We start from the raw sequence: 57671 nt of genomic DNA on the forward strand, positions 1-57671 counted from the left end.
CTCGACAGCCCCGCGCTGCCCCGCATCGACGCCCGCGCGCAGACGCTGTTCCAGGTCAGCGTGAAGACCGACGGCGTGGCGCTGGACGCCGCCCCGTTCCACGATGACCCGCGCTGGACCGATCCCGACGACCACGCGCCCTGCCAGGACTTCGGCCGTCTGGCGCGAGAAGCCGGGCTGGGCCTGATCCGCTACACCTCCGTGCGCGACCCCGAGCGCGGCCCGTGCGCAGCGGTGCTGACGCCACGCGCGTTCGACCAGCCGAACCCGCTCGCCACCACCACGTGGATGCTGACCGTGCGCCCCGACCGCGTGATCTGGCAACGCGACGACCTGCAGCAGCGCGACAGCTTCGAGTTCGAAGCGACGCTGTGGCAGCGCACAACCGAAACCCCGAAATCGACCTGAACCACGGACCCCTTCGCGTGCTCTAACTGGAAGATGGGTGCCGGTTGCACGGCACTCATCAGAAGCGAGAGGCAAAGGTGTTGCATTGCGCAAACGGTTGTCATATACTCTCAGCTTCGACGGACGCGGGGTGGAGCAGTCTGGCAGCTCGTCGGGCTCATAACCCGAAGGTCGCAGGTTCAAATCCTGCCCCCGCAACCAACCGCCGGAACGAATACGCAGCAGAACACGCTGCAACAAGAAAACCCGCCCAATCAGGCGGGTTTTTTGTTTTCCGGCCGCCGTYCTTACTTGGCGGTCGCTTGGTACTTCACACGCGTCGGGCCGCCGATGCTGTTGAACAGCAGGTCGCCATTCGGCAAGGACTGGATCAGTGCATAGGCGCCGTTACCCAGATTGTCCTGACCGAAGATCGAGCGATGGACTGTCTTGCCGGTTTCCCAGTCCATGCCAGTCACTTCCCAGCCGTCCGCCTTGGTATAGCCGTTCACGAACACGATCCGCGACGGACCGCTCACGGTCGGCACCATGCTCGTGGACACCACATCGTTGCGCGTCCACACCGAGCGCCACGYCTTGGTCTTCGTATCCCACTCGAAGCGCTCCGCGCCCGCCGCCGGCGTCAGCGCCGGGCCGCCCGCAAGCACATCGACCAGTCGATCCGCCACACCCTTCGGCCGGATGTTGTTCACGACGAACGCGCCATAGCCCAGCGCCACCACCGATTGCTCGGACTGGACGTAGGGCGTGCTGCCGGGCAGCCCGCAGGTGACCTGAATCTGATCGGCGATGCGGTTCGACTTCGTGCCGGGCCGCTGCGTGAAGCCGGCCGGGATCTCGTCGCGCCAGAAGGCCACCAGCTTCATGCGGTCAGAGCCGTCGGTGATGACCACCAGCTTGTCCGCATCGTCGCCGAAGCCCATCAGGGTCGGCGTGGAGCCCGTGCCATTGCCGAACTTCACGCTGGGCATCGGCGTCTGGCCCGAGTCATAGGCCGATTCCCAGGCGCCGTGCGCGGCATCGCGGGAGAGCGTCTTCCCGGTCCACACAAGCTTRCGCATCACCTTGTCGGAGGCGATATAGATGCCGTTCTTCTCGTCGACCGCCATCGCGTTGGAGACGATCTCGCCTTCCGGGAACTGGAACGCATCGCCGACGGGCTTGAAGTCGCGGTCGAGCACGCGGATGGACTGCGCGGCGCCCACCACCAGATGGCCGTCATATGTCATGTTCAGCATCACGCCGCCGGCATTCTCCACCGCCGTCAGGCGATCCTTGAGATCGATCGTCCGCAATAGCTTGATGCCCGCTTCCGGGCGCTTCGGATCGACYAGTCCATAGGCGCGGACCGCGGAGCGATTGGTCGCATACAGCACGCCATCCTTGCCGGACACCACRTAGATATTGGCGCTGATCCGTTTGCGGTCGAGCGCCAGGTCGGTCTTGACCGCCTTCTCCACGCGCGCGACATCGTCCAGCGGTTCGGCGAGGATCTTGTCGAGCAGGCCGGCGGGCAGCGGCTTCGCGTCTGGATCGGGCAGCCTGGCCACCTCRCGCCAGCCGCCATCGCTGACATCCACATAGGAAACCCCGCCCGACGARGCCGCCCACATATAGCGCGGCGACGGCGTGGCCAGGGTCATGATGCTGATCGGCCCGGCCTGCACGCGTGGGGCCTTGCGCAGATCGACATGGAAGGTGCCGCGCGGGAGCGCGTAAGGCATCACATCGGTCTGAGCGGGGTCGAAATGAGTCACCGCGTACGCCTCTGCAGCGAGGAAGGGATTGGGCCGGGGCTTGCTGCGGGTGGCGGCATTCTCCTTCGCCGCCGTCACGGCCATGGCGGGGATGCTCGTCCCCACGAACATGGCCAGGGCCAGGGCGGTTGCGCTCAACCGCACCACGTGTCTTGTTCTCATCTTTCTGCTCCGCGTTGGAAAGGAGCGGCCGATGGTAGGCATCGCGGTCCGTTCAGGCGAGGTCGCAGGGGGCGTAATCGCCACARASTTGATGTCGATCATGTTCATGGCGCCGAGGATGCACCTTGCATCACATCGCCAGGTCAATCCATGGCGGCGGACGCCCGAGGTCCGTAGGGTGTTCTCACACGCAACGGAAGGAGAACCCAACATGACCATGCGTAGCGCGAAATCGATGGCGATCTGGGCGGCGGCTTGCACGGCGGCCTGTGCCACGCTGGCGGGCGGCGCGGCCCTCGCCGAAACCTCGGCCACCGCAGCCAAGCCGGCGGCCCAGAAGCCGGCACACGGCGCCAAGGGCCACCGCAACGACCGGCCCGCGCCGGTCAACCTGCCGGACCCCAGGAAGGGCAAGGCGGACATCGTGCCGCCAGACCGCCCCGAGGACTGGGTGCCGACCGCCAGCCCGGGCGCGACGGGGGGCGCGAAGGCAACTCAGCGCAAGTAGCCACCTCCCTCCGAGGCAGCGGCCGGGCGGCGCGGTGATACACTTGGCGCCATTCCTCCCGGACGCCCCTCATGAAATTCTGCTCGAACTGTGGTCATGCGGTTGTCCTGCGCGTACCCGAAGGCGACAATCGCCCGCGCAGCGTATGCGACGGCTGCGGCACCATCCACTATGTCAATCCCCGCAACGTCGTGGGCACGATCCCCGTCTGGGAAGACAAGATCCTGATCTGCAAGCGCGCCATCGAGCCCCGCTACGGGTTCTGGACGCTGCCGGCCGGCTTCATGGAGATTGCCGAGACCACGGCCCAGGCCGCCTCGCGCGAGACCCTCGAGGAAGCCGGCGCCCGCGTGGAAGTGGGCGAACTGTTCTCGATTCTCAACGTGCCGCACGTGCACCAGGTGCACCTGTTCTACCTGGCGACGCTGCAGGACCTGGACATCGCCCCGGGCGAGGAAAGCCTCGAGGTCAAGCTGGTCGATGAAGCCGATGTGCCCTGGGACGACCTGGCCTTCCCCACCGTCATCCACACGCTGCGCTGCTTCTTCGCCGACCGCGCGGCGGGCCGGATCGCCGATGGCAGCTTCCGGCTGCACAGCCTGGACATCGACAAGCCGATGCGGCCGCTGACCAGCCGTGCCACGCCGCTGCCGGCGACCGAGGTGTCACCGGCCACGTCGCCCGCCACACCGCCCGTTACCCCCTGAACGCGGGCAACGCCCTGCCCGCCCCATGATCACCTGGCTGGACCCACAGGACCCGTTTCCGCCTGTCGAGCGGGCGCTCGGCCCGGCCAGCGATGCGCCCGGCCTGCTCGCCGCCAGTCGCGAACTCTCGCCGCAGCGGCTGCTGCTGGCCTACCGGCAAGGCATCTTCCCCTGGTATTCCGAAGGACAGCCGGTGCTCTGGTGGAGCACCGACCCGCGCATGGTGCTGGCTCCGCAGGCGCTCAAGGTCTCGGCCACCCTGCGCAAGACGCTGCGCCGCACCCTGCGTGACCCGGACTGGGAAATCCGCGTYGACGACGATTTCATCGCCGTGATGCGCACCTGCGCCATGACCGCGCGCGACGGCCAGTTCGGCACGTGGATCACCGACGACATCGTCAACGCCTACGGCGCCCTGCACCGCGCCGGCCGCGCCCACTCCGTGGAAAGCTGGTACCAGGGCGAGCGTGTGGGCGGCCTCTACGGCGTGGCGCTGGGCCGCATGTTCTATGGCGAGTCGATGTTCGCGCAGCGCACGGACGCCTCCAAGATCGCCCTGGCCGCACTCTGTGCCTTCCTCGACCAGCACGGCGTGACGATGATCGACTGCCAGCAGGAAACTGACCACCTGGCCTCCCTCGGCGCCAGCCCGATCCCGCGCGCGGACTTCGTCGCCCACGTCCGGGCCGCCACCGCCCAGCCCGACATCGCGCCGTGGCAGTTTGACAAGTCGGTACTGGCGCGCTGGGCGCCAGCTATTTGACGCAGCGCAAATCCGCCTGAAGGCAGGTGGGCAGACACTCGCTACTTCGCGTGTCTTGCCGTTCACCTGCCGGATGAAAGACCCCAATTACGATCTCGTTCTCAAGACCACCTGTGCCACGCTGCTGACCGACAAGGCCAACACGGTGATGGGGCTCGCCATCCGGCTCGGCAACACGCCGCGCCGCTATCTGGAGCTTGGCTTCCCGGACCTTCCGCTGGCCGTGAAGGTCGCCAATGTCGAGAAAAGTGGGACGCCTCTCAAGCGGCCCGACCACTATATGAACATCGCCCGGCCATTGCAACGCCAGCGGATCTGCACCGCGTTGCACACGCCGCCCGGCTTGCTCTGATAGACTGCCAGACAGGATGCTGCCACGCGGTGTCCGCCGCCTCCGTCTTTTTGTCATGAGCGAGCCATGAGCAAGCTGAAGGAACTTCCGCTCTCCGCGTTGCAGTTTTACGCAACGGCGCCCTACGCTTGCAGCTATCTCGATGGCCGCATGGCGCGCTCGCAGGTGGCCACGCCCGCGCACCTGATCAATGCCGATGTCTACTCCCGGCTGGTGCGCGCCGGCTTCCGCCGCAGCGGCATCTTCACCTATCGCCCCTATTGCGACGAATGCCGCGCCTGCACGCCGTGCCGCGTGCTGGTGGACCAGTTCCGTCCGGACCGCAGCCAGCGCCGCGCCTGGCGCCAGCACGAGAACCTGCAGGCGCTGGTGGCGCCGCTGACCTACGTCGAGGAGCATTACGCGCTGTATTTGCTCTATCAGTCGATGCGCCACGCAGGCGGCGGCATGGATCAGGACAGCCGGGACCAGTACGAGCAGTTCCTGCTGCAAAGCCGCGTGAACTCGCGGCTGGTGGAGTTCCGCGAACCGCCGGGCTCGCCCGAGGCGGGCCGCCTGCGCATGGTCAGCATGATCGATGTGCTCGATGACGGCCTGTCGTCGGTCTACACCTTCTATGACCCGATGGCCGTCGGCGCGAGCTACGGCACCTACAACATCCTCTGGCAGATCAACCAGACCCGCGAGCTGGGCCTGCCGCACCTCTACCTGGGTTACTGGATCGCCGACAGCCGCAAGATGGCCTACAAGGCGCGCTTCCGGCCGCTCCAGGTGCTCACGGGCAACCAGTGGCATCCGTTCGACGACGAGGCCACCGCGCCCGTCACCACGTCAGCCGCCCCACCCCAACCGGGGCCCGCCCAGGAGTAGCGCCTGCCGCACGCTACAATGCCGCTCTGGTACCGACTTCGCGCCGGCCCCGGCCGCGCCCCCTCCCCGTGCTCAACGCGCTCTATCCCCTGTTTCGCCCCGCCCTGTTCTCCATGGATGCGGAGGATGCCCACCATTTCACGCTGAACAACCTCATGCGCGCGCAGCGCATGGGCCTGGCCGGCTGCCTTGGCAACACCATCGCCGCCGATCCGCGCACCGTCATGGGCGTGCGCTTCCCGAACCCCGTGGGGCTGGCGGCCGGTCTCGACAAGGATGGCGCGTACATCGACGGCCTTGCCGCGTTCGGCTTCGGTTTTATCGAGGTGGGCACGGTCACGCCGCGCGCGCAGCCCGGCAACCCGCGTCCGCGCATGTTCCGGCTGCCGCAGGCCGATGCGCTGATCAACCGCATGGGCTTCAACAATGGCGGCGTGGATGCCTTCGTGGCCAACGTCCAGGCGTCGCGCTGGAAGGCCGAGGGTGGCGTGCTGGGTCTCAATATCGGCAAGAACGCCGATACGCCGATCGAGCGCGCGGCTGACGACTACCTCTACTGCCTCGAGCGCGTCTATCCGCACGCGAGCTATGTGACGGTGAACATCTCGTCGCCGAATACCAAGAACCTGCGCCAGTTGCAGGGCGCCAGCGAGCTGGACAGCCTGCTCTCCACGCTGAAGACCGCCCAGCAGCGCCTGGCCGAGCAGCACAAGCGCTACGTGCCGTTGGCCCTGAAGATTGCSCCGGACCTSGACGACGACCAGATCGGCAATATCGGCGATGCGCTCGTGCGGCACGGCATCGACGGGGTGATTGCCACCAACACCACGATTTCGCGCGAGGCGGTCCAGGGCCTGCCCCATGCCGAGGAAGCGGGCGGCCTCTCGGGACGTCCGGTCTTCGAATCCTCCACCCGCGTGGTGCGCGCCCTGCGCGCCGTGGTGGGCGATGCCCTGCCGATCGTCGGCGTGGGTGGCATCTTCAGCGGCGCCGACGCGCGCGCGAAGATCGATGCCGGCGCGCAGTTGGTCCAGGTCTACAGCGGCCTGATCTATCGCGGCCCCTCCCTGGTGCGTGACTGTGCCGCCGCGTTGCGCCACCCCGTTGCCGGCTGAGGATGCTGCACCGCAACACATTCTCGAAATCGGCTTTCTGGCGCAATAATTTGCGGCACGCCTTGTCCCCCGAGGCGTTTAACAGCAGGATATGGCCGACCGGTGCACTAAAAGGGAGCCGCGAGAGCCCCGAAAATGGTATCCTCGCAGGCTTCCAAAGTACCGAACCCTCGGGGGAGAACAATTACATGCAGCGTCTTCAGTCGCGCCTCAAGGCATCCACCCAAACGATTCTCGGCGGCGTGGTCGCCCTGTCCGTGCTGTACGGCGGCGCCGTGCAGGCCCAGACCGTGAAAGTGCTGTCGATTGTCGATCACCCGGCACTCGACGCCATYCGCGACGGCGTGCGCGCCGAACTGAAGGCTGCCGGCTACGACGCCGACAAGAACCTGAAGTGGGAATACCAGAGCGCGCAGGGCAACACCGGCACGGCCGCGCAGATCGCCCGGAAGTTCGTCGGCGACCAGCCGAMCGCGATCGTGGCCATCGCCACGCCGTCCGCACAGGCCGTGGTGGCCGCCACCAAGACGGTGCCGGTGGTGTATTCGGGCGTGACGGATCCCGTGGCCGCCCAGCTGGTCAAGGGCTGGGGCGCTACTGGCACCAACGTGACCGGGGTCTCGGACAAGCTGCCGCTGGACAAGCAGGTGGCCCTGATCCAGCGCGTGGTGCCCAAGGTCAAGACCGTCGGCATGGTCTACAACCCCGGTGAAGCCAACTCGGTGGTGGTGGTCAAGGAACTGAAGGAACTGCTGGCCAAGCAGGGCCTGACGCTCAAGGAAGCCGCCGCGCCGCGTACCGTGGACATCGGCCCGGCTGCCAAGAGCCTGATCGGCAAGGTCGATGTGATCTATACGAACACCGACAACAACGTGGTCTCGGCCTACGAGGCGCTGGTGAAGGTGGCCAACGAGTCGAAGATTCCGCTGGTGGCCGCTGACACGGACAGCGTGAAGCGTGGCGCCGTGGCCGCGCTGGGCATCAACTACAGCGACCTGGGCCACCAGACCGGCAAGGTCGTCGTGCGCATCCTGAAGGGCGAGAAGCCCGGCGCGATTGCCTCGCAGACCTCGGACAACCTCGAACTGTTCGTGAACACCAGCGCCGCCGCCAAGCAAGGCGTGACGCTGGCGCCGGAACTGGTCAAGGAAGCCAAGACCGTCATCAAGTAAGACCCGCAACGGGCCGCGCCGCCCCCGAGGGGTTGCGCGGCCTGACGCTCTCCGGCCCCGGCCCGGCCTATCCGGCCGGCCGGGGCCTCCGGACCGCAGCGCACGCGCCGCCTACCCGCCGCGCGACAGCCCGGCCGGTCCCCCGCAACAGGATTTCCCCATGTCCCTCTTTTCCCTTATGGGCGCCCTGGAGATCGGCCTGATCTTCAGCCTCGTGGCCCTCGGGGTGCTGATCTCGTTCCGCATCCTCAACTTCCCCGATCTCACCGTCGATGGCAGCTTTCCGCTCGGCGGCGCCGTGGCGGCCACGCTGATCTCCGCCGGCCAGGACCCCTTCCTGGCCACGCTCGCCGCCATCGCGGCCGGCGCGGTGGCCGGCTGGATCACCGGCTGGCTCAACGTACGGCTCAAGATCATGGACCTGCTGGCCAGTATCCTGATGATGATCGCGCTGTACTCGGTCAACCTGCGCATCATGGGTCGCCCGAATGTGCCGCTGATTACCGAGCCGACCCTGTTCACGGTGCTCCAGCCCGAGTGGCTGCCCGACTACCTGCTGCGCCCGCTGGTGCTGCTGGTGGTGGTGATCGTGGCGAAGGTCGGCCTGGACTGGTTCTTCTCATCGCAACTGGGCCTGGCGATGCGCGCCACCGGTGCCAATCCGCGCATGGCGCGGTCGCAGGGCGTGCCTACGGGCCGTGCCACGCTGGCCGGCATGGCGCTCTCCAACGGGCTGGTGGCGCTGGCCGGCGCGCTGTTCGCGCAAACCCAGGGCGGGTCCGACATCTCGATGGGCATCGGCACCATCGTGATCGGCCTGGCCGCCGTGATCATCGGCGAGACCATCCTGCCGGCGCGGCGTCTGGTCTATGTGACGCTGGCCGTGGTGCTGGGCGCCATCCTGTACCGATTCTTCATCGCGCTGGCGCTGAACACGGAGTTCATCGGCCTCAAGGCGCAGGATCTGAATCTGGTGACGGCGGCGCTGGTGACGCTGGCGCTGGTGCTRCCGGCGACGCGCAAGAAGCTGTTTGGCCGCAAGAACGGAGGTGCCTGAGATGTTGCGCGCACAAGACCTGAAGCTGACCTTCAACCCCGGCACGCCGATCGAGAACCGCGCGCTGCGCGGCCTGAACCTGGAGATCCCGAGCGGCCAGTTCGTGGCCGTGATCGGCTCCAACGGCGCCGGCAAGTCCACCTTCCTGAACGCCGTCAGCGGCGACCAGATGGTGGATAGCGGCCGCATCACCATCGACGACATCGACGTGACCCGGCAGCCCGCCTGGGACCGCGCCCATCTGGTGGCCCGCGTGTTCCAGGACCCGATGGCCGGCACCTGCGAGGCGCTGACCATCGAGGAAAACATGGCGCTGGCCATGGCGCGCGGCTCGCGGCGCAGCTTCCGCCCGGCGCTGAACAAGGCGTCGCGCGAGCTGTTCCGCGACAAGCTGCGGCTGCTGAACCTCGGGCTGGAGAATCGTCTGACGGACCGGATCGGCCTGCTGTCCGGCGGCCAGCGGCAGGCGGTGAGCCTGCTGATGGCGTCGCTCCAGCCGTCGCGCATCCTGCTGCTCGACGAGCACACGGCCGCGCTGGACCCGAAAACCGCCGCCTTCGTGCTGGAACTGACCGCGCGCATCGTCTCGGAAAGCAAGCTGACGACGATGATGGTGACGCACTCGATGCGCCAGGCGCTGGACTACGGTGATCGCACGGTGATGCTGCACCAGGGGCAGGTGGTGCTCGATGTGTCGGGCGACCAACGCAAGGGCCTCGACGTGCCCGACCTGCTGCGGATGTTCGAGCAGACCCGGCACGAGCAGCTGGATGACGACGCGCTGCTGCTGAGCTAAGTCGAACGGGATGGAATAACGGCCGGGGGCGCTCCCCGGCCGTTGTCGTTTACGACGCTTACGACGCTTACGACGCCTCGGCCTTGTCCAGCCAGCGTTTGAGCTGGTCCGTGACGGCCGTGCTCGAGAACGAGCAGCTATCCTGCGCGAACACCGCCGACATCTCCAGGCGGCGCAGCAACTCCTCCATCGCCTGACCGAATACCGGCGGCAGCGTCAGCGACGTGGCCGCCGCTCGCCATGCGCCGACGAGGTCCGCCACCGGCATGGTGCCGGCCACATGGCTGGCCAAAGCCTCGCGCATCGCGTTCAGCGCGCGCTGGTTGTCCTGGTGCGTACTCATGCGCGCGCCCTCCTCTCCTTGTACAACTCGCGGAAGGTCCGGCCGCTCGGCGCGGGCATGTCACGCGAGTCGGTCCAGCCCTTGCCCGCCATCGGCAGGCTGGCAATCAGCCGATTCCGGCCCCCCATCCGCGCCAGCAGACGCGCGCCCATGCGCGTGGCGAAGGCGTAGAGCGCCGGGCGGCGCGCCACATAGCCCCAGACCTGCAGCGACAGGCGCTCCTGCCACGGGCGCAGGCCGCGTTCCATCTGCTTCTCGCGCAGCTTGCGCAGCAGGTCGGACAGCGGGATCGAGGCGGGACACACTCTGTTGCACTCGCCGCAAAGTGTGGCGGCCTGCGGCAGATCGATGGCATTGGCGAGGCCGACATAACTTGGCGTCAGCACGCTGCCCATCGGTCCCGGGTAGACCCAGCCATAGGCATGGCCGCCGATCTTCTGGTACACCGGGCAGTGGTTCATGCAGGCGCCGCAGCGGATGCAGCGCAGCATCTCCTGGAATTCGCCGCCGATCAGGCCACTCCGGCCGCCATCGACGATCACGAAGTACATATGCTCGGGGCCGTCGCGCTCGCCCTCGGCGCGCGGGCCCGTCAGCAGCGAAAAGTAGTTGGAGATCGCCTGCCCGGTGGCCGAGCGCGGCAGCAGCCGCATCACCGTGGCCAGGTCCTCCAGCGTCGGCAGCACCTTCTCGATGCCGGTAACGGCCACGTGCACGCGCGGCATGACCGTGCACATGCCCTCGTTGCCCTCGTTGGTCACCACGGCCACCGAGCCGGTCTCGGCGATGATGAAGTTGCCGCCCGTCACGCCCATGTCCGCGGACAGGAACTCGGGGCGCAGCACCTCGCGCGCTTCGCGGGTCATCTGCGGGATGTCGGTCAGGCGCGGCTTGTGGTGCACCTTGGCGAACAGGTCGGCAATCTCGTCCTTGTCCTTGTGGATCACGGGCGCGATGATGTGCGACGGCGGCTCGGCATCGTTGATCTGGAGGATGTACTCGCCCAGATCGGTCTCGATGCTCTGCACGCCCATCTCGCCCAGCACCTGGTTCAGGCGCATCTCCTCGGTCACCATCGACTTGCTCTTGATGACCTTCTTCACGCCATGCTTCTGCGCGATTTCGGCCACCAGACGGGCTGCGTCGGCAGTGGTCTCGGCGAACAGCACCGTGGCGCCGCGCTTGGTCGCGTTTTCTTCAAACTTGGCGAGCCAGACGTCGAGGTTTTCCAGCGCGCGGTTGCGGCGCTCCTTGAGCGCGGCGCGCGTGGCGTCGAAGTCGATGTCGCGGATCGCATCGGCCCGCGCGGTCACGAACTTCGTCGACAGTTTCTTGAGGTTCTGCTGGAGGCGCTGGTCGGCGAGCTTCTGCCCGGCCCGCGCCTTGAATTCCATGCTATGGACTTGCATCGTATTTTGCCGAGGTTCGATCGATCAGGCGTCGCCCGCCAGGACCTGCGCGATGTGCAGCACGCGGGTGCGCGTATCGCCGGACCGGCGCAGCCGGCCTTCGATATTGAGCATGCAGCCAAGGTCGCCCAGCACCACGGCATCAGCGCCGCTGGCCTGGATGTTGGCGCATTTCTCGTCGACGATGGCCGTCGAGATATTGCCGTATTTCACCGAGAACGTGCCGCCGAAGCCGCAGCAGGCCTCGCAATCCTTCATCTCGGTCAACTGCACGCCGGGCAGCTTGCCGAGCAGCGCGCGCGGCTGCTGCTTGACGCCGAGTTCGCGCAGACCGGAGCAGGAGTCGTGATAGGTGACGTGGCCGGAAAATGCCGAGTCGACGGTCTCGATCTTGGCCACGTTGACCAGGAAATCGGTCAGTTCGTAGACGCGTTCGCGCAGGCGCTCGTAACGGCCGTGGAGTTCGGGGTCGTCGCGCAGCAGGTCCTGGTAGTGCGCGCGGACCATGCCGCCGCAGGAACCGGAGGGGATCACCACGTAGTCGAACATCTCGAACTCACGCAGGAATTTTTCGGCCAGATCGCGCGAGACGGCGCGCTCGCCCGAGTTGTACGCGGGCTGCCCGCAGCAGGTCTGCGCCTCGGGCACCATGACCTCATAACCCGCCGATTCCAGCAGCTTCAGCACCGAAAACCCGATCTCYGGGCGCATGAGGTCCACCAGACAGGTGGCGAACAGTCCGATTCGCATCGCTTCCTTTTATCCAGACCCGAAACCTCGCAATTATGCGCCCCCACCGCGCCGCTGCGGGCAGCACGCGCCGCAAACTTGTTCATCTCCGCGCGCAATGCCGCTCATGCGAAAGCGGCGCCACCACTGGAAGGGAATCTCGGTAATTGCATTTCACCTATTGAAATTTTCACAATGCGAGATAGAATCAGGCAAACGCTTAATTTGCCGCACGGCAACATTTCCTCCTATGGCAGAAGCAGACAAGGCACCCGGCAAGACCTCGATCCAGGTCATCGAACGCATGATGACGTTGCTGGATGCGCTCGCCCAACACGCGGATCCCGTCAGTCTCAAGGAGTTGTCGCTGGCCACCGGCCTGCATCCGTCCACGGCGCACCGCATTCTCAATGACATGGTGGCGTGCCGTTTCGTGGATCGCTCGGACCCCGGCAGCTATCGGCTCGGCATGCGCTTGCTGGAACTCGGGAATCTCGTAAAGGCGCGGCTCTCTGTGCGTGATGCCGCACTCGCACCGATGCGCGCGCTGCACCGCGTCACCGGGCAGACCGTGAACCTGTCGGTGCGTCAGGGCGATGAGATCGTTTATATCGAGCGCGCCTACAGCGAGCGCTCGGGCATGCAGGTGGTGCGCGCCATCGGCGGCCGCGCCCCGCTGCACCTGACCTCGGTCGGCAAGCTGTTCCTGGCTGCCGACGAGGCCGGGCGCGTGCGCAGCTATGCCACGCGCACCGGGCTGGCCGGGCATACGGGCACGTCGATCACGGACATCGCCAAGCTGGAGCGCGAACTGAGCTGGGTGCGCACCAACGGCTATGCGCGCGACAACGAGGAACTGGAGCTGGGCGTGCGCTGCATCGCGGCCGGCATCTATGACGACTCGCGCCGGCTGGTGGCCGGGCTGTCGCTGTCCGCGCCGGCAGACCGCCTGCAGGACAGCTGGCTGCAGAACCTCAGGGACACCGCGCTGCAGATCTCGCGCGGCATGGGCTACGTGGCGGACGCCGTGTCGGCCTGATCGCGCCACGAGCGCGCCTCACGCGCGTATCGCCCAAAAAGAAACGCGCCGACGGGCTGCCCCGCGGCGCGTTTTCAATTGGCGGCGGCTACCTGAATCAGGTGCCGCGTGCCTGCTGCGAGGCCAGGATCGCGTGCGCCGCGTGCGGCGCGCTAGGACCCTGCGTAAGGTTTGGGGAGTTGGGGAACGGCCGTTGCGGACCCTGCACCGACGGCTGGTGCTCAAGCCACGTGCGCACGCGCGTGGCATCGGCAAAGCGCGACAGCTTGCCCACGGAGTCCAGGAACACCATCACCACGTTGCGATCGTTCACACGGGCCTGCATCACCAGGCACTGGCCGGCTTCCGAGATGAAACCGGTCTTCTGCAGGCCGATCTCCCAGTTGCCGCCGCGCACGAGGCGGTTGGTGCTCACGTAATGGAGCGGACGGCCCAGCACGTTCACTTCATGCTCGGTCTGGGTCGAGAATTCGCGGATGGTCGGGTTGCGGTAAGCGGCGTTGACCAGGCGGGCCAGGTCCATCGCGCTCGACACATTGCTGCTCGACAGGCCGCTCGAATCGACGAAGTGGCTGTCGTTCATGCCGAGTTCGCGCGCCTTGCGGTTCATCGCGCCCACAAACGCCGGCAGGCCGCCCGGGTAGCTGCGGCCCAGCACCGAAGCGGCACGGTTTTCCGACGACATCAGCGCCAGCAGCATCATTTCATGGCGGGTCAGCTGCGTGCCAAAGCGCAGGCGCGAGCTGCTGTGCTTCTCGGTGTCGCGATCTTCCTCGCTCACCGTCAGCACTTCGTCCATCGGCAGGTGCGAGTCCATGACCACCAGCGCCGTCATCAGCTTGGTGATCGAGGCGATCGGCAGCACCGCCGTCGGATTTTTCTGGAACAGGACTTCGTTCGTGTTCTGGTCCAGCACCAGCGCCACGGAGGAACGCAGCGCGAGCGCGTCTTCCGTATCGCGCAGGCCCATGGACTCTGCGAGCGTCGGTTTCGACGGCACGAAGGCCGCGCGAACCGGCTGCGCTCGACTGGCCACGACGGTCTTCTTGCCGTGGCGCAGCACGATCACCTTCCGCGATGACGAGGGTTTCTCGCTCGCGGCTGCGACCTTTTTAGTGGATTTGGAAGCAGTTACCTGCTTTTTGGCCGAGGTTTTCGTCGCAGTCGACTTCGTCGCTGCGTACGTCACCGGCGCGGCCAGCATGGACACCGACACCAGCGCCGAAGTGGCGATGGCGGTCAGGGGCATGCTGAAGAGTCGGGAAATAAAGGATTGGGACCGGAACATGATCTGTTCAGCGCGGCATTTGGTGGAATGGCGCTAGTTTAGGAAATAAAGAAATTGTTAGCAAGATTAAAGACTTACGAAGGCTCTTTAAAGTTCGATTCGCAAACAATTCCACATTACGGGAAATGTGCCGTATTGGCCATTTCTCGCGCYAGCGATTGTCGTTTGCACTTGTTTGTCGACAACTGCGCACAACGCTTCGCACCTAGATAAGAAACAGTTTCCCTAACATCAATATCGGTGGCTTTTGTGAAAACCTCATCAGGGGAAACCTCAATCCGGCGCGAAGTCATGAGAGGAAACGCGCGAACCCGCTCACCGGTTCACGCTCCGTGACCAATTGATTGGCCGTCGCCTCCGGGTCGGCGTAGCCCAGCGACATGCCGCACACCACCATCTCGTTCTCGGTCAGCTGCAGTTGGCTGGCCAGGACGCCGTGGAATTGCGTGAACGCCGCCTGGGGGCAGGTGTCTAGCCCGCGGGCGCGCGCAGCCACCATGATGCTTTGCAGGAACATGCCGTAGTCGAGCCAGCTGCCCTGCTCCATGATTCGGTCGATCGTGAAGATCAGGCCGACCGGCGCATCGAAGAAACGGAAGTTGCGGGCGTGCTGCTCGTGCATGCGCGCCTTGTCTTCCCGGCTGATCTCCAGCAGGCCGTACAGGTCCCAGCCCACCTTGCGGCGGCGCGCCAGGTACGGGTTGACCCACTCGCGCGGATAGTACGGATACTCCTCGCGGTACTTGGTGTCGCGCTCCGGGTCGTCATAGGCGGCCAGCACATCGGCGCAGAGCCGCGCCTTGGCGTCGCCCGCGAGCACGTAGACCCGCCACGGCTGGGTGTTGGTGCCGGACGGCGCGCGGCTGGCCACGGCGAGGATGTCCTCGACGGTCTCGCGCGGTACTGGCGTATCCAGGAACGCCCGGATCGAGCGGCGCGTGGTGATGGCGCGATCGACGATCGCCGCGGAATCGGTCACGGACGTATCGCCGGTGGCGGAGGTGACTTCAAGGGTGTCGCGGGGGGCAGCGCCATGGTTGGACATGCTTCGAAGGTCTCCGGGTTATTGTGTTTTATTGATCACGCCGCGCTCGGCCGCAGCAGCGGCGTCAGCGCCTGGCGCAATGCGGGCGGTAGCGCTGCCGGGCGGCGTGTCGCGCGATCCACATAGACGTGGACGAAGTGGCCCTGCGCAGCGGCCACCTCATCGTCGTTGCAGAACAGGCCCACCTCGTAGCGCACGCTCGAGTTGCCCAACCGCGCCACGCGCAGGCCGGCCACGACGGTGTCCGGGAACGACAGCGACGAGAAATAGTTGCATTGCGTCTCGATTACCAGCCCGATGGTCTCTCCCGCCTCGATGTCCAGCACGCCCGCGCGGATCAGGTAGGTGTTCACGACGGTATCGAAATAACTGTAGTAAACAACGTTGTTCACGTGGCCATAGACATCGTTGTCCATCCAGCGCGTGGTGATCGGCTGGAAATGCGCGTAGGCGCTGCGGGTGTCCGGTTGTGGCTTCATCGGCATCGGCGTTGTTGTTGGGATTTGTTGCGATCTCAAAAAGCTGCCGCCGCAGCGGCGGTCGCCCCGGCGCCGTAGCGCTGGTGGTGGCGCGCGGCCAGCCGCACGGTCTGGGTGTGCACGGCCACGGTGTCCTCGATCTGGTTGCCGTAGCCGCCGGCCATTGCCACGGCCATCGGCAGGCGCCGCGCGAGCGCGGATTCGAACACGAGCGTGTCGCGCCGGGCCAGGCCGGCCAAGGTCAGGCGCAGCCGGCCCAGGCGGTCGCCCTCATGGGGATCGGCGCCGGCGAGGTAAATCAGCAATTCGGGATMGAAGCGCGCGTAGAGCGTGTCCAGCGCGCCAGCCAGCGCAGCCGCGTAGGTGTCGTCGTCACAGCCGTCCGGCAGGCCGACGTCGAGGTCGCTCGCCTCCTTCCGGAACGGGTAGTTTTTCTCGCCATGGAGCGACAGCGTGAACACGCTCGGGTCGTCGCGCAGGATCGACGCCGTGCCGTTGCCCTGATGCACGTCGAGGTCGATCACCGCCACGCGGCTTACGCGCCCTTCGCGCTGCATCTGGCGCGCGGCGATGGCGGCATCGTTGAACACACAGAAGCCGCCGCCCTTGTCGGCATAGGCATGATGGGTACCGCCGGCGAGGTTGACCGCGATGCCCTCCGTCAGCGCGCTGCGGCAGGCGGCCATCGTCGCGCCGGCCGAGCGCCGCGAGCGCTCCACCATCTCGTGCGACCACGGGAAGCCGATCTCGCGCTGACGGGCGGCATCGAGCCGGCCGGAGGAGACATCGGCGATGTAGTCGGCGKTATGGGCCAGTGCCAGCGCCGCGTCGTCGGCGCGGGGCGCCTCGTGCAGGGTCAGGCCCGGCACCTCACGCACCACGGCGTCTCGCAGCATGCTGTACTTGCGCATCGGGAAGCGATGGCCGGGCGGCAGCGGCAGGACGAAGTGATCGGCGTAAAAAGCTTGCATCGGGGCGGATCGGGCGAGGATCGGGCGGGAAATTCCCGGGAAGTGACGGTGCGTGACCATTTACCGACCGGGCAGTCTGCGATGGTAGCACCGCGTTCCGCATTGCGTGAAAACGTATCAAACAGCAGACCTTCCCCGCGTTGCATCATGGTGACCGCATCGGGATAAACCCTTGCCTGGCGCCCYATACGTGGTCATTACGRCGCATATGTCTGCTCAATGTCTGCTATTTCTTGTGCAGTGCAGCAAAACTGCTTGACAGGCTTTTTTCTGCCCTTAGAATAGGAATTGTTGCGGCGCATCAAAGCTTTTTACGAGGTCCGATTCGACCGCACACCAATATATCGCTCGGGCTGGCCAGGACATCGCGTTCATGGCTTTGACATTCGGGCGGCTTAATTTCTATTTTGCTTGACCTTGAAGTTCACCACTGGAGACCAGCAATGATCCTGACCCCGGAACAAGTTGCAGCCGCACAAAAAGCCAATCTGGAAACCCTGTTCGGTCTGACCACCAAAGCATTCGAAGGCGTTGAAAAGCTTGTCGAACTGAACCTGCAAGTGGTCAAGGCCACCTTTGCCGAAAACGTCGACAACGCCAAGAAGGCCCTGTCCGCCAAGGATGCCCAGGAACTGCTGGCCATCCAGGCTTCGCTGGTGCAGCCGGTTGCCGAAAAGACCCTGGCGTACTCGCGTCACCTGTATGAAATCGCCTCGGAAACGCAGAGCGAGTTCACCAAGGTGGCCGAAGCCCAACTGGCCGAAGGCACGAAGAACGTGCAAGCGCTCGTCGAGAACTTCGCCAAGAACGCCCCGGCCGGTTCGGAATCGACCGTCGCCATCGTGAAGTCGGCCATCTCGGCCGCCAACAACGCGTACGAGTCGGTCCAGAAGGCCACGAAGCAAGCCGTGGAAATGGCCGAAACCAACTTCCAGGCTGCCGCCACCGCCGCAACCAAGGCTGCTCAGCAAGCCTCGGCCACGGCCCGCACGGCTGCCAAGAAGCCGGCTGCCACCGCCTGAGCGGTAGCGCCCTCGCCCGCCCCGCGCATCGGCTCCGGCCGCTGCGACGGGTTGGCAAGAACCCGGCCCCTCTGACGAGGGGCCGGGTTTTTTTTCGTCTCTATGGTTTGAGGAACGTGGCGCGCCATGGCTCGCCACCCTCGATGGTGCCCCGCATCTCGCGGCCATCCACGTGGCCGACGTAGCGCTCGTCGTCGATGGTGAAGACGATCTCCGTGCCGCGCAGGCGGCCGTCCCAGATCGGCGTCGACCGCTCGCCTTCGCGCATCACGCCTTCCAGCTTCTGGAACGTCTGCGACAGCACCAGCAGCTTGYTCCCCATCGCCCATATCCCCGCCACCCTCGCCGGCACCAGCCACAGGTAGACGCCGCACGGCCCCGGGCAGGCCTCGACGCTCGGCACGTACTCGTCCGGCCGCCAGTCCGCCATATCGAACGAGTTCGAGACGATGCGCGTGCCGGCCCGCATCCCCAGCAACGTGGGACGGAGACGCAGGTTCACGCTTGGCAGCAGGAACAGCGTGACGACCGTGGCATCGGAAAAATCCGACTTGAAGATGTCCSCCCGCTCGAAGGTGGCGCGACTGGCCACGCCTTCGGCCTGGGCGGTGCGTCGGGACAGCTCGACCAGTTCGTTGTTGAATTCGATGCCACGCGCGGTGGCGCCTCGCTTGGCGGCGGTAATGACCAGGCGGCCATCGCCGGAACCCAGATCGACGAGCCGATCCTGGGGCGTCAGCTTCGCCATGTCGAGCATCTGGTTCACCAGCGGCTGGGGCGTCGGAATCCAGATCACGTCCTTGCCCGACTGGCCCATGGTCGGCCTGGCGCCCGGTTCGTCGAACTGCGCCCAGGCCGCGCCGGGCAGGAGTACCAGGCACAGCGCGGCGGCAAGCAGGTGTGTCTTCCGCATCGTGTTCACCCAACGATGCTAGGAGATCGGCCCCGGGAGCGCCATGCCGGATAGASAACCCCTCCGCTGCCGGCCCTACCCGCTTGCGGCAGGCAATCGGCGGTCCCTCCTGGCGGTTAATTGCTAAATTTCGATCCAAAAGAAAACCCGCCATCGCGGCGGGTTTTCTCGTTGCGGCYGAAGCTTAGCGCTTGCGCGGCGGCGGCACGTCCGTGCAGACGCCTTCGTAGATCTCGGCAGCCATGCCGATCGACTCGCCCAGCGTCGGGTGCGGGTGAATCGTCTTGCCGATATCCACGGCGTCGGCGCCCATCTCGATGGCCAGGCACACTTCGCTGATCAGGTCGCCCGCATGGGTGCCCACGATACCGCCGCCGATGATCCGGTGCGTTTCCTCGTCGAAGATCAGCTTGGTGAAGCCCTCGTCGCGGCCATTGGCGATGGCGCGGCCCGAGGCGGCCCACGGGAACGTGCCCTTACCGTACTTGATGCCCTGCGCCTTGCACTGCTCCTCGGTCAGGCCGGCCCAGGCCACTTCCGGATCGGTGTAGGCCACCGACGGGATCTGCTTGACGTCGAAGTACGCCTTCTCGCCATGCGCGGCTTCGGCAGCYACGTGTGCCTCGTGCACCGCCTTGTGGGCGAGCATCGGCTGGCCGACGATGTCGCCGATGGCGAAGATATGCGGCACGTTCGTGCGGAGCTGGTTATCGACCTCGATAAAGCCGCGGTCCGTCACCGTCACGCCAGCCTTCTCGGCGCCGATCTTCTTGCCGTTCGGCACACGGCCGACGGACACCAGCACCAGGTCGTAGCGCTGCGGTTCGGCCGGCGCGGCCTCGCCCTCGAACTTCACGTAGATGCCATCCGGCTTGGCTTCCACGCCCACCGTCTTGGTCTTCAGCATCACGTTGTCGAAGCGATGCTTGTTCATCTTGTCCCAGACCTTGACGAGGTCGCGATCCGCGCCCTGCATCAGGCCGTCGAGCATTTCCACCACGTCGATGCGCGCGCCGAGCGTGCTGTACACCGTGGCCATTTCCAGCCCGATGATGCCGCCGCCAATCACCAGCATCTTGTTGGGGATGTCCGGCAGTTCCAGCGCGCCAGTCGAATCGACAATGCGCGGGTCCTCCGGCACGAACGGCAGCTTCACAGCCTGGCTGCCGGCGGCAATGATCGCCTTCTCGAAGCGGATCACCGTCTTCTTGCCGGTCGGGGCCTTGGCGTCACCTTCGGTTTCCTGCACTTCRAGGTGATGCGGATCCAGGAACGTGCCGATGCCGCGCACCACCTGCACCTTGCGGGCCTTGGCCATGCCGGCCAGGCCGCCGGTCAGCTTGCCGACCACGGTTTCCTTGTAGTGGCGCAGGCCGTCCAGGTCGATCTTGGCTTCGCCGAACAGGATGCCGTGCGCGGCCAGCGCCTTGGCTTCGTCGATCACGGCCACGTTGTGCAGCAGCGCCTTCGACGGGATGCAGCCCACGTTCAGGCAGACGCCGCCGAGCGAGCCGTAGCGCTCCACCAGCACGGTGTTCATGCCGAGGTCCGCCGAGCGGAACGCGGCCGAGTAGCCGCCGGGGCCGGCGCCGAGCACGAGCATGTCGCACTGGATGTCGGCGCTGCCCGCATGCGTGGCGGCGGCCGGCGCCGGGGCCGGAGCGGCCTTCGGTGCAGCGGCGGCAGCAGCCGGTGCGGGAGCGGCGGCAGGTGCCGGGGCAGCGGCAGCAGCGGCGCCGGCTTCCACGGTGCAGATCACCGTGCCCTTGGCCACCTTGTCGCCCACCTTGACCTTCAWGTCCACGATCTTGCCGGCCGACGACGACGGCACGTCCATGCTGGCCTTGTCGGACTCCAGCACGATCAGCGACTGCTCTTCCTCGACCGTATCGCCGGCCTTGACCAGTACTTCGATCACTTCCACCGCGTCGAAATCGCCGATATCCGGCACCTTGACTTCGATCACACTCATACTTTTCCTCCTGGGATGCGCGCCCTGCCCGCCTGGGGCTCAGGCCGCGCCGTCGTTGTTGGTTGCCGCCCCGCCATCCGCGCCGTTCTCACCGTTTGAACCATCCGGTACTGGCGCGGGTGCCGGCTGCGCCTGCAGCCGCACGGTATGCACGTCGATGGGACCTGCCGAACTCTTGTCGAACTCCACGCCTGCGTCCACGCCGATCCGCGCGATCTCCCCGGCGCCGATGCCGGGCCGGTCGTAGACCGCGTGCATGGCCCCGAGCGCATAGTTGCGCCCCGAGCCAATGCCCCAGAAGCGGTCGAACGCGAACACCTCGCGGTAGGAATAGACGCCGAAGATGCCGCCCGGATTGGCGATCAGGCAGACGATCTGCGACGACTCGTACGGATCGTCCTCGTCTTCCTTGGTGTTGATGAAGTACTCGGTCTTGAGCTTTTCATGCACCTTGAGGAAGGTCCGGAACACATCGTCGCGGGTCAGCAGGCGGCATTCGTCGCCCATGCCGGTCAGCAGCGCCCGCATCACCGGAAAGTGCGCGGTGGTGCCGGCCAGCGCGACGAAGCTCTCGCCCACCGGGAACACCTTCTGGTTGCGCTCGTAGGCACGCGACAGCCGCGTGTCGCCGAACGTAACCAGCGCGTCTGCCGCAATGGCTACCTCGGCGCCCTTCCTTACGACTACGCATGTCGTCATGGTTCGCCCCTTGCAGTTCGTACAGGCCCGCGCGCCGGCAACCGAGGCCGCCGGCGCGCGCGTGGGCCGTGCTTACAGCAGAATCCGGCGGAAGTCCGCCAGCAGCTGGGCGAAGTACGTGTTGAAGCGGGCCGCCTCGGCGCCGTCGATGACGCGGTGGTCCCACGACAGCGACAGCGGCAGCGTCAGGCGCGGCGCGAACTGCTTGCCGTCCCAGACCGGCTTCATGTACGACTTGCACACGCCCATGATGGCCACTTCCGGCGCGTTGATGATCGGCGTGAAGTAGGTGCCGCCCAGGCCGCCCAGCGACGAGATCGAGAAGCAGCCGCCCTGCATCTGGTCCGGCTTCAGCTTGCCGTCGCGCGCCAGCTTGGCGAGTTCGCCCATTTCCTGGCTGATCTCGAGCACGCCCTTGCGGTCCGCGTTCTTGATGACCGGCACGACCAGGCCGTTCGGGGTGTCCGCCGCAAACCCGATGTTGAAGTACTTCTTCAGCACCAGGTTGTCGCCGTCCAGCGAGGCATTGAAGTTCGGGAACTTCTTCAGCGCCGCGACGGTGGCCTTGATCATGAAGGCCAGCATGGTTACCTTGACGCCCGACTTCTCGTTTTCCTTGTTCAGCTGCACGCGGAAGGCTTCGAGGTCGGTGATGTCCGCTTCGTCGCAGTTCGTGACGTGCGGGATCATGACCCAGTTGCGATGCAGGTTGGCGCCCGAGATCTTCTTGATGCGCGAAAGCGGCTTGTTCTCCACTTCGCCAAAGCGCGTGAAGTCCACCTTCGGCCACGGCAGCAGGTCCAGGCCGACGCCCGAGCCACCAGCGGCAGCCGCTGCGGCCGGCGCGGCGGTCGAGCCGCTCATCACGCCCTTGACGAAGCCCTGCACGTCTTCCTGCGTGATACGGCCCTTCGGACCGGTACCGGGCACGCGCGACACTTCCACGCCCAGTTCACGCGCGAACTTGCGCACGGACGGGCTGGCGTGGGCGGCCTTGCCGGTCACGCCCTGGGCGGCCGGGGCGGGTGCCGAGCTGGCCGGGGCGGGAGCCGGCGCCGAAGCCGCGGCGGGCGTCGGGGCCGGGGCAGCAGCAGCCGGGGCCGGAGCCGGGGCGGCGGCCGGAGCCGCCGCAGCGCCGGCAGCGCCAGCGGCTTCCAGCACCACGATCAGCGTGCCTTCGGCCACGTTGTCGCCCACCTTGATCTTGATTTCCTTGACGGTGCCGGCCTGCGGGCTCGGCACGTCCATGGTCGCCTTGTCCGATTCCAGCGTGACCAGCGCGTCTTCCGCGTTGATCGTGTCGCCCACCTTCACGTGGATGTCGATCACCGGCACGGCGTCGTAGTCGCCGATGTCCGGCACCTTGACTTCCACGATACCGCCACCGCCGGCAGCCGGCGCAGGCGCCGGGGCCGCTGCGGGCGCGGGTGCGGGGGCCGGAGCCGCCGCGGGAGCCGGTGCCGGGGCGGCGGCCGGAGCCGGGGCAGGCGCGGCGGCGCCGGCACCTGCCGGCTCCAGCATCACCAGCACCGAGCCTTCGGCCACGTTGTCGCCCACCTTGATGCGGACTTCCTTGACGGTGCCGGCCTGCGGGCTGGGCACGTCCATGGTCGCCTTGTCCGACTCCAGCGTCACCAGCGCGTCTTCCGCGTTGATGGTATCGCCCGGCTTCACGTGCACTTCGATGACGGGTACGGCGTCATAGTCGCCGATATCCGGCACCTTGATTTCAATCGCTTGACTCATTCAGTGTCTCTCCTGGGCAGCCGGCACTCGCGTCTACACACGACAAACGCTCGGCGAGGTTACTCTCGCCTCACGCTTCTGTCACGTTGCCACGCCGCAAGGCGCCGCCGGGCCAGCCGGGGGCGCCCGCGGCGCGGCGGGTGCCGCACTGCGGGGGGGTTCAGGCGTGTAAGTCCGGGAATCAGACCGACATCGGGTTCGGCTTGCTCGGGTCGAGGTTGTACTTCTTGATCGCCTCGGCGACCTTTTCACGACCGATCGCGCCTTCGTCGGCCAGCGCCTTCAGCGCGGCCAGCGTGACCCAGTGGCGATCCACTTCGAAGAAGTGGCGCAGCTTCTCGCGGGTATCCGAGCGGCCGAAGCCGTCGGTGCCCAGCACCACATAGCGGCGCGGCACGAACGGACGGATCTGCTCGGCGAACGCGCGGATGTAGTCCGTGGAGGCGATGACCGGGCCGCGCACGCCCTTGAGCTTCTGGGCGACGAACGACTCGCGCGGCGTCTCGGTGGGGTGCAGCAGGTTGTGGCGCTCGGCGGCATTGCCTTCGCGGGCCAGCTCGGTGAAGCTCGGGCAGCTCCACAGGTCCGACTCGACGCCCCAGTCCTTCTTGAGCAGCTCGGCGGCGGCGATCACCTCGCGGAAGATCGTGCCCGAACCCAGCAACTGCACGCGCGGCGCGTTGCTGTTCTCCACGCCCTTGCGGAACTGGTACATGCCCTGGACGATGTCGCGTTCCACGCCAGCCGGCATTTCCGGGTGCTCGTAGTTCTCGTTCATCACCGTCAGGTAGTAATAGACGTCTTCCTGTTCGGCGTACATGCGGCGCATGCCGTCCTGCATGATCACGGCCAGTTCGTACTGGAACGTCGGGTCATACGAGATGCAGTTCGGGATCACGGCGTGGAACACGTGCGAATGGCCGTCCTCGTGTTGCAGGCCCTCGCCGTTCAGCGTGGTCCGGCCCGAGGTACCGCCCAGCAGGAAGCCGCGCGAGCGCATGTCGGCAGCGGCCCAGCACAGGTCGCCGATACGCTGGATGCCGAACATCGAGTAGTAGATGTAGAACGGGATCATCTGCACGCCGTGCGTCGAGTACGACGTGGCGGCAGCAATCCAGTCGCACATGGCGCCGGCTTCGTTGATGCCTTCCTGCAGCACCTGGCCAGTCTGCGATTCCTTGTAGAACATCAGCTGGTCGTGATCCTGCGGCACGTACTTCTGGCCTTCCTGGTTCCAGATGCCGACCTGGCGGAACAGCCCTTCCATGCCGAACGTGCGCGACTCATCGGGCACGATGGGCACCACGTGCTTGCCAATCTTCTTGTCCTTGAGCAGCGTGTTCAGGATCCGCACGAAGGCCATGGTCGTGGAGACCTCGCGGCCTTCGCCGGTGGCCTTGAGCAGCGCGTCGAACGCGGCCAGCTCGGGCACCGGCAGCGCTTCCGCCTTCAGGCGGCGGCTGGGCAGGTAGCCGCCCAGTTCCATGCGGCGGGCGCGCATGTATTCGAGTTCCTTCGAGCCATCCTCGAAGGTCAGGTACGGCACGTCCTCGATCTTGTCGTCCGTCACCGGGATGTTGAACTGGTCGCGGAACTTGCGGATCGCGTCCACCGGCATCTTCTTCTGCTGGTGGGCCACGTTCATGGCCTGGCCGGCATCGCCCATGCCATAGCCCTTGATGGTCTTGGCCAGGATCAGCGTCGGCTGGCCCTTGTGCTCGCTGGCGGCCTTGTAGGCGGCGTAGATCTTGTGCGGGTCATGGCCGCCACGGTTCAGGCGCCAGATGTCGTCGTCGGACCAGTCGGCCACCATGGCCTTCAGCTCCGGCGTGTTGAAGAAGAACTCGCGCACGTAGGCGCCGTCCTTGGCCTTGAAGGTCTGGTACTCGCCGTCCACGCATTCCATCATGCGTTTCATCAGCAGGCCCTTGGTGTCGCGTGCCAGGAGCTGGTCCCAGCGGCTGCCCCAGACCACCTTGATCACGTTCCAGCCCGAACCGCGGAATTCCGATTCCAGTTCCTGGATGATCTTGCCGTTGCCGCGCACCGGACCGTCCAGGCGCTGCAGGTTGCAGTTGATCACGAAGACGAGGTTGTCCAGCTTCTCGCGGCCGGCCATGCCGATCGCGCCGAGCGATTCCGGCTCGTCGGTCTCGCCGTCACCCAGGAAGGCCCAGACCTTGCGGTCGCCGGCCTTGGCCAGGCCGCGGCTGTCCAGGTACTTCATGAAGCGCGCCTGGTAGATCGCCATGATCGGGCCCAGGCCCATCGAGACGGTCGGGAACTGCCAGAAGTCCGGCATCAGCCACGGGTGCGGGTAGGACGAGATGCCCTTGCCGTCCACTTCCTGGCGGAAGTTGTCGAGTTGCTCGGGGGTCAGGCGGCCCAGCAGGAAGGCGCGCGAGTACACGCCCGGCGCCGAGTGGCCCTGCACGAAGACGAGGTCGCCGCCGCTCTGCTCGGACGGGGCGCGCCAGAAGTGGTTGTAGCCGACGTCATAAAGCGTGGCGGCCGACGCGAACGACGAGATATGGCCGCCCACGTTGGTGTGCTTGTTGGCGCGCAGCACCATGGCCATCGCGTTCCAGCGCGTGTACGAGCGGATGCGGTGCTCGATATCCTGGTCGCCTGGAATGCGGGCCTGCTGCTCCACCGGAATGGTGTTGATGTACTGCGTCTCGGCGTGGAACGGCTGGGTCACGCCGTTCACGCGTGCGTATTCGATCTGCTTTTCGATCAGGAAAGCGGCGCGTTCCGCACCTTCGGCCGCCAGCACGCCCTGCAGGGCATCCAGCCATTCATGCGTTTCCTGGGGATCGGCGTCGTTGGCGCTGCTCGCGCCGAGAATCTGCTCTGGTACGGCTGACATGAGACTGTCTCCTGGTGAATTCCTGGCGAGCGCACGAGATCCGCCCGCATTGTCTGGTCGAAGCGATTCTATGGAAGCACAGCAGAGGCTGACAAGCGAAATTTTCAGATTACGGATTCGTTTCTTATAATGTGAAATATTGCGGCGGTGCACCAGAGCGCGCGCGCCGCAGGCCGATGTCGCCCGCGCATTGATCGGACGCCGCTTCCTCGCCAGCCCTGCCCGGGGCACGATCCGCGCAAACTTGAGCAGGTGCCGCATAGGCGCTTTCCCCAAGCGACGCACCGCAATAATCCCTATACACTGGCCGGTCAGCCGTCAATCCCTTATGCAGTTCYTCCAACGACTCCTCTCCGGCCTGCGCACGGCCATGCTTCCCCCAAATCCCTCCGGGGCCGTGACCCCGGCCACGGTGGAAGCGTCTGCCGCCGCGCACCATGCCGCCCAGCACGCGGCCCACGCCGGACGCGACGGCGATCCCCATGACGACGTGGCGCACGACGCCGCCGACGCCCACGAAGCCGACGGCCCCTTCGCCGCCGCGCCGCGCCGGCTCTGGTGGCTGCGCTGGCGCAACCTCGTGGCGACGAGCTGGTTCATGTTCATCCCGCTCGTGGCGATTGTGCTCTTCACCGTGGCGATGGGCGTCATCCTGTGGTCGCTGCACGAGACGGAGCGCCAGCAGCAGCGCGACGCCCTGTACCGCGACGCCGCCTGGGCGCAGCAGCGCGTGCGGCTCTCCCTGCTGAGCAACCAGGACCAGCTGGCCTCGCTGGCGCGCGACATCGCCGCCGCGCAGCTCGACCAGGGAGCCTATCGCACGGCCGCGCAGGAAATCTTGCGAGAGAACCCGGAAATCGTCTTTGTGAACTGGCTCGATGCCACGCGGCGCGGCCGCTGGTCGCTGCCGTCCACGTCGGAGTTTGCCGGCCGGTTGCGGGAGACCGTCGACCATCCGCTGGAGCCGGAAGTCCTCGACACCTTCGACGCCGCCCGCGAGACGCAGCGCGTGGTCTACTCCCGCCCGCTGATGAACGACCGCGGCGACAGCTTCATGCTGATGGAAGTGCCGATCGTGCGGGACAACGAGTTCCTCGGCACCCTCGGCGCGCTCTATTCGATCAACGGCATCCTGACCCACCTGCTGCCGCCCGAGCTGACGGAGCGCTACCGCTTCTCGCTCATCGACAAGAACAACCAGACGCGCGCGAGCACGTCGCTGCGGCCCGTGCCGGGCAATGCGCTGTCGTACGAAGTGCTGCTTGATCCACCTGGACACTCGCTCTCGCTGCGCGCGGATGCCTACCCGCCGCCATCGAACCTGCCTAACAACATGCTGCTGTGGCTGGTGGTGGGGCTGTCCTGCTTCCTGCTCTGGAGCCTGTGGAGCATGTGGCGGCACACCAGCCGCCGCTCCGAGGCGCAGCGCGCCCTGCTGGCCGAGACCTCGTTCCGCCGGGCGATGGAAAACTCGATGCTGATCGGCCTGCGCGCGCTCGACCTGAACGGCCGCATCACCTATGTGAATCCCGCCTTCTGCCGCATGACGGGCTGGTCCGAGGGCGCCCTGGTCGGCCGCGTGCCGCCGTTCCCCTACTGGCCGCCCAACGACCAGCAGGAGATGCAGAAGCAGATCGACCTGACGCTGCAGGGCAAGTCGCCCGCCACCGGCTACGAGATGCGCGTGATGCGCCGCGACGGCAGCAGCTTCTTCGCGCGGATGTACGTCTCGCCACTAGTAGACGGCCGGGGCCGCCATACGGGCTGGATGAGTTCGATGACGGACATCACCGAGCCCAAGCGCGCCCGCGAGGAACTGGCCGCCGCACACGACCGCTTCACGACCGTGCTGGAAAGCCTGGACGCCGCCGTGTCCGTGCTGGCCACCGACAAGGCCGAGCTGCTGTTCGCCAACCGCTATTACCGGCAGCTGTTCGGCTGGGAGGCCGAGGGGCACCTGAAACTGGCCGGCGACGACTTCGACCGCGAGCAGATGTCGAGCGACAACACTGACTTTGTCGACGCGTACGCCGGCCTGCCGGCCTCGGAGCTGATGCCGTACGCGTCCGACGCGCGCGAGGTCTTCGTGCCAGACATGCAGAAATGGTTCGAAGTGCGCCGCCGCTATATCCAGTGGGTGGACGGCCACCTGGCGCAGATGCAGATCGCCACCGACATCACGGTGCGCAAGGCCGCCGAGGAAATGGCGCGCCAGCACGAGGAACGGCTCCAGTTCACCAGCCGSCTGACCACGATGGGCGAGATGGCGTCGTCGCTGGCGCACGAACTGAACCAGCCGCTGGCGGCCATCAATAACTACTGCATGGGTGCCGTGGCGCGGCTCCATTCGGGGCGCAGCACGCCGGAAGAGCTGATTCCTGTGCTCGAAAAGACGTCGGCACAGGCCGTGCGGGCGGGCACCATCATCAGCCGCATCCGGGGGTTCGTGAAGCGCAGCCAGCCGCAGCGGCGCGAGGCATCCCTCCACGATATCGTGGCGGACGCCGTGGGCCTGGCCGACCTGGAAGCCACGCGCCGCCGCGTGACCATCCTCACCCGCCTGCCTGCCCCCCCGCTGCTGCTGTACGTGGACCCSGTGCTGATCGAGCAGGTGCTGGTGAACCTGCTCAAGAACGCCGTGGAGGCCATGGCCGGGCTGCCTGCCATGCGCGCCGCCGGCGTGGTGCGCCTGCATGCGCGYATCGAGCCGGTGGAGTTCGGCCAGTGCGTCTGCATCGACGTGATCGACCAGGGCCCGGGCGTGGACGAAACCACCAAGGAGCGCCTGTTCGAGCCGTTCTTCAGCACCAAGTCCGACGGCATGGGCATGGGCCTGAACATCTGCCGCTCGATCATTGAATCCCACCAGGGCCGGCTCTGGGTGGAAAACAATGTGGACGGGATCGGCTGTACGTTTAAAATCACGCTGCCGCTGCAGCCTGCGCTCCCCGAGCAATAAGCCCGGGCACCCCGGCGAGACAGACGCGATGAGACCTTCCGCCGCGGGGCTTGGGTGGGTCGCCGCAGATCTGCCACTCGACCGGATAGTGTTGCGCACGCCGCCAGGCGGTTACACTTAGTTGCAAACGACTTGGTCGTTAACGAATTTGCCCCAGGAGACTTCATGACCGCAACGCCCAGTCCCACTCCGCATCGTGGCGAGACCGTGTTCATCGTCGATGACGATGAAGCCATGCGCGACTCGCTGACCTGGCTGCTGGAGGGCAATGGCTACCAGGTGCGCAGCTTCAACAGCGCCGAGCAGTTCCTGTCCGCCTACGATGCCGGCCAGGTGTCCTGCCTGATCCTGGACGTGCGCATGCCCGGCATGAGCGGCCCGGAACTGCAGGAACGCATGCTGGCCGAGCACATCGACATTCCCATCGTGTTCATCACCGGCCACGGCGACGTGCCGATGGCCGTGTCCACGATGAAGCGCGGCGCGATCGACTTCATCGAGAAGCCGTTCGACGAATCCGAGCTGCGCGCGCTGGTGGAGCGCATGCTCCAGAAGGCCCGAACGGACCATTCGGCCGCCCGCGAGCAGCGCGCCGCCAAGGACCTGCTGGGCAAGCTGACCACGCGCGAGCAGCAGGTGCTGGAGCGCATCGTGGCCGGCCGCCTGAACAAGCAGATCGCCGACGACCTGGGCATTTCCATCAAGACGGTGGAGGCGCACCGCGCCAACATCATGGAAAAGCTCAACGTGAACACCGTGGCGGATCTGCTGCGACTGGCACTGTCGCGCAACAGCTGATCGGCTGGATGGACGGGGAAAAAACGGCGCAAAGGCGCCGTTTTTTTATGGATCGTCGATCAGGAGGTTGGCGGAAAAAGTAATGCAAACAGCACAATCATGCCGAACTGGGTGTGCCACAAACTGTCCCGTCCGAGCAGCTTGCACCGCGCCAACTGCCCGCCGATGGGCGCCAAACCCTTATAATCCGGCTTTGTCCGCGACGCCGCCGCCMCGCGCGCGCCGCCTGCCCCGACTTCCCAGCCTCTCCCGCAGAATCCCATGCCCGCCCAACTGATCGACGGCAACGCCCTTGCCAAACAAATCCGTACCGAAGCCGCCCAGCGCGCCGCCCGCCTGACCGAGAAGGGTCACCAGCCCGGCCTCGCCGTGGTGCTTGTGGGCGAGGATTCCGCCAGCCAGGTCTATGTGCGCAACAAGGTCAAGGCTTGCGAGGACAACGGTTTCCATTCGTCGCTGGACCGCTATCCGGTCGATCTGTCCGAAGCCGACCTGCTGGCGCGCATCGACGAACTGAACGACGACCCGAAGATCCACGGCATCCTGGTGCAACTGCCGCTGCCGAAGCACATCGACAGCCACAAGGTGCTCGAAGCCATCGCCCCGGAAAAGGACGTGGATGGYTTCCACGTGGCCAACGCCGGCGCGCTGATGACCGGCGCCCCGTTGTTCCGCCCGTGCACGCCCTATGGGTGCATGAAGATGCTGGAATCGATCCAGTACCCGCTGCGCGGCGCGCGTGCCGTGGTGGTGGGCGCCTCGAACATCGTCGGCAAGCCGATGGCCATGCTGCTGCTCCAGGCCGGCGCAACCGTAACGATCTGCAACAGCAAGACSCGCGACCTGGCCGCCCATACGCGCGAGGCCGATGTGATCGTGGCCGCCGTGGGCCGCCGCAACATCATCACCGCCGATATGGTCAAGCCGGGCGCCGTGGTCATCGACGTCGGCATGAACCGTGACGATGCCGGCAAGCTGTGCGGCGACGTGGACTTCGCCGGCGTGCGCGAGGTGGCCGGCCACATCACCCCGGTGCCGGGCGGTGTGGGGCCGATGACGATCACGATGCTGCTGATCAACACCCTCGAAGCCGCCGAGCGCGAAGCCGGCCTGTAATCCGCCGGCCGCCGGGCCCCAATCGGCCCGATAGGAAAGTCGAACTGGAAATTTCCGCGCAGACGCCTCATCTTTGCACGTGTGAACGTATAAAGACCGAGGCTCGCCAACCGAGAACCGCCATGACCGTGAACAACGACCGCGCTACCAATCCCCTGCTCGACTTTACCGACCTGCCCCGCTTTGCCGAGATTCGTCCCGAGCACATCAGCCCGGCGCTGGACGTGCTACTGGCCGACGCCCAGGCTGGCGTGGCCCGCGCCGAAGACCCGGCCACCCCGGCCACCTGGACCAGCGCCGTGGAAGCCCTSGAGGCCGCCACCGAGCCGCTCGGCCGCGCCTGGGGCGTGGTGGGCCACCTGAGCGCCGTGGCGGACACGCCCGAACTGCGCAAGGTCCACACCGACAACCTGCCCCGCATGACCGAGTTCTGGTCGTCGCTGGGCCAGAACCTCGCGCTGTTCGAGAAGTACAAGGCCGTGGCCACCGGCCCCGAGTTCGCGGGCCTGACGCCGGCGCGCAAGCAACTGCTCGAAAACGAGCTGCGCGGCTTCCGCCTCGGCGGCGCCGAGCTGCCCGAAGACCGCAAGCCGCGCTTCGCCGAGATCCAGGAGCAGCAGGCCCAGCTTTCCAAGGCCTTCTCGGACCACGTGCTCGACGCCACCAATGCCTACGCCCTCTATATAGAAGACGAGGCGCGCCTGRCCGGCATTCCCGCCGATGCGAAGGAAGCCGCCGCCATCGCCGCGCAGAAGGACGAGAAGGCCGGCTGGAAGTTCACCCTGCACTTCCCGTCGTACTACCCGGTGCTGCAATATGCCGATGACCGCGCGCTGCGCCAGACCATGTACGAAGCGAGCGTGACGCGCGCCTCGGAACTCGGTGCGCAGTACGGCAGCGGGCAGGCCGACTGGGACAACACCGCCAACATGCGCGAGCAGCTGACGCTGCGCCGCGAGGAAGCGCAGATGCTTGGCTACAACAACTACGGCGAGGTCTCGCTCGTGCCGAAGATGGCCGAGTCGCCGGCCGACGTGCTCAAGTTCCTCGACGAACTGGCCGTCAAGGCGCGCCCCTACGCCGAGCGCGACTGGGCMGAGCTGCGCCAGTTCTCCGCCGCCGAGCTGGGCCTGGCCGAGCTGAAGCCGTGGGACGTGGCCTACGCGTCCGAGAAGCTGCGCCAGCAGCGCTATTCGTTCTCGGACGACGAAGTGAAGCAGTATTTCCAGGAGCCGAAGGTGCTCGAAGGGCTGTTCGGCGTGGTCGAGAAGCTGTTCTCGGTCAGCATCCGCCCGGACGAAGCCCAGACCTGGCACAAGGACGTGCGYTTCTACCGCGTRGTGTCGCCGCAGGGCGCCCTGCTCGCCCAGTTCTACATCGACCTCTACGCACGCGAAGGCAAGCGCGGTGGCGCCTGGATGGACGATGCGCGCGGCCGCAAGGAACGCGACAACGGCACCGTGCAGACCCCGGTGGCSTACCTGACCTGCAACTTCACGGCGCCCGTGGGCGGCAAGCCGGCGCTGTTCACGCACGACGAGGTCATCACGCTGTTCCACGAGTTCGGCCACGGCCTGCACCACATGCTGACGCAGGTGGGCGACCTCGGCGTGTCCGGCATCAACGGCGTGGAGTGGGATGCCGTGGAACTGCCGTCGCAGTTCATGGAGAACTTCTGCTGGGAATACGAGGTGCTGGCGAAGATGACCGCCCACGTCGAGACCGGCGCCCCGCTGCCGCGCGCGCTGTTCGACAAGATGCTGGCCGCCAAGAACTTCCAGAACGGCATGATGACGCTGCGCCAGATCGTCTACTCATCGTACGACATGCACCTGCACACCGACTATGACCCGCAGGGCCAGACCTCGGTGCTGGAACTGTCGCGCGAGATCAACGACAGCAAGCACGTGGTGCCGCARTCGCCGCTGTCGCGCTGGCCGAACACGTTCAGCCACATCTTCGCGGGCGGCTACGCGGCGGGCTACTACAGCTACAAGTGGGCCGAAGTGCTGTCCGCCGATGTCTACGCCGCGTTCGAGGAAGCCGGACAGCTGTCCGGCAGCGTGCTCGATTCGGCCACTGGCGAGCGGTATCGGCGCGAGATCCTGTCGGTGGGCGGCAGCCGCCCGGCGATGGAATCGTTCGTGGCCTTCCGTGGCCGCGCCCCGCAGATCGACGCGCTGCTGCGTCACGGAGGCATGGCGGCGTAATCGTCACATTTACTTCCCGCTTCGCTGACCAGGCGCCCGGCTCATGGACTTTCCTTTCCCAATTCGTCAGGAATGTCCGCCGGGCGCTTGCGTCTGCAACCGGGAGGTCTTGCTTGACGATCCCCAGGCCGACCATCGCATCCTGCGGCTGACGCAGCAGGAGGAAAAGAAGCTCGTGGCMCGGCTGGAGCAGCTCACCTCGCTCGAGGAACTGCGGCACATGGAAGCCCGCATGGCCGAATTGCTTGGCATCGAGGTGACCATCACGCCGAGCGCGAACGAAGTCCGCACGACGCGCGGCTTCCGCATCGAACTGGCCGACCGCCCGGGCCTGTGCCGCAAGACCCGCCAGAATATTCCCGCCGCGATTCGCCGCTGCATGGACGCCCATCCGGAAATCGCCTACGCCATCCTCGATCAGGGCGACCTGCTGGGTGGCGGTTTGGGCGAATGAGCCTCCCTCCCCGACTAATAAGAACACTCCACACCGAACAACGATGAGAATCGCCTCCTGGAACGTCAACTCCCTCAAGGTGCGCCTGCCCCAGGTGCTGCAATGGCTTGCCGCGCAGGACGCCGCCGGCACGCCCATCGACGCGCTCTGCCTCCAGGAACTCAAGCTGCCCGACGACAAGTACCCGCTGGCCGAACTCGAGGCGGCTGGCTTCCATAGCGTCTACACGGGCCAGAAGACGTACAACGGCGTGGCGATCGTCGCCCGTGACGGCACCATGCCGGCCGCCGCCGACGTGGTGCGCAACATCCCCGGCTACGAGGACGCCCAACAGCGCGTGGTAGCCGCCACCTATGGCGACGTGCGCCTGATCAGCGCCTACTTCCCCAACGGCCAGGCGCTCGATTCGGACAAGTTCGTCTACAAGCTCGACTGGCTCCAGGCCATCACCGGGTGGCTGCGCGAGGAAATGACGCGCTACCCCAAGCTGGCGCTGCTCGGCGATTTCAATATCGCCCCGGAAGACCGTGACGTGCACGACCCCGCCAAGTGGGAGGGCCAGAACCTGGTCTCGCCCCAGGAGCGCGACGCCTTCAAGGCGCTGATCGCGATGGGCCTGGTCGATTCGTTCCGCCTGTTCGAACAACCGGAGAAGATGTTCTCCTGGTGGGACTACCGGATGATGGGCTTCCGCCGCAACGCGGGCCTGCGCATCGACCACATCCTGCTGTCTCCCGCGCTGGCGGCGGCCTGCACGACTTGTGGCATCGACAAGGAGCCGCGCCGCTGGGAGCAGCCGTCGGACCATACGCCGGTCGTGGCCACGCTGAAACTCGACTGAACGGCGCGGCTGCGGCATCATCGTCGGATGACTGCGCCCCCGCTTTCCCCACCATCCCCGCCATCCCCTAAACCGGCGGCGGATGCSGGCAATCGCCTGCTCCGGCTGTTCCCATGGCGCCACCGCGTAACGCGGGCCGCGCTGCGCGCCGATCTCATCGCCGGGCTGCTCGGCGCCGTGCTGGTGCTGCCGCAGGGCGTGGCGTTTGCCACGCTGGCCGGCCTGCCACCGCAGTACGGCATCTATACCGCCGTGGTGCCGTGCATCGTCGCGGCGCTGTTCGGTTCGAGCTGGCATGTGATGTCGGGGCCGACCAATGCCAACTCGCTGGCGCTGTTCGCCATGCTGAGTCCGGTGGCGTTCGTCGGCAGCCCAGCCTACATCGCGCTGGCGCTGGCCGTGACGATCCTCGTCGGGGTGTTGCAGCTGGCGGTGGGTGCCCTGCGGCTGGGGTCGCTGGCCAACTTCATCTCGCCGTCGGTGCTGCTCGGCTTCACCTGCGGCGCGGCCACGCTGATCGGACTCTATGCCTTGAAGGACCTGTTCGGGCTGGCGGTGCCCACCGGCACCAGCGCGTTCGGCGTGGTCCGCTTCCTGTTCGAGAATGCCGCCACGATCAACTGGAGCGCCGTGATTGTCGGCGCGGTCACGCTGGCGGTCACGCTGGTGGTGCGGCGCATCTCGCGCCGGCTGCCGTTCATGCTGATCGGGCTGGTGGGCGGCTTCGGCGTGGCGCTGGCGCTCAACCATTGGGATGGCGCGCACCATGTGAACGTGGTCGGGCCGATTCCGTCGGCGTTGCCGCCCTTCCAGGTGCCGGACATCAACTGGCGTACCGTGCCGGACCTGCTCGGCATTGCCGCCGCGCTGACCATTGTCGCGCTCGGGCAGTCGATCTCGATCGCCAAGGCTGTCGCGGCGCGCTCGGGCCAGCATGTGGATGCCAACCGCGAGTTCATCGGCCAGGGGCTCTCCAATATCGCGGGCGGATTGTTTTCCAGCTATATCTCGTGCGGCTCGCTGAACCGGTCGATGCCGAACTTCGAGGCCGGCGCGCAGACGCCGCTGGCGAGCGTGTTCTCGGCGGTGCTGCTGGTGGTGCTGGTCATGGTCAGCGCCCCGCTGCTGGCGCAGATCCCGCTGGCGGCCATCGCGGCAATGCTGCTGCTGGTGGCCTGGGGCCTGCTGGACCTGGCACGGCTGCGGCGCATCGCCGACCTCTCGCGCACGGAGTTCGCCATCGCGGTGGGCACCTTCGCCGCTACGCTGGTGATCCGGCTGGAGATGGCGGTGCTGCTCGGCACCATCCTGTCGCTGGTGGCCTACCTGTACCGCACCTCGCGTCCGGCCGTGCGTAGCCTCGTGCCCGACGCAGACGATCCCGGCCGCCGCTTCACCCCGCTCGACGAACTCCGTCGCCCGCAGCCCGAATGCCCGCAGCTGAAGCTGCTACGCATGGAAGGCGCGATCTACTTCGGCGCGGTGCAGTACGTGACGGACCGGCTGCACTGGCTGCGCACGGTCAACCCCGGCCAGACGCGCCTGCTGGCGATGACCAAGAGCATGAACTTCATCGACCTGGCCGGCGCCGAGATGTGGGAGACGGAACTGGCCGAGCGGCGCGCGGCCGGCGGCGACCTCTACTTCCACCGTCCGCGCACGCAGGTGCTGGAGACGTGGGAGCAGACCGGCTTCACCGACAAGCTCGGGCGCGACCACATCTTCCAGACCAAGCGGCAGGCGCTGCACACGATCGTCCGGCAACTGTCCCCGGAAATCTGCGCGCAATGCCACGTGCGCATCTTCGAGGAATGCGCACAGCAGCCCGGCGGCGCGGAAGCGCCCGCACCGGTACCAGCRGATGCCGAAGCGGCTSACGCACCGGAGACCGGCACGCAGGAAACCGCCAAGACCTAGGCCCTGAACCGGTAGGGAAAACGTAGAAAACTAAGGGATGTAGCCAGAATGTGCGCCGGTCGGCCGGTAGGGAAACCGTGCCGAAACCGGCGGCGGAGGGTTGCTGCCGTCGCCTTACACGGACGCCGTTGCCGACGCCATCAGACTGGYGCCACGTGGGCGCGCTTCACCACGACCGGCTGGGGCACGCCCTGCTCGATCAGTACCACGGCGGCGCGCTCGATGGTCTCGCGACCGGCGTGGAACGCCTCTTCCAGCGACAGCACCTGGTCGGCACTGAAGCCTTCCCACAGTGCCTCGCGTGTCACCACGCAGGTCACTTGCTCACCATCGACAATCGCGTGGAACAGCAGGCCCTCATTATTGATGTCGTAGCGATCTTGCTCTTGGAATTTGATTTCCATCATCACAGCCCTCCATATGCAAGTGGAGAAGCATCCTAACATGGCTCGACGCCAATCGTCTGCGATCCCCTGCACTGTGCCATGTGAATGCGATTCGTCTCACTGACCAGCGCGACGGGATGCAAGTTCCGTCGGCATGGCGCCGAGCGCAACAGGGTCGCACGGCGACATGACAATGCCGTGAGCGCCACTGGCGCGGGGCCATGCATGGAATATTTGACAACGCTGAAAACGGTGATAAAATCTCGGTCTTCGTTGGGGCGTTAGCTCAGTTGGTAGAGCAGCGGACTCTTAATCCGTAGGTCGAGTGTTCGAGTCACTCACGCCCCACCAGCGAATTCAAAAAGCCCGGAATCAGCAATGATTCCGGGCTTTTCTTATTCTTGGTCCGCCTGCATCAATCCGCGCCGGCCGCCCGCTCGAACAGCGTGCGCGCCAGCCGGCGGTGATCGCCAAGCACCACGGGCAGGTCGGCCGTCAGCAGTTCGCCGTCGCGCACCACCACGCGGCCGTTGATGATGCTCGTGGCCACATTGCCCGGCGTGCAGAAGACCAGTGCCGCCACCGGATCATGCCCGGCGCCCGCGTAGCCCACGCCCGACATGTCGAAGGCGACGATGTCCGCCGACATGCCCGGGGCCAGCGCGCCGATATCGTCACGGTTCAGCACCCGCGCGCCGCCGAGGGTGGCAATCTCCAGCGCCTCGCGCGCGCTCATCGCCGCCGGGCCGAAGCCCACGCGCTGCAGCAGCATGGCCTGGCGCGCCTCGCCCAGCATATGGGCGCCATCGTTCGATGCACTGCCGTCCACGCCCAGGCCCACCGGCACGCCGGCATCCCGCATCCGGCGGATCGGCGCGATGCCGGACGCCAGCCGCATGTTCGAACACGGGCARTGGGCCACGCCCGTGCCGGTGCGCGCGAACAGCGCCACGCCCTCGTCGTCCAGCTTCACGCAGTGCGCGTGCCAGACATCGTGACCGACCCAGCCCAGCTCCTCGGCGTACTGCGCCGGCGTGAGGCCGAATTTCTCGCGCGAATAGGCGATGTCGTTGTCGTTCTCGGCCAGGTGGGTGTGCAGGGAGACGCCGTAGTGGCGCGCCATGACCGCCGACTCGCGCATCAGGTCACGCGAGACCGAGAACGGCGAGCACGGCGCCAGCACCATGCGCAGCATGGCGTGGCGGGAATCGTCGTGATACTGCTCCACCAGCCGCTGGCTGTCGCGCAGGATGGCGGTTTCCGACTCCACCACCACGTCCGGCGGCAAGCCACCCTGGCTGCGCCCGACGCTCATCGAGCCGCGCGCCGCGTGGAAGCGCATGCCCATCTGCTGCGCCGCCTCGATCGAATCATCCAGCCGCGACCCGTTCGGATACAGGTAGAGGTGATCGCTCGTCGTCGTGCAGCCGGACAGCATCAGCTCGGCCATCGCCGTCTGCGTGGATACGCGGATCATCTCCGGCGTGAGGTGCGACCACAGCATGTAGAGATTGGTCAGCCACGAGAACAGCTCGGCATCCTGCGCGGCCGGCACGGCGCGCGTCAGGCTCTGGTACATGTGATGGTGCGTATTCACCAGCCCCGGCATAACCACGTGGCCGCGCATRTCGATGACTTCGGCGCGGCCTTCGTCGGCCATGCGCCGCCARGCTTCCGGGAGATCCGCGGTGGGGCCGACCCACTCGATGGCGGGGCCGTTGGCGACCAGCGCGCCGTCCGCGATTTCGCGGCGTTGCGTGTCCATGGTCACGAGGACATCGGCGTGCTGGAGGATCAGGGTCATGGCGTAGGTGTATCGAAGTTGCGGACACCCCGGAGTCTACTGGCGCCAYCYAKYGCRCCAAAGCGTCAAATTTCGACGTAGGTGTCCACAATTTGTGGACAGGTCGCCGCGCAAGAGCCCACCAAGTCAGCGGAACAACCCGTCCAGCGCTGCGCCGATGGCCTGCGCCATCAACTCGCCCGCCGCGCTCATCGGCCCGCGCGCCCGCGCCACCAGCCGCAGAGTCTGGCGCTGCAGGCCCCCATCGCGCAACGGTACGAAAACCAGCGCGCCGCGCGCGCGGTCTTCCATCACATCAAGCGGATTGAGTAGCGCCACGCCGCCGCCGGCCGCCGCCAGGCGCTGGATCAGCACCACCGAGGTCGATTCCACAGCGGGTGTGACGTCGATCGATTGGCGGGCGAAGGCGTCGTCCACCAAGGCGCGGATCGACAGTGTCGGCGCGGGCAGGATCAACGGATAGCCGGCCACCTCGGCGAGCAGCGCGGAGGGCTGCGCGGCCAGCGGATGACCGGGCGCGACCACCGCGCCAATCGACCAGTCACGGCTCGCGGCCACGCGGAAGGCGGCCACTTCGGGCAGGTCGTAGCCGAGCCCGAGGTCAGCATCGCCCTGCTCCACCGCGGCGACGATGCCGTCCACCGGCAGATCCGCCACGCGCACGGCGATGCCCGGATGCTGCTGGCGGAAGTCGTGGACGAGCGAGGGCATCAGCGCGCCGGCCAGCCCGGAGGTGGTGGCCACGGTAACCATGCCGCGCCGCGCGCCCTTGATCTCGGCGATGCGCGCCTGGAGCGCGTCGTGCTCGCGTAGCGTCTGGCGCACATGGGCGAGCACCATCTCGCCCAGCGGCGTCAGGTGCAGGCGTTTGTGGATGCGCTCGAACAGCGGCGCGCCCAGTTCGGCCTCCAGATCGAGGATCTGGCGATTGATGGCCGTCGGCGCCACATGCAGATGCTCGGCCGCGCGGCGGATGGAGCCGCGCCGGACCACCTCGTCGAAATACCGCAGAACGCGCGCGTGCATGGAGATGCCCGGAAGCCGAAGTGCGCGCATTGTAATCCGCTGGCATTGCGGTGCAAAAAAATGCGCCGAGGGGCTTGCGTCGTATTCGGTACCTTGCTACAATCTTTTTCTTCGTTGGGGCGTTAGCTCAGTTGGTAGAGCAGCGGACTCTTAATCCGTAGGTCGAGTGTTCGAGTCACTCACGCCCCACCAGCGAATTCAGAAAAGCCCGGAATCCACAAGGTTCCGGGCTTTTTGCTTTGCATCGACGTTTTTGCTTCGCCTCAGCGGCATTGCGCCGCACTTTCCCGCCCGCCACCGGGTTCTCACCGATTTCCCTGCAGAACCCTTTCAGGGTTGAATGCCTGTCAACGCACATCACGGAACGAAGTTCCGTATTGCGGAACTAGACAATACCGGAGGCATCTCTTGAAAGCAGTTCTGAAAGCGGGCGCGGCCGTCGCCCTGGCCATGCTGGGCCTGGCACAAGCGGGCATCGCCCACGCGCARGCGTATCCCAACAAGCCGATCCGCCTGATCGTACCGTTCGCGGCGGGCGGCACCACCGACATCGTCGGCCGCGCCGTGTCCGACGCACTGGGCCGCGAGCTGGGCCAGCCCGTGGTGGTGGAGAACCGTGGCGGTGGCGGCGGCGCAATCGGCGCCGACGCGCTGGCCAAGTCCGCGCCGGACGGCTACACGCTCGGCATCGCCACCGTGAGCACGATGGCGACCAACCCGGCCACCAACGCCAAGAATCCGTACGATCCGATCAAGGACTTCGCGCCGATCACCAACCTGGTGAACGTGCCGAACGTGCTGACCGTGAACCCCAAGGTGCCGGCGAAGAATCTCAAGGAATTCGTCGCACTGCTGAAGGCCAACCCGGGCAAGTACAGCTACGCCTCGGCCGGCAAGGGCAGCATTTCGCACCTCGATGGCGAGCTGTTCAAGTACATCACCAAGGCCGATATGGTCCACATTCCTTACCGTGGATCGGGCCCCGCCCTGAACGACACGCTGGCCGGCCAGGTCAACGCCCAGTTCGACAACCTGCCGTCGTCGATGCCCTTCATCCAGTCCAGCCGCCTGCGCGCGCTGGCGGTCGCCGCGCCCAAGCGCGTGGAAGGCCTGCCTGACGTGCCCACCTTCGCAGAGGAAGGCATGAAGGACATGAACAACATGGCCTGGTACGGGCTGGTGGCACCGGCCGGCACGCCGCCGGCCATCGTCGCCAAGATCCACGATGCGGCGATCAAGGCACTTCAGGACCCCGCCGTGAAGAAGCGCCTGCATGACAGCGGCGCCTATCCGGACGGCAACACCTCGCAGCAGTACGCCGCCCAGATCAAGCGCGAACTGGACCTCCGCAAGAAGATCGCGGTGGACCAGAACATCACGCTGGAGTAATACCTGCCTCCCCTGCCGCCACCGTGGTGTGGCGGCAGCATCGCCCGAGCGCAGGATCTACAAAATTGCTGGCTGCTGCACGCGCACCCCGGTACAGTAGTAACAAAGCCATTTTTCTCATCTGCTGTATCTGTACGGAATCTGACGACCTCCGACGAATTCCCGGATATGGCGCATTACCTGCGAGGATTGAAGATGCTGAAGAAGACCGTACCGACCCTGATCATTGCTGCGCTGGCCGGCCTGGGCACCATGCAACTGGCGCACGCACAGAAGAACTACACGGACGGTGGCGACATCCACAGCGGCAGCCATACCAAGAAGGCCAGCCCGCACGCCAACACGGCCAAGTCCGGCAAGTTCGACCCGTACACCGACGGCGCGAAGAAGTCCACGCAGACCGATCTCGCCCCGAAGAAGGCCGATCCGTACACGGACGGCGCCAAGGTCGGCAAGGCTGACCCGTACACCGATGGTGCGAAGTCCGGCAAGCCTGACGTCTACACCGACGGCGCCAAGAAGCAGTAAGCGACCCAGGTCGTCGTTTTGCGAAAGCAGCCCGCGCATGTCGCGGGCTGTTTTGTTTTTGGGGCCACACGCCCCCGCCACGAGGTGCGCACGGCACCTCGTGCAAAAGGCTGATTAGGACTTACCCGATCTGTCACACCCATGTCCATACATTACTGATAGTGTCTCGCCTACCGGATGACCCGCCCACTATCAGAGGCAGGCAGCGGTGCCGCCCGGGCCGGCCAATGCACCGGCCCATGCACAGACGATGCAAGCAGGCGGCAAACCCAGATTGGGAGACCTGAGCCAATGCAGCCGAAAGCACTCGAAATCAATGAGCCGATCGTGCTCGCGCTTGTCGACGCCGTGACCGCGTGGCAAGCCGCCCTCGAACAGACCTTGTCTGTCTCGGGGCTGACCTATCCGAAATGGCTGTTGCTGCGCGCCATCCACACYGGCACCTTCCGCCGCGGATTGCCGTTGTCGGCCGCCGTGTTCATGGACGTGGCCCAGACCGAACGGCTGCTCAACGAGTTGCGCGAGGAAGGCTGGCTGGCGTTCGAGGCCAATGGCGCCCCGCGCATTGCGGCCAGCGCCGCCGCGCGGCTGGACCGTGCCGGCCAGGGCGTGAAGGCCCTGCACTCGGTCTCGGTGGGCCAGTTCAATGCCGAGGAGCGCGTGGCGCTGACCGGCCTGCTGCATCGCATGACCGGCACGCTGCAGGACCATGCCGAGCGCCATCGCCGCAATGCCGCATGGGAGCGCTCCGAAAGCTCCGTGGTCGTACCGCCCGAGGTCGGCCGCGCCGCGCTGCGCGCCGTGGCCGCCTGACCCGCTTGCGCTTCATCTGATCCCCGGGCGCCTCGCCCGTCTCAACCTGCCCGCTGACGTGTTTTGTCACCCGGGCAGGTCAAAACTTTCCTACAGTATGAGCATGCACCGGCACACGCCGAGGAGATGCCATGCCTCCGGAAAACGAAGAAAAAGTCGCGCAGTTGCTGGATGACSTCGTCGCGCTCGCGCGCGAGCGGCTCCCCGCCGCCACGTTCGAGGTGCTGGAACCCCTGCTGCGCCACTACTACGACCTGGCCGATGCCGAGGACCTGCTCGCACGCAACGTGGCGGACCTCTACGGCGCGATCATGGCCCATTGGCAGACCGCCCAGAAGTTCGTGCCGGGCACCGCGCGCGTGCGGGTCTACAACCCGAAGCTCGAGGAACACGGCTGGCACTCCGACCATACGATCATCGAGATCGTCAACGACGACATGCCGTTCCTCGTCGATTCGATCACGATGGAGATCAACCGGCTCGGCCTGACGCTCCATTCGACCATCCACCCGGTCTTCAACATCTGCCGCGATGCCAAGGGCACGATCCTGCGGGTGGGCCTGGGCGGGCGGAACGACGCCGRCCCGGCCGGCAACACCACCTGCCGGCTCGAATCGTTCATGCATTTCGAGGTGGACCGCACCGGCGAAGGCGCCCGGCTGGAAACGCTGCGCRCCGGCATCGCCCGCATCCTCGGCGATGTGCGCGCCGCCGTGGAAGACTGGCCGCGCATGCAGCAGGTGGCCGAGGACACCGTCGCCAGCATGGGCCGCGCGCCGGACGCCGCGAGCCCGGAATCGGTGGAGGCCCGCGCCTTCCTCGAATGGCTGCTCGACGACCATTTCACCTTCCTCGGCCAGCGCGACTACGAGCTGGTGCCACGCGACGGCCAGTACTTCCTGCGCGGCGTGCCGGGCTCGGGCGCGGGCATCCTGCGCGAAGCGCTGCGCGATCCGGGCGAGGACGACCTGACCCCGCTGCCCGCCGCCGCCGCGAGCGTCATCGAAGGGGCCTCGCCAATCTTCCTGACCAAGGCCAACTCGCGCGCGACCGTCCATCGGCCCGGCTATCTCGACTATGTGGGCGTGAAGCTGCTCGACGCCAACGGCAAGCTGTTCGGCGAACGGCGCTTCGTGGGGCTGTACACGTCCACGGCCTATATGGTCAGCACCAGCGAGATTCCGCTGGCGCGGCGCAAGTGCGCCAACATCCTGGCGCGCGCCGGCTTCCTGACCAAGGGCCACCTGTACAAGTCGCTGGTCACCATCCTCGAGCAATATCCGCGCGATGACCTGTTCCAGGCCGACGAGGACGAGCTGTTCGAGATCGCCATCGGCATCCTGCGGCTGCAGGAGCACCAGCGCATCCGGCTGTTCGTGCGGCGCGACCGCTTCGACCGATTTATCTCGTGCCTGGTCTTCGTGCCGCGCGACAAGTACAACACCGACCTGCGCCAGCGCATCCAGAAGCTGCTGGTGGAGGCGTTCCATGGCACCAGCTGCGAGTTCACGCCGCTGCTGTCCGAATCCCCGCTGGCGCGCATCCAGCTCACCGTGCGTGGCGAGCCGGGCACCATGCCCGAGGTGGACACCCGCGAGCTGGAAGAGCGCATCGTGCAGGCCACGCGCCGCTGGCAGGACGACCTGGCCACCGCGCTCCACGTCAGCCGGGGCGAGGAACAAGGCATCGTGCTGCTGCGCCGCTACTGCGACGCCTTCCCCGCCGGCTACCGCGAGGACTACGCTGCCCGCACCGCCGTGCGCGACATCGAGCTGATGGAGCACGCGCGCCAGCACCCGAGCGGCCTCGCCATGAACCTGTACCGGCCCATCGAGGCCGCGCCGGGCGCGTTCCGCTTCAAGGTCTTCCGCGCCGGGGAGCCCATCGCGCTKTCCCTGAGCCTGCCGATGCTCGAACACCTGGGCGTGCGCGTGGACGAGGAGCGCCCCTACCTGATCGAGCCCGATGCCGGCGCGCCGGTGTGGATCCACGACTTCGGCCTGGAGATTGCCGCTGACCCCGAGGGCCGCCCTCTGGACGTGGAGATCGAGCGCGTGAAGCCGCTGTTCGAGGACGCCTTCGCGCGGGCCTGGAACGGCGAGATCGAAAACGACGATTTCAATCGGCTCGTCCTACGCGCCGGGCTGGCCGCGCGCGACGTGACCATCCTGCGCGCGTTTGCCAAGTACCTGCGGCAAGTGGGCTCGACCTTCAGCAATGCCTATATCGAGCGCGCGCTGACCAGCAATCCGAATATCGCCGCGCTGCTTGTGGCGCTGTTCGTGGCCCGCTTCGACCCTGCCGTGGCCACACCGGGTGACGAGACGCGCACCCAGCGCCTGCTGGCCGAGATCGACGCCGCGCTAGACAAGGTGCCCAACCTCGATGAGGACCGCATCCTGCGCCTGTTCCTGAACGTGATCGCGGCCACGGTGCGGACCAACTACTTCCACCGCGACGCGGAGGGCCAGCCGCGCCCCTACGTCTCATTCAAGTTCAATCCGGCGCTGGTGCAGGGCCTGCCCGAGCCACGGCCGATGTTCGAGATCTGGGTCTACTCGCCGCGCGTGGAGGGGGTGCATCTGCGCGGCGGCCGGGTGGCCCGGGGCGGGCTGCGCTGGTCGGACCGGCGCGAGGACTTCCGCACCGAGGTGCTGGGCCTGATGAAGGCGCAGATGGTGAAGAACGTGGTGATCGTGCCGGTGGGCTCGAAAGGCGGCTTCGTGGTCAAGCGCCCGCCGCCCGCCACCGACCGCGACGCCTATCTGGCCGAAGGCGTGGCCTGCTACCAGACCTTCCTGCGCGGGCTGCTCGACCTGACCGACAACCTCGTCTCCGGCGACATCGTGCCGCCGCCCGAAGTGGTGCGCCACGACGAATCGGACCCCTACCTCGTGGTGGCCGCCGACAAGGGCACCGCGACGTTCTCCGACTACGCCAACGCCATCTCGGGCGAGTACCGCTTCTGGCTCGACGACGCCTTCGCGTCGGGCGGCTCGGTCGGCTACGACCACAAGAAGATGGCGATCACCGCGCGCGGCGCGTGGGAGAGCGTGAAGCGCCATTTCCGCGAGATGGGCGTTGATATCCAGACCACGCCGTTCACGGTAGTGGGCATCGGTGACATGTCCGGCGACGTGTTCGGCAACGGCATGCTGCTTTCTCCGCACATCAAGCTGCTGGCCGCGTTCGACCATCGGCACATCTTCCTCGACCCGGACCCCGACTGCGCCAGGAGCCTGGCCGAGCGCGCGCGGCTGTTCGCCCTGCCCCGTTCGAGCTGGGCCGACTACGACACCGCGCTGATCTCGGCCGGCGGCGGCATCTATCCGCGCACGGCCAAGACCATCGCGCTCACGCCCCAGGTGCAGGCGGCGCTGGGGATCACGACCAGCACGCTGTCGCCGGCGGACCTGATCCACGCGCTGCTGATGGCGCCCGTCGACCTGCTCTACAACGGCGGCATCGGCACCTACGTCAAGGCTGCGTCCGAGACCCATCAGCAAGCCGGCGACCGCACCAACGATGCGGTSCGCGTGAACGGCGCCGAACTGCGCTGCAAGGTGGTGGGCGAAGGCGGCAATCTCGGCTTCACCCAGCTTGGCCGCATCGAGTTCGCGCGCAAGGGGGGCCGGATCAATACCGATGCCATCGACAATTCGGCCGGCGTCGATTGCTCCGATCACGAGGTCAATATCAAGATTCTGCTAGGCATCGTGATGGCCGACGGCGAGATGACCATCAAGCAGCGCAATACGCTGCTGGCCGAGATGACCGACGAGGTGGGCCTGCTGGTGCTCCAGGACAACTACTACCAGACCCAGGCGCTCTCCGTGGCGGGCCGTCAGGCCACGGAACTGCTCGACGCCGAGGCGCGGCTGATCCGCTGGCTCGAGCGCGCGGGCCGGCTCAACCGTCCGCTCGAATTCCTGCCGCCCGAGGACGAGATCGCCGAACGCAAGGCACTCGGCGCGGGGCTGACGTCGCCCGAGCGTGCGGTGCTGCTGGCCTATAGCAAGATGTGGTTGTACGACGAGCTGCTGGTCTCGGACCTGCCCGAGGACGCGCTCGTCTCGACGCTGTTGGCCGACTACTTCCCCGAGCCGCTGCGCGTGCGCCATGCCGAGCCGATGCAGCGGCATCCGCTGCGGCGCGAAATCCTCGCCACGCACCTGACCAACATCCTCGTGAACCGCGTCGGGCCKACCTTCGTCCATCATCTGATGGAGGAGACCGACGGGCGTCCGGCCGATATCGTGCGCGCCTGCCTGCTGGCGCGTGACGTGTTCGGGCTGTCCGGGATCTGGGCGCGCATCGACGCCTTCGACAACCGCGTGGACGACGCCATCCAGGCGCAGATGTTCGGCGCGCTGGCGCGGCTGCTCGAGCGCGCCACGCTCTGGTTCGTGCGCTACCTGCGCGGCGGCGGCACGGTAGAGCCCGGCGCGACGCGCTTCGTCGAAGCCGCGCGCTGGCTCACGCCGCAACTGCCCAAGCTGCTGCCGCCCGAGGGCGCAGAGGCCATGGCTGAGCGGGCGATGACGCTGATCGAAGCCGGTGTGGACGACGACCTCGCCCTGCGCGTGGCCGCCAGCGATGCGGCTGCGGCCGCGCTCGACGTGGCCGAGGTTGCAGCCGCCTGCCAGCGCAGCCTGGACACCGTGGCAGCGGTCTACTTCGCCCTCGATTCGGAACTCAATTTCGGATGGCTGCGCGAGCGCGCGTTCTCACTGCCGGCGGACACACACTGGGACCTGCTCGCCCGCACGACCACGCTGGAAGACCTGGGGCGGCTCAAGCGCGCGCTGACGACCAGCGTGCTGGGCCAGTCGCGCGAGGTGGAGGACGCCCCGGCGCTGATCGAGGACTGGCGCAAGAGCCGACAGGTGGCGCTGGACCGCTTCGCACAGATGCTGGCCGACCAGCGCGCGTCGGGCGCCACGGGGGCCTCGGCGTTGTCGATGCTGTCCGTTGCGGTGAAGGAAATCGGCTTGCTGGAGCGCGCCTGACCGGCCCCAGGCGGCGRGCGCTGATTGACGGCTAGCGACGGCTAGTGGCTAGCCGTCAGCGCTCGTCGATGTCGATGACATCGTCATCGTCGTCCATGTCGCGCAGCGCGGGCAGGTCGTCGTCTTCGGCGCCGTCAAGGTCGTCGCTGCCGTCGCCGCGCGCGCGGAACTCCAGACCCAGGCGGAGGAAGAGGTCGAACGCATCGGCCAGCAGGTGCTTCTGACGCGGCAGCAAGCTCGCGTACGGCATGTCGTAGATCGACTGGTGCGTGCCGCGCGCCCCCTTCAGGCCGCGGTCGCGCGCAATGTCGGACAGCAATGCGGCGAAGCCGGACAGGTCCTGCGCGGCCAGCGCGGCATTGAGCACGCGGGCAATCACTTGTGGGGATGCACCTGACCATCCAATGAGCTCGGCATTGGAGGCGGCGTCGTGGGATAAGTCGCTGATGTCCATCTCCGTCTTAACGGTCCCACAGTCGCCGGCTTGAGGCGTCTTGCTTTTCGCCATGCGCGTCGACCCCCTTTACGTCGATCAGCTCCGTCGAGCTTTCGGCGGCGCGSCATCCGCGCCCGAGGCTTCGCGCCGGAGTTGCTTGTAGTCGATGCTGCCGTCCGCACGATGCGAGGCCATCAGGCGGTTGCGCGCGCCGCAGAGCGGGCAGCGGAAGATGGGGCCCTGCCCCTCGTTCTTGATCACCACCTCGGCGGGCTTCCAGCGCGCACCACAGGGTTGGTTCTGACATACAAACATCACGGACTCCAAAAGACGCTGCAAATCGTAACACGTGTGTCTGTCGCGTCACACCATGCAGGGCCGCCATTTKGCCCCTACCTTGGCGGGATAGCGGGCGTCACAGCGGCGTTATGTTGAGAATAGATTGGGATCGATCAGGCCACGAAGCGTGCTTCGTTTTACCGAATCTGCGACATCAGCCGTTGTTCTGGACCCAGTGCCGTGCCCAGGCGCCRGCCGCCATGCGTGCCTCGGCAGCGGTCGGATACGTGGCCGGCGGACCGCCCGCCTCCTGCACTATCGCGCCGGCCTCCCAGATATCGCACCAGGCCTTGTACCGTGCCGGAGCGAGCGCCTGCCAGAACAGGTGCACCACGAAGCCGCGGTATTCGAACATGTCCGCGCCGCTCTCCGGCGCCGCGGACGGTGCCCGGGCGGCATCCTCGACGGGCGAGGCAGCCGGCGAGACATCCGCCGAGACATCCGGAGACAAATTCGCGGACACATCGGTCCGTGCGCGAGACATGGCGCGCATCGCGCACAGGCTCGCGGCCATCGCGCCGACCAACACGCCCGCGCCAAACCAGCAGGCCCTGAGTTCACGTTGCCCCATCGCGCCCTCCCGCAGCGATGCTCTCCTATGGCGAGACGCGCAGGAGAATCGGAGGTTCCCTGATTTCAGGTTATACCAAAGCGACCTGCACGGTGCATTCAAACGGCGCCGCCGCAACCCATAATGAAAAACGCCGCGCCGAGAAAATCGGGCGGCGTTTCTTCGTCGGGGGATTACGTACGGAACGCGCCGTTCATTCGAGGAGTTTCACCACCGTGGTCAGCAGCCAGCCAACCGCCATACAGGCACCGACCCAGCCGGTGCCGATCAGGAAAACATCACGCCAACTCATGACTCACCCTGCGTTTCAAATCATCGTCCTAGGCTAGGCCACGATGCCGCGTGAGGGAACGCAGGAAATGTAAAGAAGTTTTGCGACGCATCAAGCGCCGGGCGCGAAACCCGTGCGCAATGCCAAAGAAAAACCCGCTTGGTTTTGACACCAAGCGGGTTCCTTGTCTGGTCGGGGCGAGAGGATTTGAACCTCCGACCACCTGCACCCCATGCAGGTACGCTACCAGGCTGCGCTACGCCCCGAAGCAAAAGATTATATCAGCAACAATCGATCGGTGGCTAGTCATTGGCACGGCGCATTGCAAAATTATCCATGCCGCGCGATCTCTTTCAATTGCGCCAGCAGGTTTTGCACTGCCACCAGCTCGCCGCGCAAAGTATTGAGATCGACCGACAGCACAGGCGCCGTGGCGACCGGCACCACCGACKCGGTCTCGCCCTCCTCCAGTGGCACGCCCAGGCCATGATGGCGACCATCGTCGAGGCGGTTGCGCGCCCCGTTGATGGTGAATCCCTGCTCGTACAGCAACTCGCGGATACGCCGGATCAGCAGCACTTCGTGATGCTGATAGTAACGTCGATTGCCGCGCCGCTTCACCGGCTTGAGCTGGGTGAACTCCTGTTCCCAGTACCGCAGCACGTGCGGCTTGACGGCGCAAAGCTCGCTCACTTCGCCAATCGTGAAGTAGCGTTTTGCGGGAATCGGCGGCAGCGCAACGCGCTCGCTGGATTTTTCCGACATGCGATGGGAAGTCAGGCGTCAGGCCGAAAGGCGCGACTCGGTTGGCGCGACATGCGCGCGAGCATTGCAGGATACAGACTGCAAGTGCCGTGGGCAATCCACCGTTCGAGGCAGGAGGCGTGGCGTGGCGTGTCGGACAGCCGCGACGCGCCGGGAGGCGCCAGCGCGAAACGCCAGCGGAAAACTCCCAGCAGCGGACCGTCAGCCCGGCACAGCCAGATCGGCGCGCTCCTCGACCAGGCCCTTGAGTTTCTGGCTGGCGTGGAACGTCACCACGCGGCGCGCGGTGATGGGGATGATTTCGCCCGTCTTGGGGTTGCGGCCTGGACGCTGCGGCTTGTCGCGCAACTGGAAGTTGCCGAAGCCGGACAGCTTGACGCTGTCACCATGTTCCAAGGCTTCACGAATCACGTCGAAGAAGGCTTCGACCATGTCCTTGGATTCACGTTTGTTCAGGCCAACCTGGTCGAACAGCATCTCTGCAAGTTCGGCCTTCGTGAGGGTGGGCACTTCGGTCGCGCGGGCTTCCGGCGATGCGTCGTCCAGTGAGGCGGCGTGCCGGTCGCTGACCTCGCCCAGGTCTGCAGCATTCATGGAATTCGCGTCTCGATCGTTCATTCTTGATCGCTCTTCTGAGGTCTGTCTGGCGATCCGCCCGGGAGCTGTGCCCGGACGCCCCAGGTTTCAGCGACCTATCCGCGCAGACGGGCCGAGAAGCCCGCTGCCAGCGCATCGATCATACAGCGCACCGCGCTGTCGACCGTCTCGTCCTGGAGGGTCGCCCCAGTATCTTGCAACGTCACACGGAACGCAAGGCTTTTCTCGTCAGCCCCGATGGCGGCCGAAGCCGCCTTCGGACGGAACTCGTCGAACAGCACCAGGCTCTGCACGTAGTGGCCAAAACCGCCTTGGTCCAGCGCCGCGCGCATCGCATCGAGCAGGTCCTGCACGCGCACCGACTGCTTGACCACCACGGCCAGGTCGCGCACGGCGGCCGGGAACTTCGAGATCTCTGTGTACGCCGGCAGACCGACGTCGCGCAGGGCATCAAGGTCCAGCTCGAAGGCCACGGGCGCTTGCGTCAGCTCGTATTCCTGGAGCCAGCGTGGGTGCAGCTCGCCCACCACGCCAACCGGCTTGCCGTCCACGATCACRCGCGCGGCGCGGCCCGGATGCAGCGCGGGATGCGCCACCGGCTCGAAACGCGCCGTACGCGGATGGAACAGCGACTCCACGTCGCCCTTCACATCGAAGAAGTCCACCGGACGCGTGGCGATACCCCACTGCTCGTCGAATGCCGGGCCGTAGGCGATGCCGGCGGCCACCATCGGCTGGTGATAGCCAGCCACGGTCAGGCCGCCATCCGTCACGTTGCCGTCGCGATGGAACACGCGGCCCACTTCGAACAGGCGCACGCGCGCGGCCTTGCGGTTGAGGTTGTAACGGACCTTGTCCACCAGCCCGCCAAGCAGCGTCGAACGCATCACGGCCAGCTGGCTCGCGATCGGGTTCAGCAGGCGGATCGGGTTGTCGTTGCTGGCGAAGTCACGCTCCCACTTCTCTTCCACGAAGGCGAAGTTGATCACCTCCTGGTAGTCGCGGGCGGCCAGCGCGTGACGCACCACATGGGTAGAGCGGCGTGCCTCGTTGGTCGGACGCATCTCGCTCTCGGCGATCGGCGGCAGCGTGGGAATCCGCTCGAAGCCATAGATGCGCGCCACTTCCTCGATCAGGTCTTCCTCGATCTCGATGTCGAAGCGGTAGCTCGGCGGCGTGACGGCGAACACCTCGCCCTCGGCGCCTTCCGAGCGCGTGAACGGCAGGTTCAGGCGCTGGAACACGTCGGCGATGGCGGCCGAAGACAGTTCGATGCCCAGCACGCGCTCGGCACGCGCCACGCGCAGGCTCACCGGCTTGCGCTCGGGCAGGTTCACGACCTGATCGTCCACCGGGCCGGCCTGGCCGCCGCAGATGTCGAGGATCAGCGCGGTAATGCGCTCGATGTGCTCTACCGTCGTGGCGTAGTCCACGCCGCGTTCGAAGCGGTGTGCGGCATCGGTCGAGAAGTTGTAGCGGCGCGCGCGGCCCTGGATGGCGTTCGGCCACCAGAATGCGGCTTCCAGGTAGATGTTGGTCGTGTCCAGCGACACGGCGGTGCTGTCRCCGCCCATGATGCCGGCCAGGCTCTCGATCTCCTTGTCGTCGGCGATCACGCCCACCTGCTCGTCCACGTCGACCGTGTTGCCGTTCAGCAGCTTGAGCTGCTCGCCCTTGCGGCCCCAGCGTACGTCCAGCCCGCCGTGGATCTTGTCGAGATCGAACACGTGGCTCGGACGGCCCAGCTCCAGCATCACATAGTTGGAGATGTCCACCAGCGCCGAGATGCTGCGCTGGCCCGAGCGCTCCAGGCGCCGCACCATCCACGCCGGAGTGGCGGCACGCGCGTTCACGCCRCGGATCACACGGCCCGAGAAGCGGCCGCAGAGGTCCGGCGCCGAGATCTTCACCGGCAGCTTGTCRGCGAGCGTGACGGYCACCGGCTTCATGTCCGGCAGCGTCAGCGCGGCGCCGGTCAGCGCGGAAACTTCACGCGCCACGCCGTGGATCGACAGGCAGTCCGCCTTGTTCGGCGTCAGCTTGATCGTGAAAATCTGATCGTCCAGATCCAGATACTGACGAATATCCTGGCCGACCGGGGCRTCGTCCGGCAGGACCATCAGGCCGCCGTGATCCTCGGACAGCTTCAGCTCGCGCGCCGAGCACAACATGCCGTAGCTTTCCACGCCACGCAGCTTGCCGATCTTGATCTCGAACGGCGCGCCGCCCGCTTCCGCCGGCGGCAGCACGGCGCCGACCATCGCGCACGGCACCAGGATGCCGGGCTTGACGTTGGGCGCGCCACAGACGATCTGGAGCGTCTCGCCGGTGCCGGCATCGACCTGGCAGACATTGAGACGGTCGGCGTTGGGATGGCGCTCGGTGGCCAGCACACGGGCCACGACGATCTTGCTGAACGGCGGCGCGACGGGGCCAACCTCTTCCACCTCGAGCCCGGCCATGGTCAGGCTGTGCGACAGCGCGTCGGTCGAGATCTTTTCAGGATTGGCGAAAGTACGAAGCCAGGATTCCGAGAATTGCATGGCGCTTCTGATCCGGTAGGTATTCTGTGATGTTCTGTGACGATGGGCGATGCGGCCTGGGACAGGTCAGGCGAACTGGCGCAGGAAGCGCACGTCGCCTTCGAAGAACAGCCGCAGGTCGTTGATGCCATAGCGCAGCATCGTCAGGCGCTCGAGGCCGGAGCCGAACGCGAAGCCGATATAGCGCTCGGGGTCGAGGCCCATGTTGCGCAGCACGTTCGGATGTACCTGGCCCGATCCCGAGATCTCCAGCCAGCGGCCGCTGCCGAAGGCCATGTCGATTTCCGCCGACGGCTCGGTGAACGGGAAGTACGACGGGCGGAAGCGCACCTGGATGTCATCGCGCTCGAAGAACTTGCGCAGGAAATCGGTGTAGACGCCCTTCAGGTCGGCAAAGCTCACATGCTCGCCAATCCACAGTCCTTCCACCTGGTTGAACATCGGCGAGTGCGTAGCGTCGCTGTCCACGCGGTAGGTGCGGCCCGGGCAGATCACCTTGATCGGCGGCATGTCCTTGCCGGCGTACTTCTGCACGTGCATGCGGGCGTAGCGCACCTGCATCGGGCTGGTGTGCGTGCGCAGGAGCAGCAGCTTGTCGTCGCTGTCGCGGCCGTCCACATAGAACGTGTCCTGCATCGAACGGGCCGGATGGTTGTCCGGGTTGTTCAGCGCGGTGAAGTTCATCCAGTCGGTCTCGATCTCCGGACCATCCGCCACGTCGAAGCCGATGGAGCCGAAGATCTGCTCCACGCGCTCCCACGTGCGCATGACCGGATGCAGGCTGCCGCGCGACGTGGCGCGGCCGGGCAGCGTCACGTCGATGGCCTCGGCGGCCAGACGCGCGTTCATCAGCGCATCAGCCAGCGCCTGGCGGCGCGCTTGCAGCGCACCTTCCACCTGCTGCTTGATCTGGTTGATACGCGCGCCTTCGGTCTTGCGCGCCTCGGGGTCGAGCTTGCCCAGGCCCTTGAGCAGCTCGGTCAGCGCCCCGGTCTTGCCCAGGAAGCGGGCCTTTTCATTTTCCAGCGTGGCGTTGTCGTTGGCRGCGGCGAAGGCGGCCTGTGCATCGGCGACGATTTGATCCAGATCCAGGGACATGACGGCAATCGTGGAAAGGGTTAGCACTGTGTGCGGTATCTCATTTCGGGTGCCGTTTCAGTGCGCATGACACGGCATTCGAAATGAAAACGGGGCTCGGTGAGGAGCCCCGTTTCAGCAGACCTGGCGGTCGGCGCTTGCCGGGAAGCGCCCTGGGGCGCTTCCGCAGCCGGCATCAGGCAACGGAGGCTTTCACCTGGTTGACGATGGCGGCAAAGGCAGGCTTGTCGTGGATAGCCATGTCCGACAGCACCTTGCGGTCCAGTTCAATCGAAGCCTTCTTCAGGCCGTTCATGAACACGCTGTAGGTCAGGCCATGCTCACGCGTTGCCGCGTTGATACGTGCAATCCAGAGCGCGCGGAACACGCGCTTCTTGTTGCGACGATCGCGGTATGCGTACTGGCCAGCACGCATGACCGCCTGCTTGGCGATACGATAGACGTTATTGCGACGGCCGCGGTAACCCTTGGCAGCGTCGATGACTTTCTTGTGACGGGCCCGTGCAGTGACCCCACGTTTGACTCGAGGCATGTATTACTCCTTTCGTTGTCGTTGGGTTATGCGTAGGGCATCATCGCGCGAACCGACTTCAGGTTCGTCTCATGGACGTCCTGGGTGCCGCGCAGTTGACGCTTGTTCTTGGTGGTCTTCTTGGTCAGGATGTGACGCTTGAAGGCCTGGCCGCGCTTGAACGAACCGTTCGGGCGCGCCGTAAAGCGCTTGGAGGCGCTTTTCTTGGTCTTCATCTTAGGCATGAAAAACTCCAGCTCTATGACATGCATGCAGGTGGACGGCTCACGCCGACGCTTGCAAGACCCGCATCCACTTGTTTTTGTACGCAGCCACGGGGACCGCATACTGTTTTCCGCGCAGCACGACGCCGGCATGCACCTGGCACCCCGGCCGTCGCCCCGCGCGAGAATTACTTCTTCTTCTTGGGGGCCAGCACCATCACCATCTGGCGGCCTTCCATCTTCGGCATCTGCTCGACCTGACCCAACTCCTCCAGGTCCGCCTTCAGACGCTCCAGCACGCGCGCACCGATTTCCTGGTGGGCCATCTCACGGCCGCGGAAACGCAGCGTGATCTTGGTCTTGTCACCATCTTCCAGGAAACGCTTCAGGTTGCGCAGCTTGACGTTGTAGTCGCCATCATCCGTGCCAGGGCGGAACTTCACTTCCTTGACCTGGATGATCTTCTGCTTGAGCTTGGCGTCATGGGCGCGCTTGGCTTCCTCATACTTGAACTTGCCGTAGTCCATGATGCGGGCCACGGGTGGAGCCGCGTTGGGCGCGATTTCCACGAGATCCAAGTCCTTGTCCTCGGCCAGGCGCAATGCGTCCATGAACTTGACGATGCCGAGCTGCTCGTTATCAACCCCTACCAGGCGCAGTTCCGGCGCGCTGATCTCACGGTTGATACGGTGACCTTTGTCTGTAGCGATGTTCCGTTACCTCAAGAAGACAAAAAAACAAGCCGTGCTCAGCACCCTCAGGCCTTGTTGGCAACGTCCTGTTGGAGACGTTCCACAAACGCGGAGACGGGCATCACACCCAGATCCACGTTGCCACGGGCACGCACGGCCACTTGACTGGCATCCTTCTCCTTTTCGCCCACTACCAGCAGGTAGGGAATCTTCTGGAGAGAATGCTCGCGGATTTTATACGTAATTTTCTCGTTACGCAAATCGGCCTTGGCCCTAAACCCTTGTTTTTGCAAGAGTTGCACGACGCTTTCGGCATATTCCGACTGCGAATCGGCAATATTCAGGACCACCACCTGCTCSGGCGCGAGCCAGGCGGGCAAGGCACCCGCATGGTTTTCGAGCAGGATGCCCAGGAAGCGCTCGAACGAACCGAGAATGGCGCGGTGGAGCATGACCGGACGCTTGCGCGAGTTGTCCTCGGCGACGTATTCAGCACCCAGCCGCTCCGGCAGCACCAGATCCAGCTGCAGCGTGCCGCACTGCCACGAGCGGCCGATGGCGTCCTTGATGTGGTATTCGACCTTCGGGCCGTAGAAGGCGCCCTCACCCGGCAGCTCTTCCCACTCCACGCCGCAGGCACGCAGCGCCAGGCGCAGGCCTTCCTCGGCGTGATCCCAGATCTCGTCCGAACCGGCGCGCTGGGGCGGGCGCAGCGACAGCTTGACCGCCACGTCCTTGAAGCCGAAATCGTCATAGATCGAGAACGCGAGTTCGTTGAACGCCTTCGCCTCTTCCACGATCTGCGCTTCCGTGCAGAAGATGTGCGCATCATCCTGCACAAAGCCGCGCACGCGCATCAGCCCGTGCAGCGCACCCGACGGCTCGTTGCGATGGCAGGCGCCGAACTCAGCCAGGCGCAGCGGCAGGTCACGGTACGAACGCAGCCCGTGGTTGAAGATCTGCACATGTCCGGGGCARTTCATCGGCTTGATCGCGTAGTCGCGCTTCTCCGATTCCGTGACGAACATGTTCTCCTTGTAGTTCTGCCAGTGGCCGGACTTTTCCCAGAGCGAACGATCCATCACCTGCGGCGTGCGGACTTCTTCGTACTTGGCCTCGCCCAGGCGGCCGCGCATGTACTGCTCCACGGCCTGCCAGACCTGCCAGCCCTTCGGGTGCCAGAACACCATGCCCGGCGCTTCCTCCTGCAGGTGGAACAGGTCGAGCAGCTTGCCAAGCTTGCGGTGATCGCGCTTCTCGGCCTCTTCCAGCATCGTCAGGTAGGCGTCCTGGTCTTCCTTCTTCGCCCAGGCCGTGCCGTAGACGCGCTGGAGCATCTCGTTGTTCGAATCGCCGCGCCAGTAGGCACCGGCCACCTTCATCAGCTTGAAGACCTTGAGCTTGCCCGTGGACGGCACGTGCGGGCCGCGGCACAGATCGACGAAATTGCCTTCGCGATAGAGGCCGATTTCCTGATCCGCCGGAATCGACGCGATGATCTCGGCCTTGTACTTCTCGCCCATCGACTCGAACAGCGCCACCGCCTCGTCGCGGTTCCACACTTCGCGCGTGACTTTCTCGTCCTTGCGGGCCAGTTCCGTCATCTTCTTCTCGATGGCGACGAGGTCTTCGGGCGTGAAGGGGCGCTTGTAGGCGAAGTCGTAGTAGAAACCGTTGTCGATGACCGGGCCGATCGTCACCTGCGCCTCGGGATACAGCTCCTTGACGGCGTAGGCCAGCAAGTGAGCCGTCGAGTGGCGGATCACGTCGACGCCATCGGCGTCCTTGTCCGTGACGATGGCGAGCGCGGCGTCACGGTCGATCCGGTAGCTCGTATCGACGAGCTGGCCATCGACCTTGCCGGCGAGTGCCGCCTTGGCCAGGCCCGAGCCGATGCTCTGGGCCACTTCGGCCACCGTGACGGGGCCGGGGAACTCGCGACGGGAACCGTCCGGCAGCGTGATTGCGATCATCTTGCACCTTTTGAGGGGTCCGCTCGCCGGCATTCTGCGCCTTGGCGGGCGGATCAAAGTCAAAGTCTGCGGCAGCGGCGAAGCCAGCCACCATTTGTTTCTTGCCGCGCATCGCGGACGATGCGGCAGCTTATCAGGCCGCTGGCGAACGACAGACGAAAAAAAAACGCGGCCAAGGCCGCGTTTTTCTCAATCTACCCGGATCACCCC

50 protein-coding genes and 4 tRNA genes (1 of these 54 only partly in view) are annotated in these 57671 nt (G+C 66.0%); 26 read left to right on the forward strand and 28 right to left on the reverse strand.

Annotation, left to right across the window (positions count from 1 at the left end):
• A protein-coding gene (locus AB4Z27_RS10465; protein WP_177219879.1) for an RES family NAD+ phosphorylase crosses the window boundary here: on the forward strand, positions 1-408 show its 3' portion. It extends 342 nt beyond the left edge of the window; 408 of the gene's 750 nt are visible here — the last part of the coding sequence; its start codon lies off the left edge, out of view; its stop codon occupies positions 406-408.
• 124 nt (positions 409-532) lie between these two features.
• Positions 533-609, forward strand: a tRNA-Met gene (locus AB4Z27_RS10470).
• An 86-nt stretch (positions 610-695) separates the two neighbouring features.
• Here the strand turns inward: AB4Z27_RS10470 and AB4Z27_RS10475 are convergent.
• Positions 696-2327 (reverse strand): hypothetical protein, encoded by a 1632-nt coding sequence (locus AB4Z27_RS10475; protein WP_441644431.1) that lies wholly within the window; start codon positions 2325-2327, stop codon positions 696-698.
• A 211-nt stretch (positions 2328-2538) separates the two neighbouring features.
• On the opposite strand from AB4Z27_RS10475, the gene AB4Z27_RS10480 reads away from it, so the two are divergent.
• From AB4Z27_RS10480 to AB4Z27_RS10520, 9 genes are all read left to right on the forward strand, one after another.
• Positions 2539-2835: a hypothetical protein gene (locus AB4Z27_RS10480; protein WP_441591155.1), complete on the forward strand. Its 297-nt coding sequence runs from the start codon at positions 2539-2541 to the stop codon at positions 2833-2835.
• Between the two features lie 71 nt (positions 2836-2906).
• Positions 2907-3542, forward strand: a complete 636-nt coding sequence (locus tag AB4Z27_RS10485; protein ID WP_092292882.1) for an NUDIX hydrolase — start codon at positions 2907-2909, stop codon at positions 3540-3542.
• Between the two features lie 25 nt (positions 3543-3567).
• Entirely contained in the window at positions 3568-4305 is a 738-nt protein-coding gene (aat, locus tag AB4Z27_RS10490) for a leucyl/phenylalanyl-tRNA--protein transferase (protein ID WP_092292880.1), read from the forward strand.
• Positions 4306-4378: 73 nt separating this feature from the next.
• On the forward strand, positions 4379-4657 hold the full coding sequence (locus AB4Z27_RS10495) for a hypothetical protein (protein ID WP_441644432.1): 279 nt from the start codon (positions 4379-4381) through the stop codon (positions 4655-4657).
• Between the two features lie 66 nt (positions 4658-4723).
• Positions 4724-5527, forward strand: coding sequence for an arginyltransferase (locus AB4Z27_RS10500; RefSeq protein ID WP_092292876.1), 804 nt, complete (start codon positions 4724-4726; stop codon positions 5525-5527).
• Between the two features lie 68 nt (positions 5528-5595).
• On the forward strand, positions 5596-6642 hold the full coding sequence (locus AB4Z27_RS10505; protein WP_441591156.1) for a quinone-dependent dihydroorotate dehydrogenase: 1047 nt from the start codon (positions 5596-5598) through the stop codon (positions 6640-6642).
• Positions 6643-6830: 188 nt separating this feature from the next.
• Entirely contained in the window at positions 6831-7814 is a 984-nt protein-coding gene (locus AB4Z27_RS10510) for an ABC transporter substrate-binding protein (protein WP_441644433.1), read from the forward strand.
• A gap of 160 nt (positions 7815-7974) precedes the next feature.
• On the forward strand, positions 7975-8871 hold the full coding sequence (locus tag AB4Z27_RS10515) for an ABC transporter permease (protein WP_092292869.1): 897 nt from the start codon (positions 7975-7977) through the stop codon (positions 8869-8871).
• Position 8872: 1 nt separating this feature from the next.
• A complete protein-coding gene (locus tag AB4Z27_RS10520) occupies positions 8873-9667 on the forward strand; it encodes an ABC transporter ATP-binding protein (RefSeq protein WP_441591157.1) in 795 nt (264 codons plus the stop codon).
• A gap of 67 nt (positions 9668-9734) precedes the next feature.
• Here AB4Z27_RS10520 and AB4Z27_RS10525 read toward each other — a convergent pair whose 3' ends face one another.
• From AB4Z27_RS10525 to AB4Z27_RS10535, 3 genes are read right to left on the reverse strand one after another with little or no spacing between them, the layout of a single operon-like run.
• Complete coding sequence (locus AB4Z27_RS10525; protein ID WP_092292865.1) at positions 9735-10010, reverse strand: hypothetical protein; 276 nt, start codon at positions 10008-10010, stop codon at positions 9735-9737.
• Positions 10007-11419, reverse strand: coding sequence for a LutB/LldF family L-lactate oxidation iron-sulfur protein (locus AB4Z27_RS10530; protein WP_092292863.1), 1413 nt, complete (start codon positions 11417-11419; stop codon positions 10007-10009). Before AB4Z27_RS10530 ends, AB4Z27_RS10525 begins: the two co-directional genes overlap by 4 nt.
• A gap of 24 nt (positions 11420-11443) precedes the next feature.
• Positions 11444-12169 carry a (Fe-S)-binding protein gene (locus AB4Z27_RS10535; RefSeq protein ID WP_092292861.1) on the reverse strand — a complete coding sequence of 242 codons (726 nt, stop codon included), beginning with the start codon at positions 12167-12169 and terminating at the stop codon, positions 11444-11446.
• A 229-nt stretch (positions 12170-12398) separates the two neighbouring features.
• Between AB4Z27_RS10535 and AB4Z27_RS10540 the strand changes: the two genes are divergently transcribed.
• Positions 12399-13187 (forward strand): IclR family transcriptional regulator, encoded by a 789-nt coding sequence (locus AB4Z27_RS10540; RefSeq protein ID WP_092292859.1) that lies wholly within the window; start codon positions 12399-12401, stop codon positions 13185-13187.
• Positions 13188-13284: 97 nt separating this feature from the next.
• Here AB4Z27_RS10540 and pbpG read toward each other — a convergent pair whose 3' ends face one another.
• From pbpG to AB4Z27_RS10560, 4 genes are all read right to left on the reverse strand, one after another.
• A complete protein-coding gene (pbpG, locus tag AB4Z27_RS10545) occupies positions 13285-14475 on the reverse strand; it encodes a D-alanyl-D-alanine endopeptidase (protein WP_092292857.1) in 1191 nt (396 codons plus the stop codon).
• A 289-nt stretch (positions 14476-14764) separates the two neighbouring features.
• Positions 14765-15520, reverse strand: coding sequence for a nitroreductase (locus AB4Z27_RS10550; protein ID WP_255370746.1), 756 nt, complete (start codon positions 15518-15520; stop codon positions 14765-14767).
• Positions 15521-15555: 35 nt separating this feature from the next.
• Complete coding sequence (locus tag AB4Z27_RS10555) at positions 15556-15999, reverse strand: acyl-CoA thioesterase (RefSeq protein WP_441591158.1); 444 nt, start codon at positions 15997-15999, stop codon at positions 15556-15558.
• Between the two features lie 35 nt (positions 16000-16034).
• A complete protein-coding gene (locus AB4Z27_RS10560; protein WP_441644434.1) occupies positions 16035-16970 on the reverse strand; it encodes a histone deacetylase family protein in 936 nt (311 codons plus the stop codon).
• A gap of 443 nt (positions 16971-17413) precedes the next feature.
• Between AB4Z27_RS10560 and phaP1 the strand changes: the two genes are divergently transcribed.
• Positions 17414-17992, forward strand: coding sequence for a TIGR01841 family phasin PhaP1 (gene phaP1 / locus AB4Z27_RS10565; protein WP_092292853.1), 579 nt, complete (start codon positions 17414-17416; stop codon positions 17990-17992).
• A gap of 100 nt (positions 17993-18092) precedes the next feature.
• Here phaP1 and AB4Z27_RS10570 read toward each other — a convergent pair whose 3' ends face one another.
• The 5 genes from AB4Z27_RS10570 to aceE form a co-directional block, all read right to left on the reverse strand.
• On the reverse strand, positions 18093-18905 hold the full coding sequence (locus AB4Z27_RS10570; protein ID WP_441644435.1) for an SAM-dependent methyltransferase: 813 nt from the start codon (positions 18903-18905) through the stop codon (positions 18093-18095).
• 184 nt (positions 18906-19089) lie between these two features.
• Positions 19090-20877, reverse strand: a complete 1788-nt coding sequence (gene lpdA / locus AB4Z27_RS10575) for a dihydrolipoyl dehydrogenase (protein WP_441644436.1) — start codon at positions 20875-20877, stop codon at positions 19090-19092.
• Positions 20878-20916: 39 nt separating this feature from the next.
• The gene (locus AB4Z27_RS10580; protein WP_092292849.1) at positions 20917-21576 is read right to left on the reverse strand and encodes an MFS transporter; all 660 of its coding nucleotides are present in this window, start codon (positions 21574-21576) and stop codon (positions 20917-20919) included.
• A 72-nt stretch (positions 21577-21648) separates the two neighbouring features.
• Complete coding sequence (aceF, locus tag AB4Z27_RS10585; protein ID WP_092292847.1) at positions 21649-23322, reverse strand: dihydrolipoyllysine-residue acetyltransferase; 1674 nt, start codon at positions 23320-23322, stop codon at positions 21649-21651.
• 181 nt (positions 23323-23503) lie between these two features.
• Complete coding sequence (aceE, locus tag AB4Z27_RS10590; RefSeq protein WP_092292845.1) at positions 23504-26191, reverse strand: pyruvate dehydrogenase (acetyl-transferring), homodimeric type; 2688 nt, start codon at positions 26189-26191, stop codon at positions 23504-23506.
• Positions 26192-26519: 328 nt separating this feature from the next.
• Here aceE and AB4Z27_RS10595 point away from each other — a divergent pair, with 328 nt between their 5' ends.
• From AB4Z27_RS10595 to AB4Z27_RS10625, 7 genes are all read left to right on the forward strand, one after another.
• Positions 26520-29150, forward strand: coding sequence for a PAS domain S-box protein (locus AB4Z27_RS10595; protein WP_441644437.1), 2631 nt, complete (start codon positions 26520-26522; stop codon positions 29148-29150).
• 165 nt (positions 29151-29315) lie between these two features.
• Positions 29316-29948, forward strand: a complete 633-nt coding sequence (locus AB4Z27_RS10600; RefSeq protein WP_092292841.1) for a response regulator transcription factor — start codon at positions 29316-29318, stop codon at positions 29946-29948.
• A gap of 261 nt (positions 29949-30209) precedes the next feature.
• Positions 30210-31064, forward strand: coding sequence for a bifunctional methylenetetrahydrofolate dehydrogenase/methenyltetrahydrofolate cyclohydrolase FolD (folD, locus tag AB4Z27_RS10605; RefSeq protein WP_092292837.1), 855 nt, complete (start codon positions 30210-30212; stop codon positions 31062-31064).
• A gap of 122 nt (positions 31065-31186) precedes the next feature.
• Complete coding sequence (locus AB4Z27_RS10610; RefSeq protein ID WP_441644438.1) at positions 31187-33274, forward strand: M3 family metallopeptidase; 2088 nt, start codon at positions 31187-31189, stop codon at positions 33272-33274.
• A gap of 43 nt (positions 33275-33317) precedes the next feature.
• Positions 33318-33728 carry a hypothetical protein gene (locus AB4Z27_RS10615; RefSeq protein WP_092292833.1) on the forward strand — a complete coding sequence of 137 codons (411 nt, stop codon included), beginning with the start codon at positions 33318-33320 and terminating at the stop codon, positions 33726-33728.
• Between the two features lie 43 nt (positions 33729-33771).
• Complete coding sequence (xth, locus tag AB4Z27_RS10620) at positions 33772-34569, forward strand: exodeoxyribonuclease III (RefSeq protein WP_092292831.1); 798 nt, start codon at positions 33772-33774, stop codon at positions 34567-34569.
• Positions 34570-34596: 27 nt separating this feature from the next.
• The gene (locus AB4Z27_RS10625; RefSeq protein WP_441644439.1) at positions 34597-36486 is read left to right on the forward strand and encodes a SulP family inorganic anion transporter; all 1890 of its coding nucleotides are present in this window, start codon (positions 34597-34599) and stop codon (positions 36484-36486) included.
• Positions 36487-36626: 140 nt separating this feature from the next.
• On the opposite strand, the gene AB4Z27_RS10630 is transcribed toward AB4Z27_RS10625, so the two are convergent.
• Positions 36627-36890 (reverse strand): DUF1488 domain-containing protein, encoded by a 264-nt coding sequence (locus AB4Z27_RS10630; protein ID WP_441644451.1) that lies wholly within the window; start codon positions 36888-36890, stop codon positions 36627-36629.
• Positions 36891-37147: 257 nt separating this feature from the next.
• Between AB4Z27_RS10630 and AB4Z27_RS10635 the strand changes: the two genes are divergently transcribed.
• Positions 37148-37223: transfer RNA gene (locus tag AB4Z27_RS10635), tRNA-Lys, on the forward strand.
• A gap of 64 nt (positions 37224-37287) precedes the next feature.
• Here AB4Z27_RS10635 and AB4Z27_RS10640 read toward each other — a convergent pair.
• Positions 37288-38676 carry an 8-oxoguanine deaminase gene (locus tag AB4Z27_RS10640; protein WP_092292827.1) on the reverse strand — a complete coding sequence of 463 codons (1389 nt, stop codon included), beginning with the start codon at positions 38674-38676 and terminating at the stop codon, positions 37288-37290.
• A 126-nt stretch (positions 38677-38802) separates the two neighbouring features.
• Positions 38803-39702: a LysR family transcriptional regulator gene (locus AB4Z27_RS10645; protein WP_092292825.1), complete on the reverse strand. Its 900-nt coding sequence runs from the start codon at positions 39700-39702 to the stop codon at positions 38803-38805.
• A gap of 116 nt (positions 39703-39818) precedes the next feature.
• On the opposite strand from AB4Z27_RS10645, the gene AB4Z27_RS10650 reads away from it, so the two are divergent.
• The 5 genes from AB4Z27_RS10650 to AB4Z27_RS10670 all read left to right on the forward strand — a co-directional run bounded on the left by AB4Z27_RS10650 (position 39819) and on the right by AB4Z27_RS10670 (position 47441).
• Positions 39819-39894: transfer RNA gene (locus AB4Z27_RS10650), tRNA-Lys, on the forward strand.
• 216 nt (positions 39895-40110) lie between these two features.
• On the forward strand, positions 40111-41091 hold the full coding sequence (locus AB4Z27_RS10655) for a Bug family tripartite tricarboxylate transporter substrate binding protein (RefSeq protein WP_092292823.1): 981 nt from the start codon (positions 40111-40113) through the stop codon (positions 41089-41091).
• Positions 41092-41286: 195 nt separating this feature from the next.
• Complete coding sequence (locus tag AB4Z27_RS10660) at positions 41287-41619, forward strand: hypothetical protein (protein ID WP_441644440.1); 333 nt, start codon at positions 41287-41289, stop codon at positions 41617-41619.
• Positions 41620-41910: 291 nt separating this feature from the next.
• Positions 41911-42432 (forward strand): MarR family transcriptional regulator, encoded by a 522-nt coding sequence (locus AB4Z27_RS10665; RefSeq protein ID WP_092292819.1) that lies wholly within the window; start codon positions 41911-41913, stop codon positions 42430-42432.
• Between the two features lie 131 nt (positions 42433-42563).
• On the forward strand, positions 42564-47441 hold the full coding sequence (locus AB4Z27_RS10670) for an NAD-glutamate dehydrogenase (protein ID WP_441644441.1): 4878 nt from the start codon (positions 42564-42566) through the stop codon (positions 47439-47441).
• A gap of 55 nt (positions 47442-47496) precedes the next feature.
• Here AB4Z27_RS10670 and AB4Z27_RS10675 read toward each other — a convergent pair whose 3' ends face one another.
• The 12 genes from AB4Z27_RS10675 to thrS all read right to left on the reverse strand — a co-directional run bounded on the left by AB4Z27_RS10675 (position 47497) and on the right by thrS (position 57461).
• Positions 47497-47895 (reverse strand): hypothetical protein, encoded by a 399-nt coding sequence (locus tag AB4Z27_RS10675; RefSeq protein WP_092292815.1) that lies wholly within the window; start codon positions 47893-47895, stop codon positions 47497-47499.
• 78 nt (positions 47896-47973) lie between these two features.
• A complete protein-coding gene (locus AB4Z27_RS10680) occupies positions 47974-48192 on the reverse strand; it encodes a hypothetical protein (RefSeq protein ID WP_441644442.1) in 219 nt (72 codons plus the stop codon).
• Positions 48193-48370: 178 nt separating this feature from the next.
• Positions 48371-48787, reverse strand: coding sequence for a hypothetical protein (locus AB4Z27_RS10685; protein ID WP_092292811.1), 417 nt, complete (start codon positions 48785-48787; stop codon positions 48371-48373).
• Between the two features lie 460 nt (positions 48788-49247).
• Positions 49248-49324: transfer RNA gene (locus AB4Z27_RS10690), tRNA-Pro, on the reverse strand.
• Between the two features lie 64 nt (positions 49325-49388).
• On the reverse strand, positions 49389-49823 hold the full coding sequence (locus tag AB4Z27_RS10695; RefSeq protein WP_441644443.1) for a MerR family transcriptional regulator: 435 nt from the start codon (positions 49821-49823) through the stop codon (positions 49389-49391).
• A 201-nt stretch (positions 49824-50024) separates the two neighbouring features.
• Positions 50025-50441: an integration host factor subunit alpha gene (locus AB4Z27_RS10700; protein ID WP_092292807.1), complete on the reverse strand. Its 417-nt coding sequence runs from the start codon at positions 50439-50441 to the stop codon at positions 50025-50027.
• A gap of 74 nt (positions 50442-50515) precedes the next feature.
• Positions 50516-52963: a phenylalanine--tRNA ligase subunit beta gene (gene pheT / locus AB4Z27_RS10705; RefSeq protein ID WP_441644444.1), complete on the reverse strand. Its 2448-nt coding sequence runs from the start codon at positions 52961-52963 to the stop codon at positions 50516-50518.
• Between the two features lie 66 nt (positions 52964-53029).
• Positions 53030-54055, reverse strand: a complete 1026-nt coding sequence (gene pheS, locus AB4Z27_RS10710) for a phenylalanine--tRNA ligase subunit alpha (protein WP_177219888.1) — start codon at positions 54053-54055, stop codon at positions 53030-53032.
• A 181-nt stretch (positions 54056-54236) separates the two neighbouring features.
• The gene (gene rplT, locus AB4Z27_RS10715; RefSeq protein WP_092292801.1) at positions 54237-54593 is read right to left on the reverse strand and encodes a 50S ribosomal protein L20; all 357 of its coding nucleotides are present in this window, start codon (positions 54591-54593) and stop codon (positions 54237-54239) included.
• Between the two features lie 26 nt (positions 54594-54619).
• Positions 54620-54817, reverse strand: coding sequence for a 50S ribosomal protein L35 (rpmI, locus tag AB4Z27_RS10720; RefSeq protein WP_006575466.1), 198 nt, complete (start codon positions 54815-54817; stop codon positions 54620-54622).
• 167 nt (positions 54818-54984) lie between these two features.
• Positions 54985-55506: a translation initiation factor IF-3 gene (gene infC / locus AB4Z27_RS10725; protein ID WP_092292799.1), complete on the reverse strand. Its 522-nt coding sequence runs from the start codon at positions 55504-55506 to the stop codon at positions 54985-54987.
• Between the two features lie 47 nt (positions 55507-55553).
• Complete coding sequence (thrS, locus tag AB4Z27_RS10730; RefSeq protein ID WP_092292797.1) at positions 55554-57461, reverse strand: threonine--tRNA ligase; 1908 nt, start codon at positions 57459-57461, stop codon at positions 55554-55556.
• Positions 57462-57671: the final 210 nt, after the last annotated feature.

The sequence above is a fragment of the Cupriavidus sp. KB_39 genome, from assembly GCF_052114485.1.
GTDB lineage: Bacteria > Pseudomonadota > Gammaproteobacteria > Burkholderiales > Burkholderiaceae > Cupriavidus.

Bases quoted from the DNA above. Each gene is read 5' to 3' on its own strand.
- AB4Z27_RS10660 (WP_441644440.1), top strand. From the start codon at position 41,287: ATGCTGAAGAAGACCGTACCGACCCTGATCATTGCTGCGCTGGCCGGC.
- phaP1 (WP_092292853.1), top strand. From the start codon at position 17,414: ATGATCCTGACCCCGGAACAAGTTGCAGCCGCACAAAAAGCCAATCTG.
- AB4Z27_RS10550 (WP_255370746.1), bottom strand. From the start codon at position 15,520: ATGTCCAACCATGGCGCTGCCCCCCGCGACACCCTTGAAGTCACCTCC.
- AB4Z27_RS10675 (WP_092292815.1), bottom strand. From the start codon at position 47,895: ATGGACATCAGCGACTTATCCCACGACGCCGCCTCCAATGCCGAGCTC.
- xth (WP_092292831.1), top strand. From the start codon at position 33,772: ATGAGAATCGCCTCCTGGAACGTCAACTCCCTCAAGGTGCGCCTGCCC.
- AB4Z27_RS10495 (WP_441644432.1), top strand. From the start codon at position 4,379: ATGAAAGACCCCAATTACGATCTCGTTCTCAAGACCACCTGTGCCACG.
- AB4Z27_RS10500 (WP_092292876.1), top strand. From the start codon at position 4,724: ATGAGCAAGCTGAAGGAACTTCCGCTCTCCGCGTTGCAGTTTTACGCA.
- aceE (WP_092292845.1), bottom strand. From the start codon at position 26,191: ATGTCAGCCGTACCAGAGCAGATTCTCGGCGCGAGCAGCGCCAACGAC.
- AB4Z27_RS10555 (WP_441591158.1), bottom strand. From the start codon at position 15,999: ATGAAGCCACAACCGGACACCCGCAGCGCCTACGCGCATTTCCAGCCG.
- rpmI (WP_006575466.1), bottom strand. From the start codon at position 54,817: ATGCCTAAGATGAAGACCAAGAAAAGCGCCTCCAAGCGCTTTACGGCG.
- AB4Z27_RS10580 (WP_092292849.1), bottom strand. From the start codon at position 21,576: ATGACGACATGCGTAGTCGTAAGGAAGGGCGCCGAGGTAGCCATTGCG.
- AB4Z27_RS10700 (WP_092292807.1), bottom strand. From the start codon at position 50,441: ATGAACGATCGAGACGCGAATTCCATGAATGCTGCAGACCTGGGCGAG.
- AB4Z27_RS10540 (WP_092292859.1), top strand. From the start codon at position 12,399: ATGGCAGAAGCAGACAAGGCACCCGGCAAGACCTCGATCCAGGTCATC.
- AB4Z27_RS10525 (WP_092292865.1), bottom strand. From the start codon at position 10,010: ATGAGTACGCACCAGGACAACCAGCGCGCGCTGAACGCGATGCGCGAG.
- AB4Z27_RS10600 (WP_092292841.1), top strand. From the start codon at position 29,316: ATGACCGCAACGCCCAGTCCCACTCCGCATCGTGGCGAGACCGTGTTC.
- AB4Z27_RS10530 (WP_092292863.1), bottom strand. From the start codon at position 11,419: ATGCAAGTCCATAGCATGGAATTCAAGGCGCGGGCCGGGCAGAAGCTC.
- AB4Z27_RS10480 (WP_441591155.1), top strand. From the start codon at position 2,539: ATGACCATGCGTAGCGCGAAATCGATGGCGATCTGGGCGGCGGCTTGC.
- rplT (WP_092292801.1), bottom strand. From the start codon at position 54,593: ATGCCTCGAGTCAAACGTGGGGTCACTGCACGGGCCCGTCACAAGAAA.
- AB4Z27_RS10520 (WP_441591157.1), top strand. From the start codon at position 8,873: ATGTTGCGCGCACAAGACCTGAAGCTGACCTTCAACCCCGGCACGCCG.
- AB4Z27_RS10485 (WP_092292882.1), top strand. From the start codon at position 2,907: ATGAAATTCTGCTCGAACTGTGGTCATGCGGTTGTCCTGCGCGTACCC.
- AB4Z27_RS10645 (WP_092292825.1), bottom strand. From the start codon at position 39,702: ATGCACGCGCGCGTTCTGCGGTATTTCGACGAGGTGGTCCGGCGCGGC.
- pbpG (WP_092292857.1), bottom strand. From the start codon at position 14,475: ATGTTCCGGTCCCAATCCTTTATTTCCCGACTCTTCAGCATGCCCCTG.
- aceF (WP_092292847.1), bottom strand. From the start codon at position 23,322: ATGAGTCAAGCGATTGAAATCAAGGTGCCGGATATCGGCGACTATGAC.